We start from the raw sequence: 54,344 nt of genomic DNA on the forward strand, positions 1-54,344 counted from the left end.
ATGTTCTGCCAGTGGTCGAGGACGACGCGCAGGTCGTCGGCGGCGACTCGGGCGGGGCGGGCGGTGTGCTGCATGGGTGCGCTCCTGGTGGTGCGTCGGGGCGTAGGGTGATCGCACCGCGTATGGGGCGCCCCGGATTGCTGGCCGGCATGGGGGCGCCCCGGCGTCGTATTCAGCGGCGCCTCGGCGGCGCCGCAGGTCGGGAACCGGCGAAAGGGCCGGGGTCGCGGCGGCACGCCCACCGGCCGAGCGGCACGCATGACACGAGCCAGACGCCGAGGACGACCAGGGCGACCGTGCCGTTCACCGGCCGGCCTTGTCGGCGAGCGGGCGAACGGCGACGGGCCGCTCGGCGTCGAGTTCGGCCGGGTCGACGACGTCCGCGGTCGCCGTCCAACGCAGCACGCGGCACTCGTTGTTCGGCAGCGCGGCGCGGGTCTTGCCGAGCGCCTCACGGGCCGCCGCCGGGGTGCGCAGCGCGAACGCCATCGGGACCCAGTGGGAGCGAAGCGGGCCGTCGCCCTTCAACCGGGCCTCGACGGTGTACTCGACGTCGCCGACCGGCACGTCGGCCGGCTGCTCGGGCTCGTGGTCGCAGATGCCGGTCTCGTCGTGGTCGATCGCGGCGCCACCCGTGCACGGCTGCTCTTCGGCCGTGGGCATACTGTGGTCGCTCATGCTGCCTCGTCCTTTCGTCCGCCCGCGGGCATGAACCGGGCGATGCTGCGGATCACGCGCGCCTCGACGAGGTCCCACGCGCGGTATGCGTCGGCGATGATGCGGCGCCGCTGGTCGATCAGGGCGTGATGCGCCGCGACCGCCTCGGGCAGCGACCTCGGCTCGGGCTGCGCGAGGTGCACCTCGATTCGGCCGACGGCGGCGCGGTCGAGGATCGCGTCGAGCTCGGCGTACCGGGGCGCGTCGTGATGCGGCTGCCGGTGGCGCCACATGCGGACTTCGTCGAGAGCGACCTTCGCGACGCGTGCGGCGTCGGCGAGCTGCTGCTCGCCGGTCGGGTCGGATGCTGCTGCGGTCATGAGTTCCTCGCGGGTGCTTGGTGCGGTTCACAGGGGGCGCAGGTCGTCGACCGCGCCGTACGGAGCGACCTCGTACGGGGCGCGGGTCGCGGGCCGGGCGTATCCGGCGAGCGGGTCGTCGGGGCCGGGGTCCTCGAACAGCTCGGCGAGGTCTTCGTCGCTCATGTCGGCGAGCACGTCGAGGCCGGCCTCGTCGAGGTCGTCGGGGTCGAACGCGAAGGCGGTCACGCGGCATCACCGGCCCGGGTCGTGAGCCACTGAGCGAGCGCGGCGAGCACGGCGTCGACGCGTGCCTCGCCGCGGTCGGCGACGCAGCGGCACGGCGCGGTGCGAGAGCAGTTCGGGCACGGCACGGGCTTACGCGGCGCGTGATCGAGAACGCGGCGGAGCACGAGCGGCGCGGCGGACGGGCCGACCGGCGCGGCTGCGACCGCGGGCACCGGCTGCTCGTCGTCGTCCTGGTCGACGAACACGATCTCGGTCGCGCCCTGGTGACCGTGGATCGCCTCGACCGAGACGCGGCCGCGGTCCCAGAACACGACGCTCGGGTGCTCGCCGCGCCACCGGATCGACGCCGTGCCGTCCGGCCACAGCACGCCGTCGGCAACGTCGCCGACGCCGCTGATCCCGGACACGTCGACACGGCGGCGCAGTACGAACCGGCGGGGCGGCGCGAGCCGCTCGTCGGCGTGCACGATGCGAATCTCGGTCATCGGGCGATCCCTTCGGGAACGGCGCCGGCGCGCTGCGGCCCGGCCGTGATCTGCCACCCCTGCGCCGTGAGCGCCCGGACTGCGTGCCGGGCCTGCGTCGCGGGAGTGGCGTGCGGGTAGTCGGTGACGGCGTCCTCGATGGCGGCCGCGATGACCGCGACGCACGCGTCGGCGATCGGCTGTTCGGCGGGGCTCACGCGATCGCCTGCCCTTCGGGCTGCGCCGCCGCGTAATCGGTCTTGCGGTCCGGGTGCGTGCCGGTCATGTCCCGGCCGCGTTGCAGCGTCCGGCACCGGCGGTTGGCATCGGCCCCGCAGGTACGGCAGCGCACGGCGAGTTCGGGCGGGCCGGTCGGACGCTCCCGCTTCGGGAACAGCGCCGCTTTCGCCGCGAGGTAGCCCTCGGTCGCCGGGGCCGGCTCGACCGCGCGCCCGATCCGGCCGACGAGCTCTCGCACCTCGCGGGGCTGCTCGGCGCCCGTGACGACAGCGGACCGCCCGGCGCGCAGCGCGTGCACGTACCCGGCGGAGTCGTCCGGGTCGAGCTGCGGGTGCGCGCTCGGCTCGAACGTGCCGACATGCCTCGCCATACGGTCGCGGACGGTGTCGCGCCACCGTGAGGTGATGTCCTTCTGCATCACCGGCCACGCCGACTCGGCATAGTGGCGGCCGACCGCCTCGCCCGCGAAGTCGAGCGGGACCTCGCGCAACGCGACGGCCCACAGCCGAACTTGCGCCTCTTGCTCGGCCTCGTCGGTCTTCACGACCCGGTCGTCGACGAGGCTGATCTCGCCGAGCAGCCTGATCACGTCTTTCGCGTCCATCCTCAGACCTCCCCGGTCTGGTCGAGCAGCCGCGCCAGTCCCGCGCGCTGCTGCTGCCCCTTGCTCTGCTGCACGGCGTTGAACGGCACGACGACCCCGCCGCCCGCCCCCGGCGGTGGGTCGGTGCGTTCGTTCTCGGCCCACTGCTGCCACCGGCCGCCCCACGCCACGGCGCACACGCGGTCGTCGAGCTGCCGACGGACGAACTTCCGCGTCACGGCGACGAGTTGCTGCGCGGTGAGTTGCTCGCGGCCCGCGTCGGCGCGCGCAAGCTGCGCGGCGCGTACGTCCTCGTCGCTCGGCTGCCAGTCGGCGGGGATCGGCCGCGGGGTCTGCGGGCCACCGTCCCTCGGGGCCTCGTTCCGCCGGGGCGGCCGCGGTGTGCCGCCCCCGTCGCCGCCGGGCCCCGCGCGCTGCCGCCGCTTCTTCTCCGCCTCGCGGCTCTTGCGGCCCTGCACCTTCGCGCGCGACGGGTTGTATTCGAGGTAGTCGTGAATCACGAAGTCGCCCGGCGCCGGCTGCTGACAGTCGGGCCGCGGGCAGGTGTGCCCGTGCTCGTGCCACAGCCCGGCGGCGACGAGCTTCGTGATCTGCGGCTTCGAGCCGTACATCTTCGCGACCGCGCCGGGCACGATGCCGTCGGTCAAGTGCTGCGACACGTACGAGCCGCAGCGCAGCCACAACCCCAACGCCGCGTTACCGGCGGCGACCACCTTCGGGTGGGTGTGGGCGCTGTCGTCAATGACGAACCAGGGCATCGGACTTGCTCCTACGCGTCGAGGGTGAGCTGCCCCTCGTGGGCGGGTGTACGGGACGTGCGGGGGCGCGGCTGCGGGGCCGCGGGCGCCGCGCACTGGTGGTCGATCACGTGCGGGTGCGGGCAGTCGGGCGGGTGCCTGCCGCCGAGCCACCGCAGGTCGGGCCCGCCGGCGACGGTGCGCAGGCACCACGCGAGCCGGTTCGGCTCGACCAGGGCGGCGGCCTCGGCCGCGGTCAACTCGCGGGCGTCCGCGGTGACGTCGAGCGCCGCCCGGTGGCCGACGAGCTGCCGCAGAACCGTTTGGCCGCAGCGGCAGCGCACGCGCCGCGCGTCGCCGTTGCGGCGGGGTGGCCGGGTCATCCGTGCTGCTCGATCCGGCTGCCGTGCCGCTTGCGGTCGAGGTGCGCCTGATAGTCCGACTCGGTCGGGTGCGCGTCGAGCGCCTCGGCGACCGCGTGCTCGGCGTCGTGCGCGCCGGGCCCGAGTTCGTCGAGGGTGTCGTTCATCTTCCGGCGGCGCATCATGGCGCGCATGACCTCGGCGACGAGGTGTGCCTGCCGGTCGTCCTGCGCGACCTCGGCGAGGGTGACCCGCAGCTTCACTTGCGGGTCTTTGTCCTCGCCTTCGGCGTGGCCGGTGTACGAGGTGCTGCGCAGTTGCACGATCGCGAACACGCTCGTGCCGGGCCGCTCGAAGAGCCCGCGCCGCTGATCGGCGGTGAGGGCGGCGTGCAGGAAGGCGGCCCCGCTGTCGAGCTTCACCTCGACCTCGGTGTCGTTGTCGATCTTCGGCATGGGTGTCACGTCCTTCACTTGCTGGCGTGCTGCTTGCGGCGGGCGGACCGCAGCGCGGCCGCCTTCCGCACCTGGGGATCGGGGCACTCGTCGCGCATGTGCCGCTCGGCCCGGATCACGAGGGCCTCGACCGCCTCGTAACCGACCGCGTCCTCGGCCGGTCGGCGGCAGGGGCACGCGAAGTCGGCCGAGGCGAGGCCCTTCGCCTTCGCGTGGTCGAGGCGCACTCGCAGCCCGTATCCGGGGTTCGGGCCGCAGATCGTCGGGCCGACGCCGGTCATGCGGCGCGGCCGAGCAGTCGGCGCAGTGCCCGCTCGGGCATGCGCGTGAGCAGATGGCGCAGGGCGGCGGCCGCCTGCGGCGGAACGACGCCGTTGCCGAGGGCTTTGAGCCGCGCGTTCCGCAGCCCTGCGGAGGTCATGCCCGCAGGCGCGGGCACGCCGGTCACATGGCCGCGGGGGACACCCATCATCCACTCGACGAACAGCGGATCCAGGCGACCTCTATCGTCAGTTGGCCGGGGGGCGTGGCTTCCGCACGCCGCTTCCCACCGCCTGACCGCCCGCTCGAAGTCGCCCCACGCAACGTCGGGTTGCCACGTGTGTAGGTGGACGTCGACCGGTCCGCGTCGGCCGCGACCGGCGTCGGCAGCAGCGTCGGGGCGAGCGAGGTCAACGACGGGCGCACCGCCGCCCCTTCGCTCTCCGACTGGTTCGAGCCGTACGCCGTCGCTGTCGGCGTCGGCAGCAGCCGCGCCGCGTCCGTGAGCGTTTGCCCGTACCCGTCCCCGTACGGCGTCCCGTCCGTCCGGAAGTTCGCCGTGTCCGTCGCGTCCCCGGCCGTCGGCGTCGGCATGAGCCGCACGGCCGCGCTCGGCAGTGTCAGATCGCCCGAGCTGCCCCGCTGGTTCGGTCCGCCCTTCGAGCCGTCCGTCGCCTTCGGCGTCGGCAGCAGCGGCATGCCCTTCTCGACCTCGTCCGCGAGCGTCGGGCCGTGCCCGCCCTGCTTCCTCTTGTCCGGGTGCTGCGTGCCCCCGTTCACCGCGAGGTTCGAGGTCGGAGTCTTGAGCAGCTTCACCACGTTCGGCAGCCCGTCCTCGAACCCGTCGCCCTTCCAGTCGCGCGCTCGCGGCGTCGGCAACGCGGCGATCCGGGCCCGCAACGTGTCGTTGCGGTTCCCGTCCAACCGGCCGGGCCCGTTCCCCTCCTTCGTCGTCGGGGTCGGCAGCAGCATCCCGAGGGAACGCGAGGATGAACTCGCGGAACCGGTCATGCGGAGCGAGGATCTCCGCAGCCCGTACGCCTGCCCATTCCGCATCGAACCCGAGGCCGGCCAGGTCGCCGAGTACGGCGCCAAGAGCTCGAAGAACGAGGGCTGAGCCGCCGGTACGGTCCAGATCCTCAGACCGGGGTTCCACTCCGCGATCAGCGTTCTGCGAGAGGATTCCGCGGACATTTTCGATCACCACCAAGCGGGGTCGCAGGACTTCGATAGCTCGGGCGACGTGCAGCCACAGCCCCGAGCGGGTGCCCTCGGCGATCCCGGCGCGCTTGCCGGCGAGGGAGAGGTCTTGGCAGGGGAACCCCGCCGTCAGAACGTCGACCGGCTCGGCCTGTGACCAGTCGACGGCCGTTATGTCGCCGTGGTTGGGGACCTCGGGCCAGTGGTGCGCGAGGATCGCGGCCGCGTACTGGTGGCGGTCGTCCGGGTCGTACTGGCAGTGCCACGCCACCGAGGCGCCGAGCACCTCGCCGACGGCAATGTCGAGCCCGCCGTATCCCGAGCACAGAGAACCGATGCGCAGCGTCATGCGGCGGCCCCCGAGACGTGCCGCTGCCGCAGGCCGACCGGCCATTCGACCACCGACAGCCGGTCACGCTGCGCCGTCGGCATGTCGAACAGCGGGGCCCCGCAGGCGTCGTGACCGGCAGCGCGCAGCCACCAGGCGTCGCACTGGTCGCCGCCCTTGTCGTCGGCGAACTCGACACCGGCCGCGAGGTACGCGGCCGCAGCCATGCGGGCCTTGTCGGCGTTGCCGTGATCGGCCGCGTACTTCTTGAGCGTCGCGGGGGCGAGCAGCGCGTACGGCACGCCCGCGTCGAGCAGCGCCGCTTTCACGACGCCGTGCACGCCGCCGATGCCCTTGACCGCGGTCGCCTGCATCTTGGTCGGCAGATCCTCGATCACCGCGAGGTGCGGCCGGTGCTCGGCGAGGTCGTCGGCGACGCTGTCGCGGATGTGGAGCAGCCGCCGGTCGCCCTCGCGGGCCTGCGTCTTGATCCGGTACGTCGTGCCGTCGGGCAGGCACACGCCGGTCGACGTGATCGACAGATCGAGGCCGATCACCCGCAGCCCCGCCGGAGCGAGGACCGGGTCGACGAGCGGTGACACGGTGCCGGGCGCGACGAGCCCGAGGGCGGCCGTCATGCGTCGCCCCCGATCACCGGGGCGAGCGGGCCCCACACGGCGCGCACGACGTCGAGCGGCTCGGACGCCGACCCGTCGCTGCTGCGCATGATCGGTGTGCCCTGCCGGTCGAGGCTGCCGTGCCACCGCCACGCCCGCTCGTGCACGTCGGCCCACGCAAGGGAGAGGTCCCACGCGTGGCCGGTCCCGTCCGTCCACAGCCGCCGCTCGCGGTCGAGGGTGCCCGCGTGGCTGATCAACGGCTCGACGGGGCGGTCGTGTTGCGGTTCCGGCTGCGGCAGGCACGCGCCGGCCGGGTGCTCGGCGGCGAGCTGCGCCGCGACGAACCGCAGGATCGCGGCCGCCCGCAGCTTGCACATGCCGTCGCCGTAGACCTCGGCGACGCCGTCCTCGTCGACCAGGACGACGAGCGGCTGCTCGTCGAAGTCAACGAGCCTGATGCGGTGCGTCATGCCGGTGCCCCCTCGGTGATCTCGGCCCACGGGCGCAGCGGCCACGAGCGGTCGACCTCCGCCTCGGGGCTGGTCTTGCGGAAGTGCTTTTCGAGCCCCTCGGCTTGCTCGGCGGCGAGCCGGATTTGCAGGTGATGCAGCTCTTCGAGGCCGAGGTCGGCGAACGCGTGGAACCGCGGGCGGCGGGCGGTGCGGATCGGCTCGGGCCACTGCTCGCGGTCGGTGTGGGCGAGCCATCCGATCCGGTACGCGATCCGCGCGGCCTGCATCGCGTCGTACTCGCAGCCGTGCGCGTCGTCCTCGGCCCACGGCAGCCCGTAGACCTGCGCGAGGGTGACGAGCTGCCGGGCGCCCTGTGTCTCCGAGGGGCGCTTGCGGTACGGCAGCGCGTGCGTGTCGAGCACGCGGGTATCGATCACCGGCCACAACACGTCGTCGACGAACCGGTCGAGCAGCGGGGGCAGTTCGTACCGGCGGCACTCGCGGTCGAGCAGCGTGAGGTCGTACGGCACGTTGTGCCCGACGACCGGCACACCCGTGCCGAGGTAGCCCGCGACGGCGGCCGCGACCTCGTCAACGACCTCGACGGCCGGGCGGCCCTTCGCGCGGGCGTGCTCGGTCGTGATGCCGTGCACGGCCGCGGCGCCGTCGGGAATCTCGACGCCGGGGTCGGCGAGCCACGACGACGGCTCGGTGTCGGCGCCACCGCCGAGCCCGATCACGGCGGCGGTCACAATGCGGTCGGCCTCGACGTCCGTGCCGGTCGTCTCAAGGTCGAAGGCGCACAGCCTGCCCATGTGCCAGGGGGTCACCGGGCACCCCCGCCGGGCTGCGCGACTGCCGGCCACGCGGTAGGCGGCTCGGCGTCCTCGACGATCTCGGCCTCGACCGCGCAGTCGTCGTCGAGCTCGGCCTCGTCCTGGTCGTCCTCGACGACTCCGGTACGCGGGTCGATCCCGGCCTCGACGTCGCGGGCGATCTGCATGAGCTGCTGCGACAGCTCGTCGGACCCGTCGCGGGCGACGTGCCCCGCCTCGTTCGCCCGGCGCCACACCCCGCGCACCTCGTCGGCCGTCGAGCAGCCGCGGGCGTCGGCGAGGTAGTCGGGCAGCTCGGCCGGGGCCGCGGCGATCGCCGGGCGGTCGAGGCTGCTCGGGTCGAGCGCGGCCGCCGTCGAGATCGGCCCGTTGAGCGCGTGCCGCAGCTTCGGCAGCGACGGCACGACCATGACGACCGGGAAGTTCTTCGTCTGCCCGTCCGCGACCCGCGTGCGCTGCTCGATCCACATGCGGACCGGCATCATCGACCGGCCCTCGGTCGCGGCGAGCACGGTGTCGATCCCGCCCGCCATGGCGTCGGCCGCGTAATACGACTTGCTCTCAAGTCGCCACACGCCGAGGTCGGGAAGGTCGGGCAACATCACGTTGATACGCGACGTCGGCTTGCACACCTCGCGCGCCGACCGCAGGTGCCACTCGTCGCCGTACTGCGCCAGGCACAGGCACGGGCGCCGGGTGAGCTGCTCGGTCTCGCCGTCGCAGCGCCGGGCGCAGCCACCGCCCGACCACATCTCGTACGACTGCGACAGCGGGTCGCCCTGCGGCAGGATCGCCCGCAGCTCGCTCGCCTCGGTGATCACCCGGTACTGCGCGACGGATTGGTTCTGCGGCGTCCACTCCTCGACGCGGCCGCCGTACAGCTCGGCCGCCGCGGCGACGTAGTCGCGGCTGTGCGAGGACAGTACGAACGTCTTGCTCTTGACCGGGATCGGCCGCTTCTTCGGGTCCGAGTTCGGTCGGCTGTAGCCGGTGCGGATACGGCCGAGCTCGGCCGCCTGCCGCTTCATGGTCATGATGCGGGAACCCACGGGTCACGCCGCCTTTCGTGCAGCAGACCCCGGCGCCCACGGCGGCAGGATCGAGGGGTATTCGGCGGGCGCTTCGTGCAGGTGGCGGGCACTGCGCAGCGCGCCGAGGAACGCGCGGAACACCGCGCGGTCGGAGGGAAGTTCGATCAGCCGGTGCGAGCGCGGCCGCAGGTTGAGCACGGCCGTACGGCGCGGCCGCGGCGCGGGCACCTCGGAGTCGTCCGCGAGCAGCGCGACCTCGGCCCACCGGTACGCGGCGAGTTGATACGGCTGCTCGGCGTAGACCGTCGTCGCGGGTTTCTTCGCGCTCGTCTTGTAGTCGATCAGCCACAGCTCGCGGCGCCCGCCCGGACCGGTCGGCAGCCACAGCCACAGATCGCCCGTACCGGCGTAGCCGTGACGGCGGTTGAGAACGGTCGTCTCGACGGCCTCGACGTCGTGCTCGAAGTCGACGCGCCACAGGCGGAACCACTTCGCGAGCTGCACCGCGTACGGCTCGACTTCGGGGTCGGCCGGGTACGGGGCGCCGATGACGATCGCGTGCGCACGGTGGTGCACTCGCGATCCCAAGTCGGCAGCCCGTTCCCGGTTGTTGTTCGGCAGCGCGACGAGTTCGCGGCGCAGCGCGCTCGGCTCGGTACGGGCACGGCGGGCGACCTCGATCGGGCTCGCGATCACGTGGTCGGCGACGAGCCCGGCGCCCCACGGCACAAGCGCGGGCTTGTGCACGCTGCTGCCGGCGGCGTTCGTGACGCTGATCAAGGCGGGGCCCCCGGCGGGGTCGGAGTAGTAGCGGCCGCGGTCGGTCGCGACGGCGTTCCTGGGATCGGTCACCGGGCGCCGCCTTCGCGGTCGGCGTTGAGCAGCGCGACGAGGTAGTCGACGAGCGGCGGGTCGACCTCGACGAGCGGCTCGGGGCAGCAGCCGAAGGCCGAGGGGTCTTCCGAGTCGACGTGGTCCTCGTCGGTGCACACGGGGCCGATGGCGTTCGGTTCTTCCGCGATGCCGAGGAACGTCGCGCGCCACTCGGGCCGTTCGCTGCCGGTCGTCCTGAGCAGCAGCTCACCCGCCGTGCGACGGGCGTCGTCGAGCGCGGTCACGCGGCCGCACCGCCCTCGGTGCGCTGCGCGGGAACGGCCTTCGGCGCCGCGATGGCTCGCAGCCGATCGCCGAGGCGTTTCACCTGCGCGCCGTAGACCGGCATCTTCGTGTCGACCGCGGCCGTCAGCCCGGCGACGAGGGACTCGAACGGCAGGTCGCCGGGCCGCTGCACGATGTACCGGTCGACCGGCTGCGCGTCGATCAGCGCGTCGAACCTCTCGCCGTACGTGTCGCCGAGCAGCAGCTCGACGACGTCGTGCACGACGTGCTCGACGAACGCCTCGACGTCGAGCACCGCACCGGCGGGGATCGCCTCGACGTAGATACGGAACGGCCCGTCAACGGGCATGGCTGCGTCAGACATTCGCCACCGCCCGCCGGACCTCGACGAGGACGAGATCGCCGTCGACGACCGCGGGGTGCACGAGGATCGCGACGGTCGAGCCGTCCGCCCGTACCGGTGTCGCGGTGCGCAGCGTCCACAACGCCGCGCCGTCCGCGGCCGGTCCGCGATGCACCTCGCCGCCGAGGGCGTACACCCACGCACTCAGGTCGTCGACGTCGGTCACGGTGATGTGCACGGCGTCGGGCCGCGCGACGAGCGGCGGGGCGGGCAGCGGGAGGTACCCGAGCAGCGCCTCGACGGCGACGCGGTTGTCGTTCGTCTGCGCCACTCCGGCGGCCGGGCGCTCGGTAGGCTGTGCGATCACGGCGATCGCCTCGCTTTCTGACCATGGGGTGAGGGGTGAGCCGCAGGGGTCGCGTTCGGATGCCGGTCCGAAGCGGCCCCGCTGTCATGCGGCGGCTGCGTCGTCCTCGCGGGGCGCGGCGGCGAGCTGCTGCTCGATCCGGCGCTGCCGTTCCTTCGCGTTCTCCGCGCTGCGGATGCGGCGCGAGGCGGCCGAGCGCCGCGCGAGCTCGGTGAAGTGCGCCTTGCGGAGCATCTCGGCGGCCTGTTCGAGCTGCGCCTCGCTCGCGCCCGGGTGCAGCTCGCGGGCCTGGTCGAGAAACCGGGCGTCGGCAGCCCTGCGGGCGGGGGCGGTGCGGGCCGAGCGGTCCGCGGTGTTCCCCCATGACCTGTACGAGGCGAGTCGCATACGCAGCGACCGGTCGTTCGTGTCCATGTCGGCAGCTCCCTATCGACGATCATCCGCATCCATGGACGTGGATGACGCGGGCAAAAAAAGAGAGTCGCGGTCGACGTGCACCGCCTGCGCGATGCGGTCGGCGACCTCCGGCGTGACGGTCGTGCAGCGGGTGCCGGTGACCAAGTCGTGAATCTTGCTCTTCGACACCGCCGCCGCGCCGGCCACGGCCCGGACCGACAGCGGGCCGCCCCGTGACCAGCGCATGAGCAGCCGCAGCAGTTCCGGATCGGTGAGGCGCAGGCGGCGCATGTGCAACGTCCCTCCATCCACATCCATGGATGCGGACAGGTAAGCACAGCGGCGGCGCGCTGTCCAACACCCCGGGGGCGCGCAAATCGGAAAGATTTCACCATGAGACGGGTAGGCGTATCGCCCGCATCCGCATTCGTGGACAATGCTAGGCGTCAGGAGTATGCAGGACCGCGTGACCAGGCACTTTCACCGCCCGACGGGCGGGGGACCGTGGACACGACAGAGAGAGATTGAATATGGCCCAGCGGCGCGACGCGTTGACGGAGCTCGTACAGCAGCACGTCGGGACGCACCGCGGTAGCGACCGGCTCTCGGTAGCCGAGTTCGTTCGGCGGGCCTTCGATCCCGACACGCAGTACCGCCCGAGCAACGGACTCGTAGGCAAGATCGTCGCCGGGGAGAGCTACAAGGTCACCCCCGAACTCGTCTCGGCCATCGCGGCCGGCCTCGGCATCCCGCGCGACGTCGTCGGCGTTGCCGCGCACTTCCAACTGATCGGGTACGACGACGTCGAACTCGAAGGCGACCCGCAGGTGCGCCTCGTGAAGATGCTCGGCGCCGAGGGTGACGACGACACCCCGAAGGCGCGGGCCGTCGCGCAGCGGTGGGCCGACGAGGACTCGGCCGAGCAAGCCTGACCGTCCCCTTTTGTCTCCACTTTCGCCAGATCTTCACAAGCGAACCCTGTGTCAGGTGTTTTCTCGTGTGACTACTAGGTGCATATGCCGGATGGTCGTAGAGTGAGCCCTGCCTCGCGTGCATCGAACACCTGTGCGGAACGTGCGGTCTTGATCAGGTGGGACAGGGGGACTTGTGACACATGTCGTCGTCGAGCGAGCGGAACTCGACCATGGGCGACCAGTCCTCTACCGGGACGGGGGTCAGCGAATACGCATGGCCTACGACCCCGCGCAGATCACCGAGGCCGAGGCCCTGCTCTTGACCGCCCTCGGCCTGCAACGGCCGCTCGGCGGCATGCACGTGCGGTACGCCGCCGAGCCCTGAGCCCCGCCTACAGCCGGTCGCCGGGTGAGAGCGCACGATGCGCCTTGCGGGCCCGCTCGGCGCCGGCCGATGCCGCGTAGCGGTCGAGCATGCTGCGGCTCTTCCACCCCGTGATACGCATGAGGTCGGTCTCGTTGCCGCCGTCGGATAGCCACATGTGCGCGAAGGTGTGCCGGAACTGGTGGGGGTGGACGCGGCCGATCCCGGCCTCTTCCGACCGGCGAGCGAGCAGCTTGCCCGCCCCCGACGTCGTGAGCGGGTTCTTCGTCTTCACTCCGAGCCACAGCGCGTCGTACGTCTTCGCCTCGGGCCGCTTCGAGCGTGCTCGCAGGTACCGGTCGAGGGCCTGCGCGGTCTTCACGCCGAACGGGACGGCGCGGGCGCGCTTGCCCTTGCCCATCACGTGCAGCACCTGCATGTCGAGGTCGACGTCGTCGACGGTGCGGTTCGTGACCTCGGACAGCCGCACTCCCGAGTCGAGCCAAAGCATGATGATCGCCTTGTCGCGCAGCTCGGGCCACCCGCGGCCAGTCACGACCTTGAGTAGCTTCGTGAGGTCGTCGGTTGACAAGATCGGGACCTCGGGGGCCTCGGTCTTCGGCGCCGACAGGCCGTTCGCAGGCGAGCTGTCTATCTCTTCCTCGGCAACGAGCCACTTGAGCCACGCCTGCACGCCGAGAAATCGGGAACGGGCGGAACTAGCAGAGGTGCGTTCTACCTCATGCACAGTGAACGCGCGCACGTGAGCGCGGCTGATGTCGAGGACGTCGTCGACGGGCTCGACCGGATCGATCCCGCTGTCGGCCGGGGGCGGGGCCGGTTGGGTGAGATAGTCGGTGAAGAGTGTGGCCGATCGGATATACGCACGGATGGTTTCAGGGCTGTGATTGTTGGACCGCAGGGACAGTTCCCACGACCGGAGCAAGCGCCGGAAGGGGTTCGAGGCTGTCGTCATGGCATCGATAATTACTTGCCCTATGAGCGCTATGCAATGGCTCTGCGAAACTCTGTAGGGATGAAACAGCAGGTCAGCGCAACGATTGGGGTAACGACGTGCGGCCGGTAGGCAGCAAGTACCTGCTCGAAGAGCCGCTGGGGCGCGGCGCCACGGGCACCGTCTGGCGGGCTCGCCAGCGGGAGACGGCGGGCTCGGAGGCGGCGGTGGCCGGTCAGCCCGGCGAGACCGTCGCGATCAAGGTCCTCAAGGAGGAGCTGGCGAGCGACCCCGATGTGGTGATGCGCTTCCTGCGGGAGCGCTCCGTCCTCCTGCGGCTGACGCACCACAACATCGTCAGAACCCGCGACCTGGTGGTCGAGGGCGATCTGCTGGCGCTCGTCATGGACCTGATCGAGGGCCCGGATCTGCACCGTTACCTGCGCGAGAACGGCCCGTTCTCGCCCATCGCGGCGTCTCTGGTGACCGCGCAGGTGGCCGACGCGCTGGCCGCCAGCCACGCGGACGGAGTGGTGCACCGGGACCTGAAGCCGGCGAACGTCCTGCTCACCGAGGACGAGACCGGGATGCGTCCGATGCTGACGGACTTCGGTATCGCACGTCTGGCCGACTCCCCGGGGCTGACCCGTACGCAGGAGTTCGTCGGCACCCCGGCGTACGTGGCGCCGGAGTCGGCCGAGGGCCGCCCGCAGACGTCGGCGGTGGACATCTACGGCGCGGGCATCGTGCTGTACGAGCTGGTCACGGGACGTCCGCCGTTCAGCGGCGACAACGCGCTGGCGGTGCTGCACCAGCACCTGGCGCAGGACCCCGAGCGCCCCGCGAACATCCCCAACCCGCTGTGGACGGTCATCGAGCGCTGCCTGCGCAAGAACCCGGACGAGCGGCCCAGCGCCGAGAACCTGGCGCGCGGGCTGCGGACGGTCGCCGACGGCATCGGCGCCCAGGCCACCCCGCAGGCGGCCGGCGCGGCGCTCGGCGTGGGCGCGCTGCTGGCTCCTGACCCGACGCCGGCGCCGGTCCCGGAGACCGGCACACAGGGCGCCGGGGCCGCCGGAGCGGGCGCTTCCGACCCGACCCAGGTGCTCCCGCACAGCGGTGCGGCCGGTGCGGCGGCGGCCGGGGCCGCGGGCGCGGCCGCCGGTGCCGCGGCGGCGGGCGCGGGCGGTCACTACGACCCCTCCGCGGAGACGAACGTGCTGCCGCAGACGGGCGGTCCCCAGGGCGGGCCCGGCGGGCAGGGCGGTGGCAACGCCGACCCGACGCAGGTGATGCCCCCGGTTCCGGGCAACCCGCCGCCGGGCGCCCCGCAGCAGGACGGCCCGCACCCGTGGGAGAACCAGCTCAGGGCGGCGCGGGACCGCAACGAGCAGACCCAGTTCCAGCCGCTGGACCCGAGCATGGATCCGCTGCGCCGCCGTCCGCAGCGCCGCCCGCCGGAGCCGCCGCAGGGCCCGTACGGCAACCAGGACTACGGACAGCAGGGGTACGGGCAGCAGGGATACGGACAGCAGGGCTACGGCCAGCCGCCGCAGCAGTACGGCGGGCAGCGTCCCCCCGCACGGCAGGGCCCGCCGCAGCAGCCTCCGCAGCGGTACGAACCGGAGCCGCCCCGGCGCCGGGAGCCGCGTCCGCCGCAGGACGCGCGTCCGCCGCGGGAGCCGAGGCCGCGCCGTGAGCCGCGGCAGCGCAGCGCGAACCCGATGCGGATCCCGGGCCTCGGCTGCCTCAAGGGCTGCCTGTTCATGATCCTCATCATCGTCGTGGTGTGCGTGCTGCTCTGGAACTTCACGCCGGTGCCCGAGTGGTGGGCCGAGGGCAAGAGCTTCTGGCAGTCCGCGAAGGATGTCGTCGGGCAGATAGGCGACTTCTTCTCGAAGTTCAACGGCTGACCGGCCGGGGGCCGGACACGGGAGAGCACCGCGCGGCCCCCGGTGTCGCCGACCTTGGGGATTTGTCGATTTCCAAAGAGGGATTTCCCCCGCAGAAGTGACAGTTACCGGTATCCGGGGCTCCCAAGCGGCGCCCCGCCGCGTAGCTTTGTCGCCATGGCACGGAAGATCGGCAGTCGCTACACGGCACACCGGATCCTGGGGCGCGGCAGCGCCGGAACGGTGTGGCTCGGCGACGGACCCGAGGGTGCGGTCGCCATCAAGCTGCTGCGCGAGGACCTGGCCGCCGACCAGGACCTGGTCGAACGGTTCGTGCAGGAGCGCAGCGCCCTGCTCCACCTCGACCACCCCCGCGTCGTCGGCGTCCGCGACCTGGTGGTGGACGGGAACGAACTGGCGCTCGTCATGGACCTGGTGCGGGGCACGGACCTGCGCACCCGGCTGGAGCGGGACCGCCGGCTGTCCCCGGAGGCGGCCGTCGCCGTCGCGGCCGACGTCGCGGACGCGCTGGCGGCCGCGCACGCCGCGGGCCTGGTGCACCGGGACGTCAAGCCGGAGAACGTGCTCCTGGACGCCCTCTCCCTGGAAGGGCCCGGCGGGGCGCCGCCCGCGCTGCTGACCGACTTCGGCATCGCCAAGCTCATCGACTCGCCCAGCCGCACCCGCGCCACCTCCATCATCGGCACCCCCGACTACCTGGCGCCCGAGATCGTGGAGGGGCTGCCGCCGCGCGCCGCCGTCGACATCTACGCGCTGGCCACCGTCCTGTACGAGCTCCTCGCGGGCTTCACACCCTTCGGCGGCGGCCACCCCGGCGCGGTGCTGCGGCGGCACGTGACCGAGACCGTCGCGCCGCTGCCCGGCATCCCGGACGAGCTGTGGCAGCTCATCCACCAGTGCCTGGCCAAGGCGCCCGCCTCCCGGCTGCGGGCGGCCGAGCTGTCGGCCCAGTTGCGCGAGCTGCTGCCCGCGCTGGAGGGGCTGCCGCCGCTGGACCTGGACGAGTACGCCGAGCACCCGGAGGACGGCTACGAGGCGGACGAGGAGGCCGTCGGTCCCCCCGGCTCCGCGGACTACGACACGGGCCCTGGGCACCCGGACGGCGGTGCGGGCGCAGCACGGGGAGCCGGCGACCCCCAGGGCGGCTCCCTCCCGGCCACCGGCGGTGCCGTACCGCTCGTGCATGCGCGGGTGGGGCCCGACGCGAACCGGGACACCCACACGAGCATGCGGGTGCCGGGTGCGGACGAGCTGGCCGGAGGGGCGCACGGCACCGCACGGGCGCCCCGGGCGAGCGGGGAGGCGCGGGCGGGGTCCGCGCGGCATCACCGGGTTGCCGAACGCCGGCGGCGGCTCACGATAGGGGTGGTGGCCGTGCTGGTCGCGGTGGTCGCGGTGGTGCTCGCCGTCGGCGGCTGGCTGGCCATGTCGTAGGACGGGACGGGTCCGTTGCGCGCGCCCGCCCACGGGTACTCGGGCTGCCGAGCCCCGCGTGCCACCTGGGTACGCGGACCGTGCACGGCCCGCGTACCGCGTCCGGCATACGGAGCGTGCAGGCCCGAGAGCCGACACGACGGGAGCGCACCCATGACGGCGACCACGAGGCCGGCCCCCGGGCAGGCCGACGACACCGCGGCACCGAGCCCCGCGGCAGCGGGCCGTCGCGCCGCCGCTGACGGGCCCGCACTGCCCGAGGCGCGCGGACCGCTCTCGTCGGGCGTGGTGGCCGCTCTGGGCGGCGCCGAGGCGGACCTCGCCTCCCTCCCGGCCCGCGCCGCGCACGCCGACCCCTACGGCGAGGACCTCCAGCTCGCCCTGTACGTCCTCTACGAGCTGCACTACCGCGGCTTCGCCCGGGTGGCCGAGGACCGCGAATGGGACCCCGACCTGCTGCGGGTGCGCCGTGCCCTGGAGGACCGCTTCTGGGCCGCTCTCCGTGCGGACGTGCCCGGCGGGCGCACCGCCGACGACGCGCTGGGAGAGCTGCTGGTCGAGCCCGTCGAACCGGCCGGCGAGGAGAGCGGAGGCGTCGCCCACCACCTCCAGTACCACGGGGAGCGGTGGCAGCTGCGCGAGTACGCGGCCCTGCGTTCCCTCTACCACCTGAAGGAGGCGGACCCGCACGCCTGGGTGATCCCGCGGCTGACCGGCCGGGCCAAGGCGGCGATGGTGGCCGTCGAGTACGACGAGTTCGGCGCGGGCCGGGCCGAGAGGGTGCACGCGCAGCTCTTCGCCGACCTGATGCGCGACCTGGACCTGGACGACACCTACGGCCGCTACCTGGACACCGCACCGGCCGAGGCCCTCGCCCTGGTCAACCTGATGTCGCTGTGCGGGCTGCACCGCCGGCTGCGCGGCGCCCTCGTGGGGCACTTCGCGTGCGTGGAGATCACCTCCTCGCCGGGGTCCCGCCGGCTCGCCGCCGCCATGCGCAGGCTGGCGGCCGGGCCGGCGGCGGAGCACTTCTACGACGAGCACGTGGAGGCCGACGCCGTGCACGAGCAGGTGGTGCGCCGGGACGTGGTCGGCGGCCTGCTGGAGAGCGAGCCGGGGCAGGAGCCGCAGATCGCGTTCGGGGCCGACGCCACGGTCTTCCTGGAGGAGAGGCTGGGTGCCGCGCTGCTGGAGGCGTGGCGCACCGGCGCGTCGGCGCTGCGTACGCCGTTGCAGCCCGAGCCGGGTCCCGCGCCTGCCGGATCGGCCGCGGAGAGCCCGGATGCGGACCCCGCAGGAGCGTAGGAGCATTCTTCCCATGGAGGACATAGCGGGTGCTCAGACGGTGAAGAGCGCGGGCGAGGTCGCCGAGGCCCGGCAGGCACTGCTGTCCGAACGGACCTACCTGATGCCGCCGGCTGCCGTCTCGCGCTGCGTGGCCGCCGATCCACAGGACTGGCGCCACTTCGCGTCCCACTGGGAGGACCTGCTGGTGGACGCGTACGCGGTCCGGCACGGCACCCACCGCCTGCGCCGGTACGGGCACTTCCTGCTGGACCGCGGCGGGTCTCTGCGCCCCCTGCCGCACCCGGCTTTCGAGCAGCCCGAGCAGACCAACCCGCTGCACGTCGGCGAGGCCCGCCACTTCGCACCGCTGACCGACGCCTTCGTGGCCGACCCGCTGTTCAAGTCGCTGATCAGGACGCTCGGCCAAATCGCCACCTGCCTGCACGACGCCGACGAGTGGAGCGTCAAGGTGCACCCCTTCCGGACCGTCGCCTCCGCCGACAGCGACGGGCAGCCCGCCCCGGAGGGCCGGCACCGCGACGGCGTCACCCTGGTGACCTCCCTGGTGGTCGACAGGCAGAACGCGGTGGGCGGCATGAGCACCGTCTACCAGCCCGACGGGACCCAGGTGCTGGCCGCCACGCTGCACGAGCGCGGCACCCTGCTGCTCGGCGACGACCGCGCCACCCTGCACGAGGTGGACCCGATCCGCCCGGCGGACGCCACCCGTCCGGCGCGCCGGGACGTGCTGGTGACCACACTGACCGCACACCGGAACGCGGAGCGTGACGCCCAAGTGGGCTAAGGCCCAGGGTGGCGGCTTGCGGTTAGGGTGGGGAGCGTGGCAGTCGTCGATGTATCCGAAGAGCTGAAGTCCCTCTCCTCCACCATGGAGTCGATCGAGGCCGTCCTTGACCTGGACACGATGCGGTCCGATCTGGCCGCACTCGAGGAGCAGGCGGCGGCACCGGACCTGTGGGACGACGTCGAGCGCGCACAGCAGGTGACCAGCCGGCTCTCCTACCTCCAGGGGCAGTTGCGCAAGGTGGAGGAGCTGCGCGGGCGCATCGACGACGTCGGGGTGCTCTTCGAACTGGCCGAGGACGAGGGTGACGCCGACGCGCGCGCCGAGGCCGAGACCGAGCTGGAGTCCGTCCGCAAGAGTGTGGGCGAGCTGGAGGTCCGCACCCTGCTGTCGGGCGAGTACGACCCGCGTGAGGCGGTCGTCAGCGTCCGGGCGGAGGCGGGCGGCGTGGACGCCGCCGACTTCGCCGAGCAGCTTCTGCGCATGTACCTGCGCTGGGCGGAGCGGCGCGGCTACCCCACCGAGGTGTTCGACACCTCCTACGCGGAGGAGGCGGGCATCAAGTCCGCGACCTTCACCGTGAAGGCCCCCTACGCCTACGGGACGCTCTCCGTGGAGCAGGGCACCCACCGGATGGTGCGGATCTCGCCGTTCGACAACCAGGGCCGCCGCCAGACCTCGTTCGCGGGGGTCGAGGTGCTGCCCGTGGTGGAGCAGGTCGACCACATCGACATTCCGGAGAACGAGCTGCGGATCGACGTCTTCCGGTCGTCGGGACCGGGCGGCCAGTCGGTCAACACCACGGACTCTGCGGTCCGCATGACCCACATCCCCACCGGCATCGTCGTCTCCTGCCAGAACGAGAAGTCGCAGATCCAGAACCGCGCCGCCGCCATGCGCGTCATGCAGGCCCGCCTGCTGGCCCACCGCCGCCAGGAGGAGCAGGCCAAGATGGACGCCCTCAAGGGGGACGGCGGCAACTCCTGGGGCAGCCAGATGCGTTCGTACGTGCTGCACCCCTACCAGATGGTCAAGGACCTGCGCACCGAGCACGAGGTCGGCAACCCCCAGTCCGTGCTCGACGGCGACATCGACGGCTTTCTGGAGGCCGGAATCCGCTGGCGCAAGCAGCAGGAACAGGCGGCGCGCTGACGGTCCGTCGGGCCGTTCATCCGGTCTTCGCTTGACGCGCATGTGAGTGCTGGGGAAAGCTGTTCGCTCGGCATGCCTGTGTCAGGGGCGCGAAGTACGGGGCGGGAAGCGCCCCGGTGACGAACGGCGGCAGCCCGGGGTGGGGATCAACCAGTACGCCTCGACGGCGCGCCCGGTGCTCATGCGCTCCGTGCGCGGCTGCCCCATGGACGAGTACAGCTACTGGGGGTAGTTGGAAGATGAGCAAATCGAAGACGCGGCTGCGGGTCGCGCGGATAGCCGCCGCGACCGTGTTCGCGGCCGGCGCCTCGCTGACCGCGGCGGGTGCCGCGCAGGCGACGGGCATCGGAGGGGACAGCGGTGCCTCCGCCCAGGGCGGAGACGACGGCGGTTTCCTCGGCGGGATCTTCGGCGGCGGCGGCAACGGCGGTGACGACGGCGGAGACGACGGCGGCATCAGCGGCGGTGGCGACGACGGCGGCATCGACGGTGGCGGTGACGACGGTGGCATCAACGGCACCGTCTCCATCGGCGGCAACGACGGCGGTCCCGGCGACAACGGCGGCGACGACGGCGGTCCCGGTGACAACGGCGGCGACGACGGCGGTTCCGGCAACAACGGCGGGAACAACGGCGGCCCCGGTGACAACGGCGGCGACGACGGTGGCTCCGGCAGCAACGGTGGCAACGACGGCGGTTCCAGCAACAACGGTGGCGGCGACGACGGCGGTTCCGGCAGCAACGGCGGGAACAACGGCGGCGGCGACAACGGCGGGAACAGCGGTGGGAACGGCGGGAACAGCGGCGGCAACGGTGGCGGCGAGGAGCCCGCGACCTCCGGTGGCGGCGGTGGCGACGACGACACCTGTGAGCTCGACGGCGACAACGTGAACTGCCAGGGCGGCGGCGCCAACCCGGACAACGGCGGCAGCCAGCCGGTCCAGGACAGCAAGCCGGCCCCGCAGAAGGACGAGCTCGCCGAGACCGGTTCGGCCGAGACGACCTTCCTCCTGGTGGGCGCCGCGACGATGATCGCCGGTGGTATCGGCTTCCGCCTGATGCCCCGCATGGTCAACCGCCGTACCGCGGCCTGACCATCCGTACCGCACTGTAACTGAGCGGTCACACTCCGCGCCGGGTGGGGTGGCCTTCGGGCCACCGCATCCGGCGCGTTGCCGTGTCAGGCACGAACGGAGAGGCCCGGGGCCGGACGAGACGACAGGAAGCGGGCGCCGTACGCGGAGTTACGCGGTCGCGACCTTCTGTGCCACCAGGGCCACCGCTATCAACGTCGCCAGCAGGGCGATCAGCGCGGCGGGGGACAGATGCGCGAGCGGGGACTCGCGGTGCAGGCGCTCGCGGTGGGCGCGGCAGACGGCGCAGCGGCCCTCGCTCACGGGTCCCGCACAGTTGGCACACACCAGTCGGTCGCACGTCATGCGAACTCCTCCTCAGTCGCGCCAACGACACCCGTGTGTGATTCGTTCCCCATGGGTGCTTCACTCCACTCTGCCAGGTGACGGGGGCTCGTGCAGAAACAGGCAGGTGGGGGGCTGGTGCGGGTGGTGCATGCCGGTGCCGCGTGCGCGGCACGCCACGCTTCGCGTATGGTCGCCCACACCGCACCCCGGGCTGACGCCCCAGGTGTCCCAGGGGGCCGCACCGCGGCTTCCGTTGCCCCTACCCAGGCCGACGTGGTGTATCCGTGATCCGATTCGACAGCGTCTCCAAGTCCTATCCCAAGCAGAACCGCCCCGCGCTCCGCGACGTGTCGCTGGAGATCGAACGCGGCGAGTTCGTCTTCCTGGTGGGCTCCTCCGGGTCCGGAAAGTCCACCTTCCTGCGGCTGATCCTGCGCGAGGAGCGCGCCAGCACGGGGCAGGTGCACGTGCTGGGCAAGGATCTGGCGAAGCTGTCCAACTGGAAGGTGCCGCACATGCGGCGTCAGCTCGGCACCGTCTTCCAGGACTTCCGGCTGCTGGGCAACAAGACCGTGGGCGAGAACGTGGCGTTCGCCCTGGAGGTCATCGGAAAGTCCCGCGGCCAGATCCGCAAGACGGTGCCCGAAGTCCTCGACCTCGTCGGCCTGGGCGGCAAGGAGGAGCGGATGCCGGGGGAGCTGTCGGGTGGTGAGCAGCAGCGGGTGGCCATCGCGCGGGCGTTCGCCAACCGGCCCATGCTGCTGATCGCCGACGAGCCGACGGGCAACCTGGACCCGCAGACCTCCGTCGGCATCATGAAGTTGCTCGACCGCATCAACCGCACGGGGACCACCGTGGTGATGGCCACCCACGACCAGCAGATCGTCGACCAGATGCGCAAGCGCGTTGTCGAGCTGGAGACGGGTCGTCTCGTGCGCGACCAGTCGCGCGGCGTCTACGGATACCAGCACTGAGGAAAGCTGAGGAAAGGACGCCATGCGCGCCCAGTTCGTACTGTCGGAGATCAGCGTCGGTCTCCGTCGCAATCTCACGATGACCTTCGCGGTGATCGTCTCCGTCGCCCTGTCGCTCGCGCTGGCGGGTGGCTCCCTGCTCGCACGTGAGCAGGTGAGCACGATGAAGGGGTTCTGGTACGACAAGGTCCAGGTCTCCATCTACCTGTGCAACAAGAACGACGCCTCGTCGGACCCCAACTGCGACAAGGGCGCCGTCACGGCGCAGCAGAAGCAGGAGATCAAGAACGACCTCGACAAGCTCGACGTCGTCGAGAAGATCTACCACGAGTCCGCGGACCAGGCGTACAAGCACTACAAGCAGGACTTCAAGGACTCGCCGCTGGCCGACTCGTTGACGCCGGACCAGATGCAGGAGTCCTACCGGGTCAAGCTGAAGGATCCGACGAAGTACCAGGTCCTCCAGACGGCGTTCTCCGGCAGAGCGGGCGTCCAGGAGGTGCAGGACCAGCGCAGCCTGCTGGAGAACATCTTCAACCTTTTGAACGGCATGAACATCGCCGCCCTGTGCGTGATGGCGCTGATGCTGGTGGTGGCACTGCTGCTGATCGTCAACACGGTGCGGGTCTCGGCGTTCAGCCGCCGCCGGGAGACCGGCATCATGCGGCTGGTCGGCGCCTCCAGCTTCTACATCCAGATGCCGTTCATCCTGGAGGCGGCCATCGCGGGCCTGATCGGGGCCGGGTTCGCCTGCGTGCTGCTGGTGCTCGGCAAGTACTTCCTGATCAACAACTGGCTCCAGCAGAAGATCCTGCTGATCAACTTCATCGGCTGGGACGCAGTCATCAAGGTGCTGCCGTTCATCCTCGCGGTGGGGGTGCTGGTGCCCGCGGCAGCAGCGTTCATCACGTTGCGCAAGTACCTGAAGGTGTGACACAGGACGCGGGGTGCCCTCGGCGCAACCGCCCGTACGGCGCCCCGCACTGTCCTACACTCCGGACCATGCCAGGCTCGTGGTTCCTCGATACGCGCCCGCGCCGGCCGCGGCGCGGGGCCCTGACAGTGGTCTTCGCCGGCGTACTGGCGACCGGCGCCGCCACCGGGGCCTTCGGCGGTGAGCTGACCGCCCTCGGCTCGTCCGCACCCGCGGCGCACGGCGCGGGGGGCGCGGCCCACGCCGCCGCCGACGGCAAGCCCCGTCCGCTCCGCGACCCCCGGGAGGCGTCGGCGCTCCGGGAGCGCGCGGACGACGCCGACGCGGACGCCGTCGTCAGCCGCAGCGGCGACCGCTGGTCCGCGGCCTACACGGCCCGCGAGTACGAGGGGCTGCGCCGCTCCCTGGACGGCACCTACGTGGGCGTCGGCATCTCCGTACGCCAGACCCGTGCCACACCCGCCGCCGGCGAACGGCACGGGAAGCGGCACGGGAAGCGGCACGGTGGGCGGCACGGCCAGGTGGTCGAGGTGGACCGGGTGCAACCGGGCAGCCCCGCCGACGACGCCGGGGTACGCGCCGGTGACCGGCTGCGCTCGGTGTCCGGACGCAGCGTGAGCGGCAAGCCGGTGACGGCTGTGGTGGCCCTGCTGCGCGGCTCCGATGCCGGCTCCCCGACGGGCGCCGCCGCGGCCGGCACCCACGTCACCCTGCACCTGACGCGCGACGGGCGGGAGCTGACCCGCACCCTGCGGCGTGCGGAGCTGACGGCGGAGTCGGTGCGCGTCGAACGGCTGGGCGGCAAGGCCACCCGTATCAAGGTCGGTGCCTTCACCCGCGGGTCCGGTGCCCGCGTCCGCGAGGCCGTGCGCGAGCGGGTGCCCGCCGACGGCGGCATCGTCCTCGACCTGCGCGGCAACGCCGGCGGCCTGGTCGACGAGGCCGTCACCGCGGCCTCCGCCTTCCTCGACGGCGGGCTCGTGGCCACCTACGACGAGCACGGCACCCAGCACGCCCTGTACGCCGAGCGGGACCGCGCCGGCGGCGTCGACGTGGAGCGGCACCCCGTCGTCGTCCTGGTCGACGGGGGGACGATGAGCGCCGCCGAGCTGCTGACCGGGGCGCTCCAGGACCGGGGCCGTGCCGTCGTCGTCGGTGCCCGCACCTTCGGCAAGGGTTCGGTCCAGCTGCCGGAGCACCAGTCCGACGGCTCCGTCGCGGAACTGACGGTTGGTCATTACACGACTCCATCGGGTCGCGACGTGGAGGGCCACGGCCTGGCACCCGACCTCACCGTCCGTGACGCGGACGCCTCCACCGAGCGGGCCAGGACAGTATTGAGTGGCCTCGAAGCCCGGTCCTAATGGGAGAATGGCCGGGCTATGGCGAAGATGAAGACGCAACGGACCAAGGCCAAGGCCAAGAGCAAGGACGACAAGGACGCCCGGAAGCTCGTCGCGCAGAACAAGAAGGCGCGCCACGACTACGTGGTGCTCGACACGTACGAGTGCGGCATCGCGCTGACCGGCACCGAGGTCAAGTCCCTGCGCCAGGGCCGCGCCTCCCTCGTCGACGGCTTCGCCCAGGTCGACGGCGGCGAGGTCTGGCTGCACAATGTGCACATCCCGGAGTACGCGCAGGGCACGTGGACCAACCACGCCGCCCGCCGCAAGCGGAAGCTGCTGCTGCACCGTGCGGAGATCGACAAGCTGACGGGCAAGCTCCAGGAGACGGGGCTCACCCTCGTCCCGCTCCAGCTCTACTTCTACCGCGGCCGGGCCAAGGTGGAGATCGCCCTCGCGCGGGGCAAGAAGGAGTACGACAAGCGGCAGACGCTCCGCGAGAAGCAGGACCGCCGGGAGGCCGAGCGCGCGGTGTCCGCCGCCCGGCGCCGGCAGCGCAGCATGGCCGGGTGACCCGGGGAAGCGGGGAATACGCCGGGGTGCCAAATGGTTGGCACAGGTGCGCACGGGTCACGTACCATGGGCGTCAGCCCCCGAGGCGGGGCAGAGTTTGTCAACTCAACATGGGGATGATCGGTTTCGACAGCGAACGTCGAAGCAGGGGAAGCGAGCCGAGGAACGCGGCAATGATCTCGTTAACCACGTGCCGCAAAAAAATAATCGCCAACACCAAGCGCGATTCCTTCGCCCTCGCTGCCTGAGCAGCGACCTGCGAAGTGTCAGCCCGGGGTAGTTCCCGCCCCGGTTCCTGGCATCAGCTAAGGGAACTCACCGCATAGGTCCGGTCACGGGGTCTATCGGGACATCACACAGTGACTGGGCCCGTCGGAGACTTGTCCGCGTGATCTCCGGGGCCGAGAAAATCGCAGCGGACTGCGCTCGGAGAAGCCCTGTTTCCACTTCGTTGGACGCGGGTTCGATTCCCGCCATCTCCACGGAGGCGAGAGGCGAGGTGTGCCCACGGTGTGCGTGGGCCGCCTCGCCTTCGTCGTTTTTGCGCGGCTGCGCCGCGCGTTGCGGGGGCTTTGCCACCCGCACCCCCTTCTCGGCGGTGTGGGGCGAAGGTTTCGGTGTGCGTGCCGCCGGTGGCGTGGGGGTTGGTCCCTCATCCGGGGTGGTGGTGTGCCCACGGTGTGCGTGGGCCGCCTCGCCTTCGTCGTTTTTGCGCGGCTGCGCCGCGCGTTGCGGGGGCTTTGCCACCCGCACCCCCTTCTCGGCGGTGTGGGGCGAAGGTTTCGGTATGCGTGCCCCCCGGTGGCGTGGGGGTTGGTCCCTTACGCGGGGTGGTGGCGTGCTCACGGTGTGCGTGGGCTGCCTCGCCTTCGTCGTTTTTGCGCGGCTGCGGTGCGGGTGGCGGGGGCTTCGCCACCCGCACCCCCCTTTCCGGCCGCGTGGGGTGGGGGCTTCGGCGGCCGTGCCCCTTCTCGGCTGCCAGGGCGGGCAGCTCTTGTCCGTTGGTCGGGGTTCCGGGTGTCGGTGGGGCGTGCTGTCATGGGGAGATGGATGGGATGCCGGACAGTTTGCCGAGGCGGCTCTTCCTGGTGGCGTGTGACGCCGAGAGGGAGGTGCTCACCCGGGGTGACGGGCTGCGGTACGCCGTCACGGCGGGTGCGCTGGCCGAGCTGGAGGTGCGGGGCTTCCTCAAGGACGACAGAGGGAAGGCCCGCCCTGTCGGTAGCCGGCGCACGGGCGATCCCGTGCTGGACGCGGTGCTGCGCCGCATCGAGGGGTACTGGCGGCCCCGCCGGTGGCGAGCCCTCGTGTCCAAGGAGCGCCAGGAGACGTGTCAGGCGGTGGAGGAGGATCTGACCAGGTCGGGGCTTGTCTCGATCCGGTCCAGGCCACTGCGCCGCAAGCAGGTCACCGTGCGGGACGGGCAGCTGCCCGGTGCGCTGCGCGCGGAGGCCGTCACCACCCTGACGGGCAGCGAGCCGGTCGACACCGTCGAGCCGTCCCGCGCCGCGCTGGCCTCTTTCGCGGCGCTCGCGCGCCTCTGTCCGGAGCTGGGCTGGGGCGTACGGCACCGCAACCGCCGCCGCCTCAAGGAACTGACCGCCCGGGCCGGTGCTGCGGGCCCCGCGTTGAAGAAGGCGCTCGACGCCCGGCAGGCGGCTGCCAACGGTGCCGCTGCGGGGAGCTGAGGCCATGGCCGGGCGCGGTCTTCCCGAACCTCTGGGTCCCGATTCGCTGACCTGGCGGTACTTCGGGGACTGGCGCGGCGTGCTGCTGGCTCCCTGGGCAGGGGCGATGCAGAACATGCATCCGCAGTTGGGCGCGGGGGTCGCCGAGCACTCGCGGTTCTTCGAGGAGCGCTGGCAGCGGCTGTTCCGTTCGCTCTACCCCATCGGGGGTGTCGTCTACGACGGGCCGCGTGCGGCCCGCACGGCACGGCAGGTGCGGGGGTACCACGACACGATCAAGGGCGTCGACCGGCACGGCCGCCCGTACCACGCTCTCGACCCGGACACGTTCTACTGGGCGCACGCGACGTTCTTCGTCCTCACCCTGCTGGTGGCCGACCGGCTCGGCCCGGGACTGACGGAGGCGGAGAAACGGCAGCTCTTCGACGAGCATGTGCAGTGGTGGCGGATGTACGGGATGAGCATGCGTCCCGTCCCGGCCACCTGGGAGGACTTCCGTTCGTACTGGGAGCACATGGCGGCGGAGGTGCTGGAGGACAACCGGCCCACCCGGGACGTGCTGGACATGGCGGAGCTGGCCCGGCCCCCGGCGCTGCGGCTGCTTCCCGAGGTGGTGTGGCGGCGGGTGCGCAGGGTGCAGGCGCGGGCGTTCGTGTGGTTCACCGTCGGGTTCTTCCCGGCGGCCGTGCGGCGTCGGCTGGGCTACACCTGGACGGTGCGGGACGAGCGCAGGCTGCGCCGTCTCGGGCGGCTGATCCACCGGTGCTGGCGTCTGGTGCCGCCTGCCCGCCGCTATCACCCCAGGGCCTGTGCGGGCTGGGAGCGCGCCGGTGGTGTGCGCCCCGCGTCCGCGCCCCCGGTCGAGACGCCACCCCGCAATCTGCCGCCGCCCGCGCAGCGTGACCTGCCGCAGCACTATGCGCCCCGCGGGTGACGGGGCCACGCCGCCGGCCGTCCGGGTGTCCGTGCAGGACAGGGCCGGGTCGGAGCGGGTGCCCGCCCGCGCTGGAGAGGGAGCTGGCGGGGAGAGGCCGTACGTCGGCGGGGGCCCGCGAACCCCGGGCGATCCGGAACCGCCGAGTGGGCGTCCTGCGGCCGGGCGTTGTCCGCGGGGCGCGGCGTCCGGATGGCGGCACCGTTGCCGAGGTCCGCTGACACCGAAGTCGTGGGCGTCTTCCTCGGCCTGGACGTCGGCAGGAGTGCTCATCACGGCCATGGGCTGACCGGTCGGCAAGAAGGTCCTCGACAAGCAGCTGCCCAACAGCGAGCCGAAACTGCGGGCCGTCTTCGACAAGCTGACCGCGAAGTGCGGCACCGTCCTGGTCATCGTGGACCAGCCCGCCTCCATCGGCGCCCTCCCGCTCACGGTCGCCCGGGATGCCGGCTGCCAGGTCGCCTACCTGCCCGGCCTGGCCGTGCGCCGGATCCCCGACCTGTATCCGGGCGAGGCCAAGACCGACGCCGTGATCGCGGACGCGGCCCGCACCATGCCGTACACCCTGCGCTCGCTGGAGCTCACCGACGAGACCACCGCCGAGCTGACCGTGCTCGTCGGCTTCGCCCAGGACCTCGCGGCCGAGGCCACTTGCACCTCCAACCGGATACGCGGCCTGCTCACCCAGTTCCACCCCAGCCTGGAGCGCGTCCTCGGGCCGCGTCTGGACCACCCCGCCGTAACCCGGCTGCTGGAACGCCACGGCTCCCCGGCGGCGCTGCGGAAAGCCGGTCGCCGCAGACTCGTCGAGGTGATTCGGCCCGGGGCCCAGCGCATGGCCGCCCGGCTGATCGACGACATCTTCGACGCCCTCGATGAACAGGCCGTCATCGTCCTTCGCCGCCCTGCATGACCCCGACTCCCGCACCTGTTACGACAAATGCCGGGCGGCACGCGGGAAAACCCACATGCAAGCCCTCTTCCGCCTCGCCCGCCACCGCATCAGCGTGCTCTGCGTCGTGCTCCGCGACGCACCTTCGACGAACCACGCACCCCCGAACCAGCCGTCGCATGACCAACTCGGGCTTGACGACGGACGTGGAAGCCCTCCACCCGGCCATTACCCAGGCACCCCCCGCAGGAGCTTGACAGAAGCCCCGGCCCCGGAGCGCCGGGCCGTCAGGGCGGCTGCCGCACCACGCGTAAGGGCTGCCGCGCCGGTCATGGGCGCCGCACCGACCACGGGTGTCGTACCGACCACGGGTGCGGCACCGGCCATGGGTGCAGCACCGGCCACGGGTGCGGCACCGGCCACGGGTGCAGCACCGGCGACGGGTGCAGCACCGGCCACCGGTGCCCCGCCGACCGCGGCCTCGGTGCTCACCGCTTGCTCGTCCGTACCGCGCCCGCACTCGCCGCGACCACCAGGGCGATCGCGGCGCACTGCAACAGCGACAGCCCTTGGTCCAGCACCAGGTACCCGGCCAGCGCGGCGACGGCCGGCGCCAGGCTCGTCAGTACCGCGAACGTGGCGGCGGGGAGGCGGCGCAGGGCGAGCAGTTCCAGGGTGTAGGGCACGCCCGAGGACAGCACCGCGATGGCCAGACCCAGCAGGAGCACGCCCGGTTCGAGGAGCCTCGTACCGGACGAGGCGATCCCCAGCGGGAGGCTGACGAGTGCGGCGACGGTCATGGCGACGGTCAGCGCGTCCAGCCGGGGAAACCGGGCCCCGGCGCGGGCGTTGAGGACGATGTACGCCGCCCACATCGCCCCGGCAGCCAGCGCGAAGGCCACGCCGGGGACGGTGAGCTGGTCGTAGCCGCCGCGGCCCAGCAGGAAGACCCCGGCCAGGGCGAGGGCCGCCCACAGCAGGCTGCCGGCCCGTCGGGAGGCGACGGCGGACAGGAGCAGGGGGCCGAGCACTTCGAGGGTGACGGCAGGACCCAGCGGGATGTGGGCGATGGCCTGGTAGAAGAGGATGTTCATGCCGCCGAGGGCCAGACCGAAGCCGCCGGCCACGGCCCAGTCGCTGCGGGTGTGGCCGCGCAGCCGGGGGCGGGTGACGACCAGCAGCAGGACCGCGGCGAGCGCCACCCGCAGGGCGACGGTGCCCAGCGCCCCGGCCCTGGGGAAGAGCAGCGCGGCACAGGCGGACCCGAACTGGACGGACAGCGTCCCGGCCAGGACGAGGCCGACACCGGCCAGGCTGCCGCGCCCGGCACCCCCGCGGACGGGAACGGGGACGGCATCAGGCGCGGACCCGGATCCGGACGCGGACGCAACCGGCGGGCCGGACGCAACGGGTGCCGGGCACGCGGGGACGGGTGAGGCGGACGCAGGTGAGGCGTGGTCCGAGGAGGCGCGGGCCGCAGAGGTCATGGTCTGCACGCTAGAGAGCCGGGAACCGGGCGTGAAATGCCGATTCCGCAGCGGTTATGCTTGGCAGGCATGACCATCGAGCTGCGCCATCTGCGGGCCTTCCTCGCCATCGCAGAGGAGGGCAACGTCACCCGGGCCGCCGCCCGCCTCCACGTGGGGCAGCCCGCTCTCTCCCGTACGCTGCGGCAGATCGAGCGCCACCTCGGTGCGCGGCTCGTCGACCGCTCCACGCACCACCTCGAACTGACCGCCGCGGGGCGCCTGTTCCACGACAAGGCCGCCGTGGCCCTGGCGGGGGTGGACGCCGCCCTCGACCCCCGCGGTCTGAGGTCCTGGCCGCTCCGCGTCGGCCACACCTGGGCGGCGCTGGGCGACCACACCGTGCCGCTGCTGCGCCGTTGGGACGAGACGTACCCGGACATCCCGCTGGAACTGCGCCGCATCGACGAGGCCACCGCGGGGCTCGCCCAGGGCACGGTGGACGCCGCCCTGCTGCGCGGCACCGTCACCGGCTCCGGGCTCGCCACCAGGGTGCTGCTCAGGGAGCGGCGGGTGGGGGTCGTGTCGGCGGACAGTCCGCTGGCGTCGCTGTCGCAGGTCACCCTGGCGGACCTCGCCGCCTACCCGCTGGCCGTCAACACCGTTTCCGGGACGACGACTCCGGACCTGTGGCCGCCGACGGCCCGTCCCGCCTCCACCGTCGAGGTGACCAACACAGACGAGTGGCTCGTCGCGATCGCGGCGGGCCGCGCCATGGGGGTCTCCACGACCGCCACGCCGCGCAACCACACCCATCCCTCGCTGGTGTACCGCCCGCTGGTGGACGCCCCGGCCGTACCCGTCGTCCTCGCCTGGCGCGAGGGCCCGGGACACCCGGCCGTTCCGGACCTGGTGACCATGGCACGCGAGGTCGTCGGGGACGGCGGAGCGGACGCCGGTGACCGCGCCACCGGCGGACACGCCGGTCGTACGACGGGTGGGCACGGCGGACGGGGCGGAGCGTAGGGCCGGTTTCACCCGGTCCGGTCGTGTCCCGCCCGCCTGGCCGTGAGGACGAGGGAGGTGTACGGCATGGTGAAGGCGCCGCCCAGAGCGTCGATGGCGGCACCGGTCGCGGCCTGGAGCTCCGTCATCGTGGCGGCGGGGATGCGGCCCGCCAGTCCGCTGGTCGGCAGAAGTTCGAGCCACTCGTCACGCGTGTAGGTCCGCTGCCAGTCGAACCGCCACTCCTCCGCCTCGTCGAACGTGCCGGTCTGCCGTATTCCGTCGGCCGCAGCGCGCAGCGGGGCGGAGCCGCTGAGTGCGGACGGGCTCCAGGGGTTGAACGGGGCGTCGGGCAGGACCCGGCAGTAGGCCGCGTGGAACGCCTCCGCCACGTCGGCAGACGGCTGGAAGACGTTCCAGAACAGGGCGAGCCGCCCGGCCGGGTGCAGCAGGCGGGCCGCCTTGACCGCTCCCGCGACCGGGTCCACCCAGTGCCAGGCCTGTCCCGCCACGACAGTGTCGAAAGTGCGCCCGTCCGGGTCCCAGTCCTCGAACGAGGCGACCTCCGTCTCCAGTCCGGCGCTGCGCGCGTACGCGGCCATGCGCGCATCGACGTCGACGCCCAGCACCCGGCAGCCCGCCGCCTGGAACTGGCGGGCGGCGATACCGGTTCCGCAGCCGACGTCGAGGACGTCGGGCCCCGGGCTTCCGGCGGCGATGCGCTGCACGAGAGCGTCCGGATAGCGGGGCCTGGCGCGGTCGTAGCGTGCCGCGTCCGAGCCGAACGACTCGGCCATGCTGCGTTCCTGGTGGGACGCGGGCTCGGGTGTCCGCGCGCCGTCCGGCGCTGAAGTGGGCATGTGCCCACTGTAGTGGGCGTACGCCCACTCGACAAGGCGAGGACCCCGAGCAGGGCGATAGATTGGGCACCCGCCCATTCATGGAGGGAAGGGGGACCGGTGCCGACGGGAGTGCACCTCCGCGACGTACGCGGCCAGCTCTTCGACGCCGCCGAGCGCGTGCTGCTCCGCGAGGGGCCGAGCGCCCTCACCAGCCGCGCCGTCACCACGGAAGCCGGCTGCGCCAAGGGCGTGCTGCACCGGCACTTCGCGGACTTCGACGCGTTCCTCGCCGCCCTGGTGCTCGACCGCACCGCTCGGCTCGACGAGCAGTCCCGCGCCCTGTGCGACGCGGCGGGGACCGGCACGGTCGCCGGTAACCTCACCGACGCGCTGACAACTCTCTTCCGGTCCGTGGCCGTCGCCCTGGTCGGGCTCGTCATCTCCCGCGACGGGCTGCGCGCCAGGCTGCGCGCGGCCCGCCCCACGGGTGTGCCGCTGCTCGCCGAGGCCGCCGCGATGGTCGCGGCCTATCTCGACGCCGAACGAAAGCTGGGCCGCGTGCCGGCCGACGCCGACGTCGACGTTTTGGCCCCCACCCTGATCGGCGCCGCGCACCTGCTGTTCGCGGACCGCACCGGCGCCCCGCCGGACGCGGACGCGGTCCGCCGGGCGGTCACCGCGGTGCTCCCGGCCGCCCCGTAGCAACGACTCGGCCCCTGGCGCAGGAGCATCCTGCCAGGGGCCGAGGCGAAGAGGGAGGCTGTCAGCCGCGGACTGTCAGTCGCGCTCCTTCTTGGCGGACTTGTCCAGGTCGAGGTCCTTCGCGTCGTCCGCGCCGAAGCCGTAGTCCAGCATCTTCCCGGCGTCTTCGTAGCGCTTCTTGCTGTTGAGCACGGTGCCGACGAGGTGCTTGTCACCGCGGTCGGCCGCGAAGACCAGGCACTCGCCCGCCTTGGACGTCGTACCGGTCTTGACGCCGACGACGCCGTCGTACTCGCCGAGCAGCTTGTTGGTGGTGGTCCAGGTGTAGTAACGGGTGTGGCCGTTGGCCGCCGGCGCCTCGGTCTCGTACTTCTTGGTCTTGACGACCTTGCGGAAGGTCGCGTTCTGCATGGCGTGCTCCGCCAGCTTCGCCAGGTTGCTCGGCGTGCTGGTGTCCTCGGCCGACGAACCGTCGAAGGTCGTGTACGTCGTCCGGGTCAGGCGCAGCTCGTCGGCCTTGTCGTTCATCTTCTCCACGAAGGAGTCCACCCGGTCCTTCGAGGTGGACCCGTCGCCGAGGGTGTCGGCCAACGCGTAGGCGGCGTCCGCTCCCGAGGGCAGCAGCGAGGCGTAGAGGAGCTGGTGGAGGGAGACCTTGTCGCCGGTCTGGAGGTCCGCCGTGCTGGTGTGGTTGTCCTCGACGTAGTCGCGGTACGCCTGCTTGACGGGAACCTTCTGGTCGAGGTCCACGTTCTTGTCGTCGAGCACCACGGAGGCGACCATGATCTTCGTCGTGCTCGCCATCGGAAGGGCCTTGTCCGCGCTCTTGTCCATGAGCGACTCGCCGCTTCCGGTGTCCACCAGGGTGGCGCCCTTGGCGGCCACCGTCGGCGGCGGGTCGTCGGAGGTCACGGCCGACGCGACCAGCGGGGTGGCGGCGAGCAGGGCGCCGCCGCCGGCAACGCCTGCGATGACCTTGTAAAGGGTGCGGTTTCTGGCAGTCATGTGGGGGTGCTCCGCTTCTGCGTAACGATCGTCAACTGCGCTGCCGTCGCGCTCCGTGCGGGGGGAGCGCGGTACGGCGCGCAAAGCTCGGTCTAGTACCACGGACGCGGGGACGGATCGGTTCACCGCGCTCCTCCGGAGCGCCGGGATCACCGGCCCGTCCGGTCGCGAACCCTGGAGCTTCACCGGGTCGCGTATAAGATCAGATGCCGAGCGGCACGAAAAGGTTCACCGGGTCGGGAACTTTTTTGCGAAGCGTTGTGATCTGCGGTCCGGCACCTGCGAGTCGCGGAGTGCGCCCCCAACCGGTGGGGGCTCAGCCCTCCGTCACCGCGTACGCCGTGAAGTCCGCCCAAGCGGTGGGGGTGAGGGCGAGTGCGGGGCCGGTGGGGTTCTTGGAGTCCCGGATGTGTACGGCGTGGGGGCAGGTGGCGACCTCCACGCAGGCGCCTCCTTCGCTGGCGCTGTGGCTGGATTTGTGCCAGGTGTAGGCGGCTTCGAGGCAGTTGCCGCCTTCGGTCCCGCTGTAGCTGGATTTGAACCACGTGGAGTTCTCGACCGGTGCCATGTCTCTGCTTATTGCCTCTCGGTCGCCGCGTATGCCGTGAAGTTGGCCCAGGCAGTGGGGGTGAGGGCGAGTGCGGGGCCGGTGGGGTTTTTGGAGTCTCGGATGTGCACGGCGTGGGGGCAGGTGGCGACCTCGACGCAGGCGCCTCCTTCGCTGGCGCTGTGGCTGGATTTGTGCCAGGTGTAGGCCGCTTCTAGGCAGGCGCCGCCCTGCTCGCTGCTGTAGCTGGACTTGAACCACGCCAGGTCATCGGTGCCGGGTGTGGACTGTACGTTCTTCATGCCTCTCCTAGCAGTCGGTCCAGCAGGCTTCTCGACTCCTCGGTATTGAGAGCCTGCGTTCGCAGCATCGCATATTGCCGCGTCATGCTGCTGACTTCATCCGGTTCGGAGACAAGCATGCTGCCTCGCGGTGTTTCCATGTACGACAGGTGCTCATGGTCAGGAGTCTCCAACAAGATGAACGGGCCAGAGAGCGCCGCATGGCTCTCGCGCCCCAGCGGCATGACCTGAATCGACAGCCCCGGGAGGTCCGCGTCCCGCCGGAGGCGCCGCAGTTGCTCTCGCCGCACGGCGTCGCCACCGAGGCGGTCGAGCAGTACGGCCTCGGAGATGACGAAGCTGGCGGAGGGCGGAGTCTTCCGCTGGAGCACCTTTTGCCGCTCCATGCGCGCGGCCACCTGGAGTTCGAGTTCGTCCGCGTCCAGGGGCGGCTCCTTGCTGCGGAAGACCGCGCGGGCGTACCCCTCGGTCTGCAGGAGCCCGGGCAGCACTTGGTTCTCGAACCAGTCGATGGCCAAGGCGTCCCGCTCCCGGTCGATGAACTCTTCCGCCCACAGCGGGTACTTGTCCATCTCCGGGAGGTTGGCGACGGCCACCAGGAGGGAGCCGTCGGTCTCCAGGAGGGCGTCCAGCCGCGCAGCGAGATCGCTCTTGAGGGGGCGTCGGCCCTGTTCGATGGAGGCGATCGTCTCCTCGTCGACACACAGGGCCGTGGCCAGGTCCCGCTGGGTGAAGCCGCGAGCGCGGCGGTAGTTGGCCAGAAGCTGACCGACCATCTTCATCGCGGACGCGTTCTTCTGACGCTTTTTCTGAGGCATGCCGGTGTCTCTCCCCAACCCACGCCCGGTTGAGCTGATGCGGGAGCCGTACAACGGAGCCGTACGACCTCGACCACTGGTGAGCGTATCCACGCAGGGACACGGTTCTCCCATGAACCGGGAAACACATCTGCCTCATTTCCGTGAGCACTTCTACCGCAGGGAGCGCCGTTCCATTCCACGTTCTCGCGCATTTGTGCGGGAAGCTCTCACCGCGTGGGGCGTCGCTCGCGAACGGTTGGACGACGTGGTCCTCTGCGTCAGCGAGATGGCGACCAACGCGCTGCTGCACGGCGTACCGCCGGGGCGGGGTTACCGCGTCATGGTCTGGCTCGACCATGACGGCCTGCTCCGGGTCGAGGTGCACGACAGCGGCGGAGGCGCACCCCGTGTCGCGCGCGTGGACGACGACGCGGAGTCGGGCCGCGGACTGGTGCTGGTGGACGCGCTGGCGGACAAGTGGGGCGTGGGGGAGCGGAACCCGGGAAAGGTGGTGTGGGCGGAGTTCACCGACTGCTGCACGGGTGCGGACTCCCCCGGCTCGCGGTAGCGGCGGAACCCGGTGGTGCCCAGGCGTCAGGGGCCGAAGGTGAGCGGGTCTCCGAGCTCACCGCAGTACGAGGTGAGGCCGGTCGGTCGATCGGCCGTCAGTTCTTCTTCAGTTCCTCGGCGAGCATCACGATGATGCCGCTGGGGCCGCGGACGTACGTGAGCTTGTAGACGTCCTCGTAGGTCGCCACGCCGCGCAGCGGACGGCATCCGTGCCGTGCGGCTGTCTCCAGGGCCTTGTCGATGTCGTCGACCGAGAAGGCGACGCGATGCATGCCGATCTCGTTGGGGAGAGTGGGGTCCGACTCGATCGCTTCGGGGTGGACGTAATCGAAGAGTTCGAGGCGGCCGTGCCCGTCCGGCGTCTGGAGCATCGCGACGTCGGCATGGTTGCCGTCGAGGCCGACGGCGGTGTCGGTCCACTCGCCGCTGACGGTGTCACGGCCGACGACCGTGAGGCCGAGGTCGGTGAAGAAGGAGATCGTTGCTTCGAGGTCGCGCACGGCGATGCCGACGTTCTCCAGCTTGATGGCCATGCGCGGCATGCTACCGAGCCGAGCCGCTCGGGCCCTCGTTGTCCACCGGTGTGCGGGGGAAAGAGCCTCCGACGGTGCCGAGGTCACCGGGCCCCGGGGTGGAGTACGGCCCGGACGGCTCTCCGGACGCTGGGGACGGGGTCGGCCGGATTCCCGGGGGCGCGCCAGGCGACGGCGTGGTCGGGGCGGATCAGGACGCCGTCGCAGTGGGGCCCCGCGTAGATGTCTTCCCACCTGCGCCGATAGCGGGCGTCGATGTCGTCCGCAGCGAGGGTGCGGACGCGGACCCCGGGGACCGGGGTGGTGCATAGCGCTGCCGCGGTGGCGCTGTCGGAGCCCGCGACGAAGGTGAACCCCACCGGGTCGAGCAGGTCCAGTGTGCTGTCCGCTGCCGCGCCGGGGACCAGCGCCACATGCGGGGCGCGGGTGCCGGGCTCGCCGCTCGGCTCGGCCGGGTCCTCCACCGGGGCGGCGTCTGCGGCGTCGTCCGTCGGCGCGGCACCGGGGGCGGGGTAGCGGAAGCCGAGGGCCAGCGTGGTGGCGTCGATCTGTTCGACAGGCGCGGGTTGCCCGGGTGTCTTACGGGAGCGCAGCAGCGCCTGGGCGACGGTCAGGGCCGCCAGGGGTGCCCGTTCGCTCTGGTAGGTGTCCAGCAGGGCCGCCGAGGCGTCGCCACGGCAGACGGCGGCCAGTTTCCAGGCCAGGTTGTGTGCGTCGTGGACCCCGGTGTTCCCGCCGAAGCCGCCGTACGGCGGCATCTGGTGGGCCGCGTCACCGGCCAGGAAGATACGGCCGTGGCGCAGGCGTTCGGCGGTGTACGCCCCGGTGGTCCAGGTCAGGACGCTCTCCAGGTCCGGCGTGAGGTGGGGCAGCCCGGTGGCGGCGCGGACGACGGGGACGAGCAGGCGGGTCAGGTCCGCGGGGTCCTCCGCGTCCCAGCCGGGCCGCAGGTGGGTGCCCAACTGCCACGTTCTCTCGTCCTCGTCCCCGCGGGCGAAGAGGAAGGCACCGGCGTCGCGGGCCATCAGCGCGTCCACCCGGCGACCGCGCACCGCGGCCCGGAGGTCGGCGCGGAAGAGCACGCTGACCGCCGTGCCGGGGACCGGCTCGCCGTCCAGCCCGATGCCCACCTGCGTGCGGATGCCGCTGCGGGCGCCGTCGCACGCGACGAGGAAGCGCGCGCGGACGGATTCCGTCCCGTCGTGCGGGCCGTGCAGCCGTGCGGTGACACCGTCGCCGTCCTGCGCCACGTCGGTGACCCGGGTGCCGAACCGCACGTCCGCGCCGAGGGCGGCAGCGCGCTCCCGCAGGATCGGCTCGATCCGCTGCTGGTCGCAGGAATACGGCCCCACGGGGCTCACGCCCTGGTCGGCCACCGTCTCCTCCGGCGGCTCGATCCACGACTCGTGGGCGCCGGCGAGGTTGTCGGCCACCACGAAACCGGCGCTCGGCTCCCCGGCGGCACGAATGGCCTGCTCCACGCCGAGGGCGCGGTACAGCTCCATGGACCTGGCGTTGATCAGGCGCGCCTTCGGGTGGCGGGAGGTCTCCTCGTGCCGCTCCGCGAGCAGCACCTCCACCCCTTGCCGGGCGAGGAACGCACCGGCCGCCAGACCGACCAGCCCGCCGCCGACGACCAGCACGTCGCACTCCCCGGCCCGGCCCCCGGCTGCAAGGTGCCCCCGCCGGCTGCCGCCGCCCACCGGTTCCGCCGTCATGTCCCGCTCCGCGTCCAAGGGTTCGCCTTCCGCGTCCGGGGCGGGCCTTCGGGGAGGTCGGCGGCCAGGGCGGAGACCAGGCGGCTCAGTTGGGCCGCGAAGGTGTCGATCTCTTCCTCGTCCCAGTCCGCCAGCAGCCGGGAGAAGTCCGCCGACACCTGCTTCCGGAACTCCGTTCGGGCGCGCGTTCCCTGCTCGGTCAGCTCCACCGCGTACGAGCGCCCGTCCGCCGCGTTCCCGACCCGGCGCACCAGCCCGTCCTCCATGAGGTCCGCCACCGCGCGCGTGATCGACTGCGCCGGTACCTGAAGCTCCTTGGCCGCCTGCGAGGGGCGTACCGGCGCCTGCGCGGCCAGGTTGAGCAGCCCCAGGGCCACCGGCCCCAGGGGCGAACGAGCTGCCGCCCGCCGTTGGAGCTGCGCGGCCCTGTGCAGCTCCCTGACGATCAGCCATGTCGAGTCGCCCACTTTATTTCCTTCCACGCAGGAACTATATGCCATCGCACCGTGCCGCCGGCGCGCGGGCCGAACGCCCGGCCTCGTCGGGGACTGGGCACTGGGGAACCGAGGGGTGGCCGGGCGTGGAACAGGCTTTACTCATGGCATGACTGAGAGGCATGGAATGCTGGCCGGCAAGGCCGTAATGATCACGGGAGCATCGAGCGGGATCGGTGAGGCGGCCGCTCGCCTGTTCGCTGCCGAGGGGGCGGCGGTCCTGCTGATGGCGCGCCGCGAGGGCGCGCTGAGGCAACTCGCCCGGGAGATAGCCGGGACCGGCGGCCGGGCCGAGATCAGTACGGGCGACGTCGCGGTCGCCGAGGACGTGCAGCGCGCCGTGGACGCGACGCGCGAGCACTTCGGCGCGCTGGACGCCGCCTTCAACAACGCGGGCTTCGTCGGCGACGACCTGTCGCCCCTGCACGAGCTCGACCAGGCTCTCTTCGACCGCATGATGGACGTGAACGTGGGGGGCACCTGGAACTGCCTGCGCTCCCAGATCCCCGTGATGCTCGAAGCCGGGAAGGGCGCGATCGTCAACACGTCGAGCACCGCGGCCATGGTGGCCACCGGGGCGCCCGTCCCCTATGTCGCCGCCAAGCACGCGGTGCTCGGTATGACCAGGGCCGCCGCAGCCGAGTACGCCGCGCACAACATCCGCATCAACACCCTGGTCGTCGGCACCACGCGCACGGACATGATCAACGAAGTGGTCGAAGCCCGGCCGGAGTTGGAGGAGGCCTTCGTCGCCCGGCAGATGCAGAAGCGCATGGCCGAACCGGTCGAGATAGCCGAGGCGGCCCTGTGGCTGTGCAGCGACCGTGCCTCGTTCTCCACCGGGTCGGCACTGGCCGTGGACGGCGGGCTGACGTCGAACTGACGCCCCCGCACGCCGAAGGCAGGTCGGCGGCGGTGCCCCTTAGACTCTCCTGCCGATCATGATGCGGGCACCGCACGAAGGGGGAACTGCGTGGCCAGGAACGGCGGTTACGGTGGCGGCGGACGGCGGTACGTACCACCGCAGGGCGGGTACCGCGCCGCCGGAGGGCCGCCGCCCGGTCGGGGTGCGCCCCCGTACGGTCACGGCCCTCCCGGGGCTCCAGCCCCACCCGGGCCGCCGCCCCGTCCGCCGCGGCGCAAGCTCGCCCGCCCGCAGAACGCGGCGCGGGCCGTCTTCCACCCGCCGTGGATACCCGAACCGGTCGACCCGTTGGTCGAGGGACTGAAACGGATCCGCGTCGTCGCCGGAATGGTGACGGCGCTGGGCGTCTACACCGTCGTGGCGGGCGGCTTCTCCATGGACGAGGCGCTGGAGAACGTGGTGGTCGCCTCGCTGGTGCTGCTCGTCGTCACACCGCTGACCGTCGGCGCACTGCTGCTGGTCTGGCGCAGCAGCGGCCCGCTCCGGCCGCTGCGGGGCCCGCTGTGGGGGGCGCTCAACCTGCTGCTCCGCTTCGTGGCGACCGTGCTGCTGACGTTCACCGTGATGCGCGCGGCACCCGGCACCGGACTGTTCGTCCTCGTCCTGGGCCCGCTGGGCCTGTGGCTCATGGTGTTCCTGGGCTGCGCGGCCGTACGGCTGAACGCCAACTTCTTCGGCACCGGAGCCGTGCACCGCGCACTGCCGCCGCTGCTGGCCTCGGTGACGGCGTGGCTGACGGCCGTCCCCGACCTGGTCACGGGCGACCTGCACGGGCTGAGCCTGACCCTCGGTGTCGTCTTCGTCCTCGGCGCCCCGGTGACGGTGACGGCGCTCAGCCTGCTGGAGACCCACCGGCTGCGCCGCCACTACGGCATCCGGCTGCGGGCCCATCCGCTCGCGTCCTCCGTGTGAGGGGGGCGGCAGCGCGTCCGGAGCCCTGTCGGGCGGGCCCGGCGGGGTGGAATCGCGTACGGTTGACGGCTGCCCTAGGAACGCAGAAGGGGGCCGCCGCGTTGAACGCGCAGCACGAAGCGGAACCTGAGACGGTCCGCGACCGCGAGATCCACGCGGAGCAGGTCCATCTCGACCGGGTGTACCGGCGCCTGGTGGAGAAGATCCACGAGGCCGAGTTCCTCATGGAGGACGCCTCCAAACGCGCCCAGGTCGGCACGCCGGGCGCGCTGGCCGAGCGGGACGCGCAGGTTTTCCACGCCAGTGTCCACCTCAACCGTCTCAACAGCGAGTTCGAGGACTTCCTCTTCGGCCGTGTCGACCTGCTGGAGGGCAAGACGGGCGAGCGCGGCCCCGACGGTGCGTACACCTCCGTGGAGCCCGCCGACGGGGCTGTCCGCGAGGAGCCGGCGGGCAGCGGCTCCGGACCGGACGGACCGGGGGATCAGGGCGGGCCGGACGGCGGGCGGGTCGAGGTCGCCGACATCGCCGAGACGCTGCACATCGGCCGCCTCGGCGTCCTCGACGCCGACTACGCGCCGCTGGTCATCGACTGGCGGGCCCCCGCCGCCGCTCCCTTCTACCGCGCCACCCCCGTCGCCCCCGGCCGGGTCGTACGCCGCCGCGTCATCCGCAGCAAGGGCCGCCGCGTGCACAGCGTCGAGGACGACCTGCTGCTGCCCGAGGTGCGGGCCCGGCTGAACGGGGAACCGCTCGCCGTCGTCGGCGACGGCGCGTTGATGGCCGCCCTCGGCCAGGCCCGCGGGCACGCCATGCGCGACATCGTCGCCTCCATCCAGGCCGAGCAGGACGAGGTGATCCGCGCCCCCGCCGCCTCCGTCACCGAGGTCGAGGGCGGCCCCGGCACCGGCAAGACCGCCGTGGCCCTGCACCGTGCCGCCTACCTGCTCTACCAGGACAGACGGCGCTACGCGGGCGGCATCCTCATCGTCTCGCCGACCCCGCTGCTGGTCTCCTACACGGAGGGGGTGCTGCCGTCCCTGGGCGAGGAGGGCCAGGTCGCCATCCGGGCGCTCGGCTCCCTCGCCGAGGAGACGGCCGGCGCCGTGGCCACCACGTACGACCCTCAGCGGGTCGCCCGGATCAAGGGCTCGGCACGCATGGTGAAGGTGCTGCGCAAGGCCGCCCGCGGGGCGCTCGACATGGGGCTGCGCACGCCCGTGCCCGAGCGGTTGCGTGTGGTCGTGTCGGGGGCGCGCGTCGAACTGGACGCCACCGAACTCGCCGCTGTGCGCCGTCAGGTACTCGGCGGCACCGCCCCCGTCAACCTGATGCGGCCACGGGCGCGCAAACTGCTGCTGGACGCCCTGTGGGAGAAGTCCGGCGCCCGCCGCCGCTACGCCGATCTCGCCGCCGACCCCGAACTGGCCGCCGAGGCCCGCGCCGGCTTCGACGAGGACGTCGCGGGCGAGGACACGTTCGGTGCCTTCCTCGACGCCTGGTGGCCCGAGCTGAGCCCCCGCGAGGTACTCGGAGCCATGACCGACGAGCACCGGCTCGCCCGCTGGGCCCGCCGGGTGCTGCGGCCCGGCGAGGTCCGCACCCTCGCCAAGGCGCTGGCCGCGCGGCTGACCCGGAACGGTGAGGGCGAACTGTCCGCCCACGACGTCGCCCTCCTCGACGAGTTGCGCACCCTGCTGGGCGTGCCCGCCCGTCCCAGGAAGCGCGAGGTCGACCCGCTCGACCAGCTCACCGGGCTGGAGGAGCTGACCACCGCGGCCGACCGCGACGCCGGCGCCCGGCAGCGGGGGAGTGCGGCTGGAGAACGTACCGAGTACGCGCACGTCATCGTCGACGAGGCACAGGACCTCACCCCCATGCAGTGGCGGATGGTGGGGCGCCGGGGCCGCCACGCGACCTGGACGATCGTCGGCGACCCCGCCCAGTCCTCCTGGACCGACCCCGACGAGGCCGCCGCGGCCCGCGACGAGGCCCTCGGCAAGCGGCCCCGCCGCCGCTTCGAGCTGACCGTCAACTACCGCAACCCCGCCGAGCTGGCCGTCCTCGCCGACCGGGTGCTGGCGCTGGCCATGCCCGGCAGCACACCGCCGCGCGCCGTGCGCTCCACCGGGATCGAACCCGGGTTCGCCGTCGCCGGTGACGACCTGGGTGCCTCGGTCCGCGCCGCCGCCGAGCGGCTGCTGGGGGAGGTCGAGGGCACCGTGGGCGTCGTCGTCGCCATGGCCCTGCGCGACGAGGCCCGCGAGTGGTTCGCGGGCCTCGGAGAACGGGTGGTCGCCCTCGGCAGCCTGGAGGCCAAGGGCCTGGAGTACGACGCCACGCTCGTCGTCTCGCCCGCCCGGATCGCGGACGAGTCCCCCGCCGGGCTGCGCACCCTGTACGTCGCCCTCACCCGCGCCACCCAGCGCCTGGAGATCCTCAGCACCCCCGAAGACCTCCCCGATGCCGCCGGCATCCCCGACATCCTCCGCCCCGACTGACCCCGCCACCCCGCCGGGCCCGATGGCGCGGGGCCCCGGGCGGGGCAGTGGAAGGGGACCGTGAGGGGTGAGCCGTCACACCCGGGGCCGTGCGGTGCAGGTGCGAGCGGGGGTTCAAGGAAGAGCCCGCGAGGGGGAATGACAGTTCCAGGGTGTTTGTTAGCCTGGATGTGGCACCGGCCCGATCCATGCCCCCGGGCCCAACCATAGGCGCTTCGAGCGCCCACTTGCCGCGAGGCGAGCTGGCGGGTCGGTGTCATTGAACGTCGCAACAGCGAGAGGGCTCCCACCGTCACCACGGTGGGAGCCCTCTCGTGTGTGCGGGGCCCGTCGGCGTCAGCCGACCACGCGGACCCCGTCGGCCTGGGGCCCCTTGCGGCCCTGGGTGATCTCGAACTCGACGCGCTGGGAGTCTTCCAGACTGCGGTATCCCTCACTGTCGATCGAGCTGTAGTGCACGAAGACGTCCGGTCCGCCGCCCTCTTGAGCGATGAAGCCGTATCCCTTCTCCGCGTTGAACCACTTGACCGTGCCCTGAGCCATGTTGCGGGTCTCCCATGAAGTGCAGTGCAGTGTGCGGGGCGATCTTAGGCGGATTCTGTCTGTTTCAGGGAGATTGATGGCGATTTTCCTGCGAAGGAGTGGGCCCCGGCCCGGGGGTGACAGCCTCTCGGATGGTGGAATACGATTTCCGGAAGCAGGGATGCGTTACCGCGTACCGAGGGGTAGGTGGGACGATCTGTTGACGTGCCGCGCCGCTGGCCGTAAAAAACGCGGCGGAGTGGGGCGGGCACGTGCACAACGTGACAAGGGAAAGCAGAGGGAAGTCGGCAATGGCGCCAAGCGTCTCCTACTCGATGACGGTCCGCCTGGAGGTCCCCGCAGGCGGGACGGCGGTCAGTCAGCTCACCACGGTCGTGGAGTCGTCCGGCGGCTCGGTCACCGGCCTCGACGTCACCGCCTCGGGCCACGAGCGGCTGCGGATCGACGTCACGATCGCGGCCAGCTCGACCGCGCACGCCGACGAGATCGTCGCCGAGCTGCGCTCCATCGAGGGCGTCACACTCGGCAAGGTCTCGGACCGAACCTTCCTGATGCACCTCGGCGGCAAGATCGAGATGTCGTCCAAGCATCCGATTCGCAACCGTGACGACCTGTCCATGATCTACACGCCCGGCGTGGCGCGCGTCTGCACACAGATCGCCGAGCACCCCGAGGACGCCAGGCGGCTGACCATCAAGCGCAACAGCGTCGCCGTCGTCACCGACGGCTCCGCGGTGCTGGGCCTGGGCAACATCGGCCCGCAGGCCGCGCTGCCCGTCATGGAGGGCAAGGCGGCCCTCTTCAAGCGGTTCGCCGGGATCGACGCCTGGCCGATCTGCCTGGACACCCAGGACACGGACGCCATCGTCGAAATCGTCAAGGCGCTGGCACCCGGCTTCGCCGGTATCAACCTGGAGGACATCTCCGCACCCCGCTGCTTCGAGATCGAGGCGCGGCTGCGGGAGGCCGTGGACATCCCCGTCTTCCACGACGACCAGCACGGCACGGCCATCGTCGTGCTCGCCTCGCTCTACAACGCGCTGCGCGTGGTCGACAAGCGGATCGAGGACATCCGCGTCGTGATGTCCGGCGCCGGCGCGGCGGGTACGGCCATCCTGAAGCTGCTGCTGGAGGCGGGCGTCAAGCACGCCGTCGTCGCCGACATCCACGGCGTGGTGCACGGCGGGCGCAAGGACGTGGCCGAGGCCGATGCGAGCTCGCCGATGCGGTGGGTCGCCGAGAACACCAACGCCGAGGGCCACACCGGCACCCTCAAGGAGGCCGTGGTCGACGCCGACGTCTTCATCGGCGTCTCCGCACCGAACGTGCTGGACGGCGACGACGTGGCCAGGATGGCCGAGGGTGCCGTCGTCTTCGCGCTCGCCAACCCCGACCCGGAGGTCGACCCGGCGGCGGCCCGCGAGTCCGCGGCCGTGGTGGCGACCGGCCGCTCCGACTTCCCGAACCAGATCAACAACGTGCTGGTCTTCCCGGGCGTCTTCCGCGGCCTGCTCGACGCCCAGTCCCGTACTGTGACCGACACCATGATGCTGGCGGCGGCGCGTGCGCTGGCGGACGTGGTCGGCGAGGACGAGCTGAACCCGAACTACATCATCCCCAGCGTCTTCAACGAGAAGGTCTCCGGCGCGGTCGCCGGTGCCGTGCGTGAGGCCGTCCAGGCCACCGGCAAGAGCGCGCTGAGCGAGCCGGCGGCCAGGGACTCCGCCCAGGCTCTGTCCTGACCGTCCTGACCGTCCTGACCGTCCTGACCGTCCTGACCGTCCCGATCATCCGGACCGTCCCGATCGTCCCGACCCGTTCGGGCGCCGGTTTCCGGCCCCGTCCTGACCGTCCGGGTCCCGGTTCCGGCCCGTCCGGGTCTCCTCCGGGTCCCGCCGGTCCGCCGGGAGTTCGCCTGATCCGATGGCCCGGCGCGTCGGGGGAAGGTTCACCCGGGCGGCCCTCTAGGGTGGCGGCAACCGGGGACGCCCGGAAGACATCGGATTGGCTTTCCCGCCGCAGGTAGGGGCAGGATGCATCCCCAGGGACTTCGTCCGAGGGGGTAACCCCGCCGAGGACCTTGTCCAGGGGGACACCCCACGGGGCGCGCGGGCCCGAAGGCGGACCCGGGTCCGGGAACTGTCGTAGGGCCCTGGCAGCATCGGCTTCGCTTGGTCTGAAATGCGGCTCTGCCGCGTGGCACGCCTCATCGGCAAGAAGAACACGGGAGTACGAATTATGAACCGCAGTGAGCTGGTGGCCGCTCTGTCCGAGCGGGCCGAGGTGACCCGCAAGGACGCCGACGCCATCCTGTCGGCCTTCGCCGAGACCGTCGGCGAGGTCGTCGCCAAGGGCGACGAGAAGGTCACCATCCCCGGCTTCCTCACCTTCGAGCGCGCCCACCGGGCCGCGCGCACCGCCCGCAACCCGCAGACCGGTGACCCGATCGAGATCCCGGCCGGGTACAGCGTCAAGGTGTCGGCGGGCTCCAAGCTCAAGGAAGCGGCGAAGGGCAAGTAAGCCGCAGAGCACGACAAACGCCAAGGGCGGCCTCCCCGCGGGGAGGCCGCCCTTCCGGCATGTCCGGGAGCCCGGCGGCCTTCCGGCTTCCTGGGCTGCCGGACCCGCCTTCAGGGCTCCTTCGTCCCCTTCGTCCTGCTCGTCCCGCCCAGGTGCCCGGGAAGCCGCGAGAGGGCCCAGGAGGCGGTCTCAGGGGGCCGGGGCGGCGAAGGGCAGCCGGGTGAGGTCGACCTCTTCCAGGGAGCCCACCAGCAGCGTGCCGGGGCCCTCGGGGATGCCGTCGACCGTGGGGACGGCCAGCACGCGGCAGCCCGCGGCCAGCGCGGAGGCGGCACCGGTGGGGGTGTCCTCCACGGCCAGACAGGACTCGGGGGCCGCTTCCAGCAGGCGTGCGGCGGCCAGGTAGGGGTCGGGGTGGGGCTTGCCCCGTTCGGTCTCCCGGTGGGCGACGGAGCAGGTGAAGCGGTGCCGTCCCAGCGTGTCGAGCACGAGGTCGGCGATGGGGCGCTCGGACGCGGTGACGAGCGCCACAGGGATGCCGAGTGCGCGGGCGGAGTCGAGCAGGGAGAGGGCTCCCGGCTGGACGGTCACGCCGGCCCGTACCCGTGCCGTGAAGGTCTCGCCGAGCTGGGCCTCGGCCGCGTCGGCCGCCAGGTCGGTGCGCTCGGCGACCAGGGTGGCGGCTCCGTCGAGCGGCAGGCCCGCGAAGGGGGCGAGTGCGGCCTGGTCGGCTGCGGCGCCGTGCGCGGCCAGCAGCTCGGCCAGGGTGGCCAGCCAGTCGCGCTCGGTGTCGACGAGGGTGCCGTCCATGTCGCACAGCAGAGCAGCCGGGCGGGTGGCGGGCGTGAGGGTGGTGGGCAATGCGGGCTCGCTCTTCTGGGAGAAGGGGCGGGGACGGGGCGCCGGTGCGCTGCGGCGCGTGGACGGCGTGCACCCGCGGGCGCACGCGGGGCGTACCCCCGGCACCGGAGTGCGGTGCGCAAGAGGCACGTGTGGGGGACGGCGGTCGTGGGGGCACTCCCGGCCGGAGGCGGGGGGCCCGGGAGCGGGGAGAAGCGCAGGTCAGTCGGGACACCTTCCGGCCGACGGCTGGGGGAGGGTGCGTGCGAGCGGGTTGGTCTGGGTCGAGTTGCGGACGGTGAAGACGACGGACCCCGGGCGGTAGCGGTCGTCGGAGGACTCGACGGGCCGCCCGTCGGCGGTCGTGGTGGTGCGCCGTACGCGCAGCAGCGGGCTGCCCCGGCGCAGCCGCAGGTGCTCGGCGTCCGCGGTGCCGGCGGCGACGGCGTCGATGTGGTGCTCCCCGTGGGCGAAGACCAGCCCGGTGTCGTCGTAGAGCTGCTGGGTGACGGACTCGCAGTCGTCGGGCAGCGCCTGCACGGCCGGTGAGATCCACTCCGCGTAGACGGTGCGCTCCAGCAGCACCGGTTCCCCGTCGAGGGTGCGCAGCCGCAGCACCCGCCACACCGGCGCCCCGTGCCGCAGCTGGAGCAGCCCGGCCTCGTCGGTGCGGGCCACGTCCCAGGAGGCGGTCAGCACCTGGCCGCCCGCGGTGCGGCCGCCGGCCCGGGCCCACTGGGCGAAGCTGCGCAGCTCGGTGAAGCTCTGGCTGGGCGTGGTGGACAGCACGACGCGGCGGGCGCCCTGGCGGGAGCCGATGAGCCCTTCGGCGAGGAGCGCGGCGACGGCCTGTCGCACGGTGCCGCGGGATGCGCCGTGTGCGGTGGCGAGTTCGGCCTCCGAGGGCAGTGCGGCCCCGACCGGATAGCGCCCGTCGGCGATGGCGCCGCGCAGCTCGTCGGCGATGCGCTCGTGACGCCGGGGCTCGGTCATGGGGCGACTCCTCGATGTGCTGCTCTGCGCCTGGGGTGGTGCCGGGGGCTGCTGCGTGCGGGCTTCGTCCGATCATGCCACCTGTGCGCAGTGCTATGCACATCAACGGGCGTGGCAGATGCGTATAACCGCAGTTCAGCAGCGCTAAACCTGTTCGCAAACAACGCTTTGAGCTGGGGGTTTGGCGATGCCCCGGGCTTTGCTCCGGGGGGTGGGTGCTGTTAGCTTGCCCAAGCTCAATGAATCGAGCTTGTCCATACAGGTGGCGGGCGCGAACCCCGGGAGTAGAGACGTGAAGGCACACCATCACAGCCGCCGAAGCCCCCGAGGCGGCCGACTGCTGGCCGCCGCGGCAGCGGCCGTCACCCTCTCCGCCGTGGCCACCGGCTGCGGTTCGGCGCCGGCCCAGGGCTCGGGCGGCGAGGCGGGCAAGGCCCGCTCCGCCGCGGACCTGGGCGGCATGGACAAGCTGGTGGAGGCGGCCAAGAAGGAGGGCGAGCTGAACGTCTACGCCCTCGCGCCGACCTGGGCCAACTACGGCGAGATGATCAAGGCGTTCGAGAAGAAGTACGGCATCGAGGTGCACAACGAGGACCCGGGCGGCAGCAGCCAGGGCGCCCTCAACGCCGCCGCCAAGCGCAAGGGCCAGGACCGTGCCGTCGACGCCCTCGACCTGGGCACCTCCTTCATGCGCGCCGCCAAGACCAAGAAGCTGCTGGCCCCCTACAAGGTCAAGGGCTGGAAGGACATACCCGGTTCGCAGAAGCAGCCGGACGCCTCCTACATGAACAACTACGGCGGCTACATCTCCATCGGCTGCGACGCCAAGGCCGTCAAGGAGTGCCCCAAGACCTTCAAGGACCTTCTGAAGCCGCAGTACAAGGGCAAGGTCGCGCTCAACGGCAACCCGAACGAGTCCTCCTCGGCGTTCTCCGCGGTCATCGCCGCGGCTCTCGCGAACGGCGGCGGCTTCGGCGATGTGCAGCCCGGCCTCGACTTCTTCAAGAAGCTGAAGAAGAGCGGCAACTACGTGCCCGTCGAGTCCACCAAGGCGACCATCCAGAAGGGCGAGACGCCCGTCTCCATCGACTGGGACTACCTCAACCTCGGATACGGCGCCGAGTTGAAGTCCAAGGGCGTCGACTGGAAGGTGGACGTCCCCCGGGACGGCCAGTACTCGCAGTACTACAACCAGGCCGTCAACACCTACGCGCCCCATCCGGCCGCCGCCCGGCTGTGGTTGGAGTTCCTCTACAGCCCCGAGGGCCAGAACATCTGGCTCAAGGGCTTCTCGAGGCCCGCGCTGCTGGAGGAGATGGAGAAGAACGGCACCGCCGACAAGAAGGCCGCCGCTAAGCTCCCCGACGTCGACGGCACCCCGAAGTTCCCCAGCGCCGGCCAGGAGGCCAAGGCGCAGAAGGCCATCAGCCAGGGCTGGGGCGCGGCGGTCAGCTGATGGCTGTGACAACCCCCACCCCCGCCTCCACGAGCGACGAGCCGGCGCCTCCGGCAGCCGCGCCCGCCGGGCGGAGAGCCGGCGGACTCGCCCGCGTGCGCCGCTGGCGCTGGCCCGCCGTCGTCCCGTTCTTCGCCTTCATGGCCGCCTGCTTCGGGCTGCCCGCCTGCACGTTGGCCTACAACGCCTTCACCGTGGTCGACCCGGACACCGGCGCGAGCCACGCGAGCCTGGAGAACGTGCACGCCTCCCTCTCCGGCGCCTACGCCACCGGACTCGCCGGCAGCGTGAAACTCTCGCTGCTCAGCGCCGTGGTGGCCACGGTGCTGGGCACCGTCGTCGCCCAGGCGGTACTGGCCTCCCGCAACAGCGCGCTGCGCAAGGCCGTCGTCTCGGCCTCCGGCGTCTTCGCCAACTTCAGCGGCGCCCCGCTGGCCTTCGCCTTCATCGCCACCCTCGGCACCACCGGGACGGTGACGCGGCTGCTGCACCTGAAGGCCACCGGCTTCAGCCTCTACACCTTCACCGGACTGGTGCTGGCCTACCTGTACTTCATGGTGCCGCTGATGGTCGTCACCGTCCTGCCCGCGCTGGACGGGGTCCGCACCCAGTGGCGGGAGGCCGCCGCCTCCTGCGGGGCGACCCGCGCCCAGTTCTGGCGGCACGTCGGGCTGCCCGTGCTGACGCCCTCGCTGCTGGGTGGTGCCGTGCTGATGTTCGGCACCGCCTTCGCCTCGCACGCCACCGCCGCCGTGATGACCGGCTCCTCGGTGCCGCTGATCACCATCCAGATCGCCAACGCCCTTTCCGGGAACGTCCTCGTCGGCCAGGAGAACCTCGCCCTCGCCATGAGCCTCAACATGGTGGTGATCGCGCTGCTGGTCATGGCCGTACAGATCCCGCTGCAACGACGGAGCAACCGATGGCTAGGGTGACTGGGCCGACCGGTACCACCGCGACCACCCCGACGAGCGCGACCCCGGCACCGGCACCGACCGTGAGCCCCGCTCCCGGCGCGGCCCCTGCACCGGATGCGGCCCCCGCACCGGCCCCCTCGGCGCGCCGGCGCCCCTGGGGCGGCGTGCTCGTACTGCTGCTCGCCGCGCTGTACTTCCTCGTCCCCGTCGCGGCCTCGCTCTGGTTCACCGTCGACGACCCCGCCAAGGGCCTCACCTTCGACGCGTACGCCAAGGGGCTGGGCGACGACGGCATGGCCACCAGCCTCGGTCTCTCCCTCCGGCTCGGGCTGACCACCGTCGCCCTGGGACTGCTGCTGATGGTGCCCACCATGGTCGTGGTCGCCCTGCGGCTGCCCAGGCTGCGGCGCGTGGTGGAGGTGCTGTGCATGGTGCCGCTGATCGTGCCGCCGGTCGCCCTCGTCGCCGGGGTCGGCACCGTGCTGTCCTGGCAGGACGACCTGACGGACACCCCGCTGTGGGGCACCTTCCAGGCGCTGCAGAACAAGAGCTTCCCGCTGGTGCTCGTCCTCGTCTACACCGTCATGTCGCTGCCGTTCCTGTACCGCTCCCTGGACGCGGGGCTGCGCGCCGTCGACCTCAGAACACTGGTGGAGGCCTCCCGCAGCCTCGGCGCCTCCAGGGCGGCCACCCTGTGGCGCGTCGTGGTGCCCAACCTGCGGCCCGCCATCGTCAGCGGCGCCGTACTCAGCCTCGCCATGGTGCTGGGCGAGTACACGGTGGCCACCGTCCTCGGCTTCGAACCGTTCTCCGTGTGGATGGTCCAGGTCGGCGAGTACGAGGCCCAGCTGTCCGTCGCCGCCGCCATGCTCAGCCTGCTCATCACCTGGGGCCTGCTGCTCCTGCTCACCAACCTCGCCGGCGGGCGGGCCCGTAAGGGGAGGAAGACCACCGCATGACCACCACCACACCGTCCACCGTGAAGGAGCAGCCGGAGGGACCGGCGGCCGCGTCCCGGGCGGGCAGCGGCGGCGTCGGGCTGCGCCTGCGGGGGCTGCGCCGCTCCTTCGGCGCCACCACGGCGCTCGCCGGGCTCGACCTGGACATCGCCCCCGGCGAACTCGTCGCTCTCCTCGGCCCGTCCGGCTGCGGCAAGACCACGGCGCTGCGCATCATCGCCGGCTTCGAGACCGCCGACAGCGGCGAACTGCTGATGGGCGGCGACGACATCACCGGCGTCGCCGCCAACCGGCGCGACATCGGCATGGTCTTCCAGTCCTACAGCCTCTTCCCCAACATGACGGCCGCCGAGAACGTCGCCTACGGGCTGCGCGTCCGCAAGGTGTCCAAGGCCGAGCGCGCGGCCCGCGCCACCGAACTCCTCGAACTCGTCGGGCTGCCCGGCCGCGACAAGCACTACCCCCACCAGCTCTCCGGCGGCCAGCAGCAGCGCGTCGCCCTCGCCCGCGCCCTGGCGATCCGCCCCCGCGTCCTGCTGCTCGACGAACCGCTGTCCGCGCTGGACGCCAAGGTGCGGCTCCAGTTGCGGGAGGAGATCCGCCGCCTCCAACTGGAGCTGGGCATCACCACCGTCTTCGTCACCCACGACCAGGAGGAGGCGCTGTCCATGGCCGACCGGGTCGCCGTGATGAAGGACGGCCGCCTGGAGCAGTGCGCCCCGCCCAGCGAGCTGTACGACCGGCCCGCCACGCCGTTCGTCGCCGAGTTCGTCGGCACCATGAACCGGCTGCCCGGTGTCGTCCGCGACGAGGACACCGTCGAGGTCCTGGGCCGGCGGCTGCCGGTGCACGGCGACTGCCCGCCCGCCGGGCGCACGGTGGACGTCCTGCTGCGGCCCGAGCAGCTGAAAGTGACCTCCGGCGAGCGCGACGGCGACCGGGACGGCCAGGGGGAGGAGGCCACGGTGCGGGTCGCCACCTTCCTCGGCGGCACCACCCGGCTCCACCTGACCACCGCGACCGGCGCCGAGGCCAAGGCCGACCTGCCGAGCTGGGAGGCCGGCGCGCTGGCACCGGGCGCCCGGTGCACGCTCACCCCGCACGACAACCCCGTCCTCGTGGAGGAGACCGCGTGACCAGCGCCCTGCGCTCCCGGCGCGCCGCCCCGGGCGCCGCTACTGCTGTGGCCGCCGCCCTGCTGGCCGCCACCGTCGCCCTGGCGGCGGCCGCCCCGGCAGCCGCTCAGCCGCGGTCCGGGGACACGCCCCGGCTGAAGGTGCTCAACTACAACACCTTCCTCTTCAGCAAGAACCTGTATCCCCACTGGGGCCAGGACCACCGGGCCGAGGCCATCGCCGAGGCGGACTTCTTCCAGGGCCAGGACGTCGTCGTCCTTGAAGAGGCGTTCGACAACTCCGCGTCCGACGCGCTCAAGAAGGACGCCGCCGACCGCTACCCGTACCAGACCCCGGTGGTCGGCCGGAGCAGGAGCGGATGGGACGCCACCAGCGGCGGGTACTCGGACGCCGCACCCGAGGACGGCGGTGTCACCCTGCTCAGCAGGTGGCCGGTCCTGCACAAGGAACAGCACATCTTCGCGGACGGCTGCGGCTCCGACGCCCTCTCCAACAAGGGCTTCGTCTACGCCGTACTGGACGTGCGGGGTACCAGGGTGCACGTCGTCGGCACCCACACCCAGGCCACCGACTCCGCGTGCGGCGACGGAGAGGACGTCTCCGTCCGTTCCGGGCAGTTCAAGGAGATCGGCGCCTTCCTGGACGCCCGGCACATCCCGGCCGGCGAACAGGTCCTCGTCGCCGGTGATCTGAACGTCGACCGCCACGGCGCCGCATACCCCTCGATGCTCTCCGACGCCGGGCTCGTACCCCCCGACACGCACACCGGACACCCCTGCTCCTTCGACACGAAGGAGAACTCCATCGCCGCCGACCGCTACCCCGACGACCCGTCCGAGGACCTCGACCACGTCCTGCACCGCCGCGGCCACGCCCGCCCGGACCACTGGACGAACCACGTGGTCAAGGAACGTACGGAGCCCTGGACGGTGACGAGCTGGGGCAAGAAGTACACCTACGACAACCTCTCGGACCACTACCCGCTCACGGCGGGCTGACCGAAGGTCGCACGCTCACGGGCCCGCTCCCTCCCGGGGCGGGCCCGCGGCCGTCACGGGTGCTCGAACTTGGCGCCCAGGTCCACCAGCTTCTGCTGGAAGTTCTCGTAACCCCGGTTGATCAGGTCGATGCCGTGCACCCGCGAGGTGCCCTGCGCGGCCAGCGCGGCGATCAGATACGAGAAACCGCCCCGCAGGTCAGGGATGACCAGATCGGTGCCCTGCAGCCTGGTCGGCCCGGAGACCACCGCCGAGTGCAGGAAGTTGCGCTGCCCGAAGCGGCACGGCATGCCGCCCAGGCACTCGCGGTAGAGCTGGATGTGCGCCCCCATCTGGTTGAGCGCCGAGGTGAAGCCCAGCCGCGACTCGTACACCGTCTCGTGCACGATCGACAGCCCCGACGCCTGCGTCAGCGCGACCACCAGCGGCTGCTGCCAGTCCGTCTGGAAGCCGGGGTGCACGTCCGTCTCCAGCGCGATGGCGTTCAGCGGGCCGCCCGGATGCCAGAAGCGGATGCCCTCGTCACCGATCTCGAAGGCCCCGCCGACCTTGCGGTAGGTGTTGAGGAAGGTGATCATCGAGCGCTGTTCGGCGCCGCGTACGAACACGCTGCCCTCGGTCGCCAGCGCGGCGCTCGCCCAGGAGGCCGCCTCCAGCCGGTCCGGCAGCGCGCGGTGCGTGTAGCCGCCGAGCTTGTCCACACCCGTGATGCGGATCGTACGGTCCGTGTCCATCGAGATGATCGCGCCCATCTTCTGCAGGACGCAGATCAGGTCCTCGATCTCCGGCTCCACGGCGGCGTTCGACAGCTCCGTGACGCCGTCGGCCAGCACCGCCGTCAGCAGCACCTGCTCCGTGGAGCCGACCGACGGGTACGGCAGCCGGATCTTGGTGCCGCGCAGCCGCTGCGGGGCCTCCAGGTACTGGCCGTCGGCCCGCTTCTCGATCGTCGCGCCGAACTTGCGCAGCACGTCGAAGTGGAAGTCCACCGGGCGCC

64 protein-coding genes, 1 other RNA gene and 2 pseudogenes (2 of these 67 running past the window's edge) are annotated in these 54,344 nt (G+C 72.1%); 28 read left to right on the plus strand and 39 right to left on the minus strand.

Translation table 11 applies throughout. From position 1 onward, the window contains the following. From H297_RS0119330 to H297_RS37280, 24 genes and pseudogenes are all read right to left on the minus strand, one after another. Positions 1-74 carry the 5' portion of a hypothetical protein gene (locus H297_RS0119330; RefSeq protein ID WP_051351991.1) on the minus strand. The gene continues 772 nt to the left of window position 1, outside the view, so only the first 74 of its 846 coding nucleotides appear in the window; its start codon is at positions 72-74; the stop codon falls past the left edge of the window. Between the two features lie 229 nt (positions 75-303). Continuing rightward, entirely contained in the window at positions 304-678 is a 375-nt protein-coding gene (locus tag H297_RS0119335) for a hypothetical protein (protein ID WP_027738409.1), read from the minus strand. Next, entirely contained in the window at positions 675-1,037 is a 363-nt protein-coding gene (locus H297_RS0119340; RefSeq protein WP_027738410.1) for a hypothetical protein, read from the minus strand. The genes H297_RS0119335 and H297_RS0119340 overlap by 4 nt, the downstream gene beginning before the upstream one ends. Positions 1,038-1,064: 27 nt before the next feature. After that, positions 1,065-1,265 carry a hypothetical protein gene (locus H297_RS0119345; protein ID WP_027738411.1) on the minus strand — a complete coding sequence of 67 codons (201 nt, stop codon included), beginning with the start codon at positions 1,263-1,265 and terminating at the stop codon, positions 1,065-1,067. Beyond that, on the minus strand, positions 1,262-1,732 hold the full coding sequence (locus H297_RS43755) for a hypothetical protein (RefSeq protein ID WP_199787233.1): 471 nt from the start codon (positions 1,730-1,732) through the stop codon (positions 1,262-1,264). The genes H297_RS0119345 and H297_RS43755 overlap by 4 nt, the downstream gene beginning before the upstream one ends. Before the next feature lie 14 nt (positions 1,733-1,746). Continuing rightward, on the minus strand, positions 1,747-1,947 hold the full coding sequence (locus tag H297_RS43760; RefSeq protein ID WP_027738412.1) for a hypothetical protein: 201 nt from the start codon (positions 1,945-1,947) through the stop codon (positions 1,747-1,749). Further along, on the minus strand, positions 1,944-2,573 hold the full coding sequence (locus tag H297_RS40350; RefSeq protein ID WP_051351992.1) for a zinc finger domain-containing protein: 630 nt from the start codon (positions 2,571-2,573) through the stop codon (positions 1,944-1,946). The genes H297_RS43760 and H297_RS40350 overlap by 4 nt, the downstream gene beginning before the upstream one ends. Before the next feature lie 2 nt (positions 2,574-2,575). Beyond that, positions 2,576-3,331: a hypothetical protein gene (locus H297_RS0119365; protein WP_027738413.1), complete on the minus strand. Its 756-nt coding sequence runs from the start codon at positions 3,329-3,331 to the stop codon at positions 2,576-2,578. 11 nt (positions 3,332-3,342) lie between these two features. Next, the gene (locus H297_RS0119370) at positions 3,343-3,693 is read right to left on the minus strand and encodes a hypothetical protein (RefSeq protein WP_037794729.1); all 351 of its coding nucleotides are present in this window, start codon (positions 3,691-3,693) and stop codon (positions 3,343-3,345) included. Beyond that, on the minus strand, positions 3,690-4,127 hold the full coding sequence (locus H297_RS0119375) for a hypothetical protein (protein WP_027738415.1): 438 nt from the start codon (positions 4,125-4,127) through the stop codon (positions 3,690-3,692). The genes H297_RS0119370 and H297_RS0119375 overlap by 4 nt, the downstream gene beginning before the upstream one ends. Before the next feature lie 14 nt (positions 4,128-4,141). After that, positions 4,142-4,408 (minus strand): hypothetical protein, encoded by a 267-nt coding sequence (locus H297_RS0119380; protein ID WP_027738416.1) that lies wholly within the window; start codon positions 4,406-4,408, stop codon positions 4,142-4,144. Next, positions 4,405-4,548 carry a hypothetical protein gene (locus H297_RS44405; protein ID WP_486589583.1) on the minus strand — a complete coding sequence of 48 codons (144 nt, stop codon included), beginning with the start codon at positions 4,546-4,548 and terminating at the stop codon, positions 4,405-4,407. The genes H297_RS0119380 and H297_RS44405 overlap by 4 nt, the downstream gene beginning before the upstream one ends. A gap of 47 nt (positions 4,549-4,595) precedes the next feature. Next, a complete protein-coding gene (locus H297_RS44410) occupies positions 4,596-5,399 on the minus strand; it encodes a hypothetical protein (RefSeq protein ID WP_486589584.1) in 804 nt (267 codons plus the stop codon). Positions 5,400-5,412: 13 nt separating this feature from the next. Further along, positions 5,413-5,982 (minus strand): annotated as a pseudogene (locus H297_RS44415) (DNA cytosine methyltransferase); the annotation flags it as partial. Beyond that, positions 5,934-6,554, minus strand: a complete 621-nt coding sequence (locus tag H297_RS0119395) for a crossover junction endodeoxyribonuclease RuvC (protein ID WP_027738417.1) — start codon at positions 6,552-6,554, stop codon at positions 5,934-5,936. The pseudogene H297_RS44415 and the gene H297_RS0119395, both read right to left, overlap by 49 nt. Beyond that, positions 6,551-7,006, minus strand: coding sequence for a phiSA1p31-related protein (locus H297_RS0119400; RefSeq protein ID WP_027738418.1), 456 nt, complete (start codon positions 7,004-7,006; stop codon positions 6,551-6,553). The genes H297_RS0119395 and H297_RS0119400 overlap by 4 nt, the downstream gene beginning before the upstream one ends. Next, a complete protein-coding gene (locus tag H297_RS0119405; RefSeq protein ID WP_027738419.1) occupies positions 7,003-7,818 on the minus strand; it encodes an exonuclease domain-containing protein in 816 nt (271 codons plus the stop codon). Before H297_RS0119405 ends, H297_RS0119400 begins: the two co-directional genes overlap by 4 nt. Further along, positions 7,815-8,873, minus strand: a complete 1,059-nt coding sequence (locus H297_RS0119410) for a recombination directionality factor (protein ID WP_027738420.1) — start codon at positions 8,871-8,873, stop codon at positions 7,815-7,817. Before H297_RS0119410 ends, H297_RS0119405 begins: the two co-directional genes overlap by 4 nt. Positions 8,874-8,876: 3 nt before the next feature. After that, complete coding sequence (locus H297_RS0119415; RefSeq protein ID WP_027738421.1) at positions 8,877-9,707, minus strand: hypothetical protein; 831 nt, start codon at positions 9,705-9,707, stop codon at positions 8,877-8,879. Next, complete coding sequence (locus tag H297_RS0119420; protein ID WP_027738422.1) at positions 9,704-9,973, minus strand: hypothetical protein; 270 nt, start codon at positions 9,971-9,973, stop codon at positions 9,704-9,706. The genes H297_RS0119415 and H297_RS0119420 overlap by 4 nt, the downstream gene beginning before the upstream one ends. Then, entirely contained in the window at positions 9,970-10,338 is a 369-nt protein-coding gene (locus tag H297_RS0119425) for a cryptochrome/photolyase family protein (RefSeq protein WP_027738423.1), read from the minus strand. Before H297_RS0119425 ends, H297_RS0119420 begins: the two co-directional genes overlap by 4 nt. After that, positions 10,331-10,684, minus strand: a complete 354-nt coding sequence (locus H297_RS0119430) for a hypothetical protein (RefSeq protein WP_027738424.1) — start codon at positions 10,682-10,684, stop codon at positions 10,331-10,333. The genes H297_RS0119425 and H297_RS0119430 overlap by 8 nt, the downstream gene beginning before the upstream one ends. 84 nt (positions 10,685-10,768) lie before the next feature. Then, positions 10,769-11,098, minus strand: coding sequence for a hypothetical protein (locus tag H297_RS0119435; RefSeq protein WP_027738425.1), 330 nt, complete (start codon positions 11,096-11,098; stop codon positions 10,769-10,771). A 12-nt stretch (positions 11,099-11,110) separates the two neighbouring features. Then, positions 11,111-11,371: a helix-turn-helix domain-containing protein gene (locus H297_RS37280; protein ID WP_037794730.1), complete on the minus strand. Its 261-nt coding sequence runs from the start codon at positions 11,369-11,371 to the stop codon at positions 11,111-11,113. Positions 11,372-11,610: 239 nt separating this feature from the next. Here H297_RS37280 and H297_RS0119445 point away from each other — a divergent pair, with 239 nt between their 5' ends. Continuing rightward, positions 11,611-12,012 (plus strand): hypothetical protein, encoded by a 402-nt coding sequence (locus H297_RS0119445; RefSeq protein WP_051351996.1) that lies wholly within the window; start codon positions 11,611-11,613, stop codon positions 12,010-12,012. 374 nt (positions 12,013-12,386) lie between these two features. On the opposite strand, the gene H297_RS0119455 is transcribed toward H297_RS0119445, so the two are convergent. Continuing rightward, positions 12,387-13,334: a tyrosine-type recombinase/integrase gene (locus H297_RS0119455; protein WP_027738427.1), complete on the minus strand. Its 948-nt coding sequence runs from the start codon at positions 13,332-13,334 to the stop codon at positions 12,387-12,389. A gap of 98 nt (positions 13,335-13,432) precedes the next feature. Here H297_RS0119455 and H297_RS0119460 point away from each other — a divergent pair, with 98 nt between their 5' ends. From H297_RS0119460 to H297_RS0119490, 6 genes are all read left to right on the plus strand, one after another. Beyond that, complete coding sequence (locus H297_RS0119460) at positions 13,433-15,226, plus strand: serine/threonine-protein kinase (RefSeq protein WP_027738428.1); 1,794 nt, start codon at positions 13,433-13,435, stop codon at positions 15,224-15,226. 156 nt (positions 15,227-15,382) lie between these two features. Next, positions 15,383-16,660, plus strand: a complete 1,278-nt coding sequence (locus H297_RS37285; RefSeq protein ID WP_037794787.1) for a serine/threonine-protein kinase — start codon at positions 15,383-15,385, stop codon at positions 16,658-16,660. 153 nt (positions 16,661-16,813) lie between these two features. Further along, on the plus strand, positions 16,814-17,965 hold the full coding sequence (locus tag H297_RS0119470) for an iron-containing redox enzyme family protein (RefSeq protein WP_078514318.1): 1,152 nt from the start codon (positions 16,814-16,816) through the stop codon (positions 17,963-17,965). Positions 17,966-17,978: 13 nt separating this feature from the next. Then, positions 17,979-18,752, plus strand: a complete 774-nt coding sequence (locus H297_RS0119475) for a 2OG-Fe dioxygenase family protein (RefSeq protein WP_027738430.1) — start codon at positions 17,979-17,981, stop codon at positions 18,750-18,752. A 36-nt stretch (positions 18,753-18,788) separates the two neighbouring features. Further along, on the plus strand, positions 18,789-19,904 hold the full coding sequence (gene prfB, locus H297_RS0119480; RefSeq protein WP_027738431.1) for a peptide chain release factor 2: 1,116 nt from the start codon (positions 18,789-18,791) through the stop codon (positions 19,902-19,904). A gap of 239 nt (positions 19,905-20,143) precedes the next feature. Then, positions 20,144-20,998 carry an LPXTG cell wall anchor domain-containing protein gene (locus H297_RS0119490; RefSeq protein ID WP_027738432.1) on the plus strand — a complete coding sequence of 285 codons (855 nt, stop codon included), beginning with the start codon at positions 20,144-20,146 and terminating at the stop codon, positions 20,996-20,998. A 150-nt stretch (positions 20,999-21,148) separates the two neighbouring features. Here the strand turns inward: H297_RS0119490 and H297_RS0119495 are convergent, their stop codons facing one another. Then, complete coding sequence (locus H297_RS0119495; protein ID WP_027738433.1) at positions 21,149-21,343, minus strand: hypothetical protein; 195 nt, start codon at positions 21,341-21,343, stop codon at positions 21,149-21,151. A gap of 266 nt (positions 21,344-21,609) precedes the next feature. Here H297_RS0119495 and ftsE point away from each other — a divergent pair, with 266 nt between their 5' ends. From ftsE to H297_RS37295, 8 genes and pseudogenes are all read left to right on the plus strand, one after another. Then, the gene (gene ftsE, locus H297_RS0119500) at positions 21,610-22,299 is read left to right on the plus strand and encodes a cell division ATP-binding protein FtsE (protein WP_027738434.1); all 690 of its coding nucleotides are present in this window, start codon (positions 21,610-21,612) and stop codon (positions 22,297-22,299) included. Between the two features lie 22 nt (positions 22,300-22,321). After that, on the plus strand, positions 22,322-23,233 hold the full coding sequence (gene ftsX / locus H297_RS0119505) for a permease-like cell division protein FtsX (protein WP_027738435.1): 912 nt from the start codon (positions 22,322-22,324) through the stop codon (positions 23,231-23,233). Positions 23,234-23,301: 68 nt separating this feature from the next. Further along, on the plus strand, positions 23,302-24,597 hold the full coding sequence (locus H297_RS0119510; RefSeq protein ID WP_027738436.1) for a S41 family peptidase: 1,296 nt from the start codon (positions 23,302-23,304) through the stop codon (positions 24,595-24,597). Between the two features lie 27 nt (positions 24,598-24,624). Continuing rightward, positions 24,625-25,149, plus strand: a complete 525-nt coding sequence (smpB, locus tag H297_RS0119515) for an SsrA-binding protein SmpB (RefSeq protein WP_037794789.1) — start codon at positions 24,625-24,627, stop codon at positions 25,147-25,149. Between the two features lie 112 nt (positions 25,150-25,261). After that, positions 25,262-25,634, plus strand: a transfer-messenger RNA (tmRNA) gene (ssrA, locus tag H297_RS40780). A gap of 570 nt (positions 25,635-26,204) precedes the next feature. Further along, on the plus strand, positions 26,205-26,837 hold the full coding sequence (locus tag H297_RS37290; protein WP_051351997.1) for a GPP34 family phosphoprotein: 633 nt from the start codon (positions 26,205-26,207) through the stop codon (positions 26,835-26,837). 4 nt (positions 26,838-26,841) lie between these two features. Next, entirely contained in the window at positions 26,842-27,771 is a 930-nt protein-coding gene (locus H297_RS0119530; protein ID WP_027738438.1) for an oxygenase MpaB family protein, read from the plus strand. Between the two features lie 192 nt (positions 27,772-27,963). After that, a pseudogene (locus tag H297_RS37295) lies at positions 27,964-28,846 on the plus strand (IS110 family transposase). Between the two features lie 305 nt (positions 28,847-29,151). On the opposite strand, the gene H297_RS0119545 reads toward H297_RS37295, so the two are convergent. After that, positions 29,152-30,150, minus strand: a complete 999-nt coding sequence (locus H297_RS0119545; RefSeq protein ID WP_078514339.1) for an EamA family transporter — start codon at positions 30,148-30,150, stop codon at positions 29,152-29,154. A gap of 69 nt (positions 30,151-30,219) precedes the next feature. Between H297_RS0119545 and H297_RS37305 the strand changes: the two genes are divergently transcribed. Then, positions 30,220-31,155 (plus strand): LysR family transcriptional regulator, encoded by a 936-nt coding sequence (locus tag H297_RS37305; protein WP_078514322.1) that lies wholly within the window; start codon positions 30,220-30,222, stop codon positions 31,153-31,155. An 8-nt stretch (positions 31,156-31,163) separates the two neighbouring features. Here H297_RS37305 and H297_RS0119555 read toward each other — a convergent pair whose 3' ends face one another. Beyond that, the gene (locus tag H297_RS0119555; protein ID WP_027738440.1) at positions 31,164-31,994 is read right to left on the minus strand and encodes a class I SAM-dependent methyltransferase; all 831 of its coding nucleotides are present in this window, start codon (positions 31,992-31,994) and stop codon (positions 31,164-31,166) included. Positions 31,995-32,093: 99 nt separating this feature from the next. Between H297_RS0119555 and H297_RS0119560 the strand changes: the two genes are divergently transcribed. Then, positions 32,094-32,678 carry a TetR/AcrR family transcriptional regulator gene (locus H297_RS0119560; RefSeq protein WP_027738441.1) on the plus strand — a complete coding sequence of 195 codons (585 nt, stop codon included), beginning with the start codon at positions 32,094-32,096 and terminating at the stop codon, positions 32,676-32,678. A gap of 75 nt (positions 32,679-32,753) precedes the next feature. Here H297_RS0119560 and H297_RS0119565 read toward each other — a convergent pair whose 3' ends face one another. The 4 genes from H297_RS0119565 to H297_RS0119575 all read right to left on the minus strand — a co-directional run bounded on the left by H297_RS0119565 (position 32,754) and on the right by H297_RS0119575 (position 35,350). Beyond that, positions 32,754-33,683, minus strand: coding sequence for a serine hydrolase (locus H297_RS0119565; protein WP_027738442.1), 930 nt, complete (start codon positions 33,681-33,683; stop codon positions 32,754-32,756). Between the two features lie 316 nt (positions 33,684-33,999). After that, positions 34,000-34,251, minus strand: a complete 252-nt coding sequence (locus H297_RS37310; RefSeq protein ID WP_037794732.1) for a DUF397 domain-containing protein — start codon at positions 34,249-34,251, stop codon at positions 34,000-34,002. Between the two features lie 8 nt (positions 34,252-34,259). Further along, entirely contained in the window at positions 34,260-34,532 is a 273-nt protein-coding gene (locus tag H297_RS37315; protein WP_051351999.1) for a DUF397 domain-containing protein, read from the minus strand. Next, positions 34,529-35,350 (minus strand): Scr1 family TA system antitoxin-like transcriptional regulator, encoded by an 822-nt coding sequence (locus H297_RS0119575; protein WP_027738443.1) that lies wholly within the window; start codon positions 35,348-35,350, stop codon positions 34,529-34,531. The genes H297_RS37315 and H297_RS0119575 overlap by 4 nt, the downstream gene beginning before the upstream one ends. A 112-nt stretch (positions 35,351-35,462) precedes the next feature. Between H297_RS0119575 and H297_RS37320 the strand changes: the two genes are divergently transcribed. Further along, the gene (locus tag H297_RS37320) at positions 35,463-35,900 is read left to right on the plus strand and encodes an ATP-binding protein (protein ID WP_037794733.1); all 438 of its coding nucleotides are present in this window, start codon (positions 35,463-35,465) and stop codon (positions 35,898-35,900) included. Positions 35,901-35,997: 97 nt separating this feature from the next. Here H297_RS37320 and H297_RS0119585 read toward each other — a convergent pair whose 3' ends face one another. From H297_RS0119585 to H297_RS40365, 3 genes are all read right to left on the minus strand, one after another. Continuing rightward, the gene (locus H297_RS0119585) at positions 35,998-36,435 is read right to left on the minus strand and encodes a VOC family protein (RefSeq protein WP_027738444.1); all 438 of its coding nucleotides are present in this window, start codon (positions 36,433-36,435) and stop codon (positions 35,998-36,000) included. A gap of 83 nt (positions 36,436-36,518) precedes the next feature. Continuing rightward, positions 36,519-38,153: an FAD-dependent oxidoreductase gene (locus tag H297_RS0119590; protein WP_051352000.1), complete on the minus strand. Its 1,635-nt coding sequence runs from the start codon at positions 38,151-38,153 to the stop codon at positions 36,519-36,521. Next, positions 38,150-38,620, minus strand: a complete 471-nt coding sequence (locus tag H297_RS40365; RefSeq protein WP_051352001.1) for a MarR family transcriptional regulator — start codon at positions 38,618-38,620, stop codon at positions 38,150-38,152. The genes H297_RS0119590 and H297_RS40365 overlap by 4 nt, the downstream gene beginning before the upstream one ends. A 136-nt stretch (positions 38,621-38,756) precedes the next feature. Here H297_RS40365 and H297_RS0119600 point away from each other — a divergent pair, with 136 nt between their 5' ends. From H297_RS0119600 to H297_RS0119610, 3 genes are all read left to right on the plus strand, one after another. After that, complete coding sequence (locus tag H297_RS0119600; RefSeq protein ID WP_486589579.1) at positions 38,757-39,530, plus strand: SDR family NAD(P)-dependent oxidoreductase; 774 nt, start codon at positions 38,757-38,759, stop codon at positions 39,528-39,530. 90 nt (positions 39,531-39,620) lie between these two features. Continuing rightward, on the plus strand, positions 39,621-40,484 hold the full coding sequence (locus H297_RS37330) for a hypothetical protein (protein ID WP_158693710.1): 864 nt from the start codon (positions 39,621-39,623) through the stop codon (positions 40,482-40,484). Between the two features lie 101 nt (positions 40,485-40,585). Next, complete coding sequence (locus H297_RS0119610) at positions 40,586-42,985, plus strand: UvrD-helicase domain-containing protein (protein ID WP_027738447.1); 2,400 nt, start codon at positions 40,586-40,588, stop codon at positions 42,983-42,985. A gap of 336 nt (positions 42,986-43,321) precedes the next feature. Here the strand turns inward: H297_RS0119610 and H297_RS0119615 are convergent, their stop codons facing one another. After that, positions 43,322-43,528 (minus strand): cold-shock protein, encoded by a 207-nt coding sequence (locus tag H297_RS0119615; protein ID WP_016469246.1) that lies wholly within the window; start codon positions 43,526-43,528, stop codon positions 43,322-43,324. Positions 43,529-43,818: 290 nt separating this feature from the next. On the opposite strand from H297_RS0119615, the gene H297_RS0119620 reads away from it, so the two are divergent. Then, complete coding sequence (locus H297_RS0119620; RefSeq protein WP_027738448.1) at positions 43,819-45,270, plus strand: NAD-dependent malic enzyme; 1,452 nt, start codon at positions 43,819-43,821, stop codon at positions 45,268-45,270. A 496-nt stretch (positions 45,271-45,766) separates the two neighbouring features. Then, positions 45,767-46,048: an HU family DNA-binding protein gene (locus tag H297_RS0119625; RefSeq protein WP_027738449.1), complete on the plus strand. Its 282-nt coding sequence runs from the start codon at positions 45,767-45,769 to the stop codon at positions 46,046-46,048. Between the two features lie 189 nt (positions 46,049-46,237). Here the strand turns inward: H297_RS0119625 and H297_RS0119630 are convergent, their stop codons facing one another. Together H297_RS0119630 and H297_RS0119635 are read right to left on the minus strand one after the other, a co-directional pair. Further along, positions 46,238-46,909: an HAD family hydrolase gene (locus H297_RS0119630; RefSeq protein ID WP_027738450.1), complete on the minus strand. Its 672-nt coding sequence runs from the start codon at positions 46,907-46,909 to the stop codon at positions 46,238-46,240. Positions 46,910-47,110: 201 nt separating this feature from the next. Beyond that, on the minus strand, positions 47,111-47,881 hold the full coding sequence (locus tag H297_RS0119635; protein ID WP_027738451.1) for a GntR family transcriptional regulator: 771 nt from the start codon (positions 47,879-47,881) through the stop codon (positions 47,111-47,113). A gap of 292 nt (positions 47,882-48,173) precedes the next feature. Between H297_RS0119635 and H297_RS0119640 the strand changes: the two genes are divergently transcribed. Genes H297_RS0119640 through sph form a run of 5 tightly spaced genes read left to right on the plus strand, consistent with a single transcriptional unit; the run spans position 48,174 to position 53,347 of the window. Then, the gene (locus H297_RS0119640; protein ID WP_037794735.1) at positions 48,174-49,337 is read left to right on the plus strand and encodes an extracellular solute-binding protein; all 1,164 of its coding nucleotides are present in this window, start codon (positions 48,174-48,176) and stop codon (positions 49,335-49,337) included. Beyond that, positions 49,337-50,272 (plus strand): ABC transporter permease subunit, encoded by a 936-nt coding sequence (locus H297_RS0119645; protein WP_027738453.1) that lies wholly within the window; start codon positions 49,337-49,339, stop codon positions 50,270-50,272. Before H297_RS0119640 ends, H297_RS0119645 begins: the two co-directional genes overlap by 1 nt. After that, entirely contained in the window at positions 50,260-51,213 is a 954-nt protein-coding gene (locus H297_RS37335) for an ABC transporter permease subunit (protein WP_051352004.1), read from the plus strand. Before H297_RS0119645 ends, H297_RS37335 begins: the two co-directional genes overlap by 13 nt. After that, entirely contained in the window at positions 51,210-52,349 is a 1,140-nt protein-coding gene (locus H297_RS0119655; RefSeq protein WP_027738454.1) for an ABC transporter ATP-binding protein, read from the plus strand. Before H297_RS37335 ends, H297_RS0119655 begins: the two co-directional genes overlap by 4 nt. Beyond that, positions 52,346-53,347 carry a sphingomyelin phosphodiesterase gene (gene sph / locus H297_RS0119660; protein WP_051352005.1) on the plus strand — a complete coding sequence of 334 codons (1,002 nt, stop codon included), beginning with the start codon at positions 52,346-52,348 and terminating at the stop codon, positions 53,345-53,347. The genes H297_RS0119655 and sph overlap by 4 nt, the downstream gene beginning before the upstream one ends. 53 nt (positions 53,348-53,400) lie before the next feature. Here sph and murA read toward each other — a convergent pair whose 3' ends face one another. Beyond that, positions 53,401-54,344: the 3' portion of a UDP-N-acetylglucosamine 1-carboxyvinyltransferase gene (murA, locus tag H297_RS0119665; RefSeq protein WP_027738456.1), read on the minus strand. The gene runs 385 nt beyond the window's last position; only the last 944 of its 1,329 coding nucleotides appear in the window; its start codon lies beyond the right edge, outside the window — the gene reads right to left on this strand; the stop codon is at positions 53,401-53,403.

It is taken from the genome of Streptomyces sp. CNT360 (assembly GCF_000424785.1).

Coding starts and splice junctions, on each gene's coding strand:
- H297_RS0119335 (WP_027738409.1), bottom strand. CDS start 678: ATGAGCGACCACAGTATGCCCACGGCCGAAGAGCAGCCGTGCACGGGT.
- H297_RS0119340 (WP_027738410.1), bottom strand. CDS start 1,037: ATGACCGCAGCAGCATCCGACCCGACCGGCGAGCAGCAGCTCGCCGAC.
- H297_RS40350 (WP_051351992.1), bottom strand. CDS start 2,573: ATGGACGCGAAAGACGTGATCAGGCTGCTCGGCGAGATCAGCCTCGTC.
- H297_RS0119365 (WP_027738413.1), bottom strand. CDS start 3,331: ATGCCCTGGTTCGTCATTGACGACAGCGCCCACACCCACCCGAAGGTG.
- H297_RS0119370 (WP_037794729.1), bottom strand. CDS start 3,693: ATGACCCGGCCACCCCGCCGCAACGGCGACGCGCGGCGCGTGCGCTGC.
- H297_RS0119375 (WP_027738415.1), bottom strand. CDS start 4,127: ATGCCGAAGATCGACAACGACACCGAGGTCGAGGTGAAGCTCGACAGC.
- H297_RS0119380 (WP_027738416.1), bottom strand. CDS start 4,408: ATGACCGGCGTCGGCCCGACGATCTGCGGCCCGAACCCCGGATACGGG.
- H297_RS44405 (WP_486589583.1), bottom strand. CDS start 4,548: ATGACCTCCGCAGGGCTGCGGAACGCGCGGCTCAAAGCCCTCGGCAAC.
- H297_RS44410 (WP_486589584.1), bottom strand. CDS start 5,399: ATGACCGGTTCCGCGAGTTCATCCTCGCGTTCCCTCGGGATGCTGCTG.
- H297_RS0119395 (WP_027738417.1), bottom strand. CDS start 6,554: ATGACGGCCGCCCTCGGGCTCGTCGCGCCCGGCACCGTGTCACCGCTC.
- H297_RS0119400 (WP_027738418.1), bottom strand. CDS start 7,006: ATGACGCACCGCATCAGGCTCGTTGACTTCGACGAGCAGCCGCTCGTC.
- H297_RS0119425 (WP_027738423.1), bottom strand. CDS start 10,338: ATGTCTGACGCAGCCATGCCCGTTGACGGGCCGTTCCGTATCTACGTC.
- H297_RS0119435 (WP_027738425.1), bottom strand. CDS start 11,098: ATGGACACGAACGACCGGTCGCTGCGTATGCGACTCGCCTCGTACAGG.
- H297_RS37280 (WP_037794730.1), bottom strand. CDS start 11,371: ATGCGCCGCCTGCGCCTCACCGATCCGGAACTGCTGCGGCTGCTCATG.
- H297_RS0119445 (WP_051351996.1), top strand. CDS start 11,611: ATGGCCCAGCGGCGCGACGCGTTGACGGAGCTCGTACAGCAGCACGTC.
- H297_RS0119455 (WP_027738427.1), bottom strand. CDS start 13,334: ATGACGACAGCCTCGAACCCCTTCCGGCGCTTGCTCCGGTCGTGGGAA.
- H297_RS37285 (WP_037794787.1), top strand. CDS start 15,383: ATGGCACGGAAGATCGGCAGTCGCTACACGGCACACCGGATCCTGGGG.
- H297_RS0119470 (WP_078514318.1), top strand. CDS start 16,814: ATGACGGCGACCACGAGGCCGGCCCCCGGGCAGGCCGACGACACCGCG.
- H297_RS0119475 (WP_027738430.1), top strand. CDS start 17,979: ATGGAGGACATAGCGGGTGCTCAGACGGTGAAGAGCGCGGGCGAGGTC.
- H297_RS0119490 (WP_027738432.1), top strand. CDS start 20,144: ATGAGCAAATCGAAGACGCGGCTGCGGGTCGCGCGGATAGCCGCCGCG.
- H297_RS0119495 (WP_027738433.1), bottom strand. CDS start 21,343: ATGACGTGCGACCGACTGGTGTGTGCCAACTGTGCGGGACCCGTGAGC.
- ftsX (WP_027738435.1), top strand. CDS start 22,322: ATGCGCGCCCAGTTCGTACTGTCGGAGATCAGCGTCGGTCTCCGTCGC.
- H297_RS0119510 (WP_027738436.1), top strand. CDS start 23,302: ATGCCAGGCTCGTGGTTCCTCGATACGCGCCCGCGCCGGCCGCGGCGC.
- smpB (WP_037794789.1), top strand. CDS start 24,625: ATGAAGACGCAACGGACCAAGGCCAAGGCCAAGAGCAAGGACGACAAG.
- H297_RS37290 (WP_051351997.1), top strand. CDS start 26,205: ATGCCGGACAGTTTGCCGAGGCGGCTCTTCCTGGTGGCGTGTGACGCC.
- H297_RS0119530 (WP_027738438.1), top strand. CDS start 26,842: ATGGCCGGGCGCGGTCTTCCCGAACCTCTGGGTCCCGATTCGCTGACC.
- H297_RS0119545 (WP_078514339.1), bottom strand. CDS start 30,150: ATGACCTCTGCGGCCCGCGCCTCCTCGGACCACGCCTCACCTGCGTCC.
- H297_RS37305 (WP_078514322.1), top strand. CDS start 30,220: ATGACCATCGAGCTGCGCCATCTGCGGGCCTTCCTCGCCATCGCAGAG.
- H297_RS0119555 (WP_027738440.1), bottom strand. CDS start 31,994: ATGCCCACTTCAGCGCCGGACGGCGCGCGGACACCCGAGCCCGCGTCC.
- H297_RS0119565 (WP_027738442.1), bottom strand. CDS start 33,683: ATGACTGCCAGAAACCGCACCCTTTACAAGGTCATCGCAGGCGTTGCC.
- H297_RS37310 (WP_037794732.1), bottom strand. CDS start 34,251: ATGGCACCGGTCGAGAACTCCACGTGGTTCAAATCCAGCTACAGCGGG.
- H297_RS37315 (WP_051351999.1), bottom strand. CDS start 34,532: ATGAAGAACGTACAGTCCACACCCGGCACCGATGACCTGGCGTGGTTC.
- H297_RS0119575 (WP_027738443.1), bottom strand. CDS start 35,350: ATGCCTCAGAAAAAGCGTCAGAAGAACGCGTCCGCGATGAAGATGGTC.
- H297_RS37320 (WP_037794733.1), top strand. CDS start 35,463: ATGAACCGGGAAACACATCTGCCTCATTTCCGTGAGCACTTCTACCGC.
- H297_RS0119585 (WP_027738444.1), bottom strand. CDS start 36,435: ATGGCCATCAAGCTGGAGAACGTCGGCATCGCCGTGCGCGACCTCGAA.
- H297_RS0119590 (WP_051352000.1), bottom strand. CDS start 38,153: ATGACGGCGGAACCGGTGGGCGGCGGCAGCCGGCGGGGGCACCTTGCA.
- H297_RS0119600 (WP_486589579.1), top strand. CDS start 38,757: ATGACTGAGAGGCATGGAATGCTGGCCGGCAAGGCCGTAATGATCACG.
- H297_RS0119615 (WP_016469246.1), bottom strand. CDS start 43,528: ATGGCTCAGGGCACGGTCAAGTGGTTCAACGCGGAGAAGGGATACGGC.
- H297_RS0119620 (WP_027738448.1), top strand. CDS start 43,819: ATGGCGCCAAGCGTCTCCTACTCGATGACGGTCCGCCTGGAGGTCCCC.
- H297_RS0119625 (WP_027738449.1), top strand. CDS start 45,767: ATGAACCGCAGTGAGCTGGTGGCCGCTCTGTCCGAGCGGGCCGAGGTG.
- H297_RS0119635 (WP_027738451.1), bottom strand. CDS start 47,881: ATGACCGAGCCCCGGCGTCACGAGCGCATCGCCGACGAGCTGCGCGGC.
- H297_RS0119645 (WP_027738453.1), top strand. CDS start 49,337: ATGGCTGTGACAACCCCCACCCCCGCCTCCACGAGCGACGAGCCGGCG.
- H297_RS37335 (WP_051352004.1), top strand. CDS start 50,260: ATGGCTAGGGTGACTGGGCCGACCGGTACCACCGCGACCACCCCGACG.
- H297_RS0119655 (WP_027738454.1), top strand. CDS start 51,210: ATGACCACCACCACACCGTCCACCGTGAAGGAGCAGCCGGAGGGACCG.